This window comes from Sphingorhabdus sp., assembly GCF_044239045.1.
In the GTDB taxonomy this organism is placed as follows: domain Bacteria; phylum Pseudomonadota; class Alphaproteobacteria; order Sphingomonadales; family Sphingomonadaceae; genus Sphingorhabdus_B.
In genome coordinates, this window is the sequence record NZ_JBIICD010000004.1 from 57,672 (window position 1) to 113,833 (window position 56,162).

General features: G+C 54.3%; 58 protein-coding genes and 1 tRNA gene (2 of these 59 cut by a window edge). 30 read left to right on the top strand and 29 right to left on the bottom strand.

Annotated features, from left to right (window positions below; genetic code table 11):
* Positions 1–1,134, top strand: partial view of an N-acetyltransferase gene (locus tag ACILP4_RS02525; RefSeq protein ID WP_395619176.1) — the 3' portion only. It extends 18 nt beyond the left edge of the window; the window shows 1,134 of its 1,152 coding nt (coding positions 19–1,152); its start codon lies beyond the left edge, outside the window; the stop codon is at positions 1,132–1,134.
* Between the two features lie 185 nt (positions 1,135–1,319).
* Here the strand turns inward: ACILP4_RS02525 and ACILP4_RS02530 are convergent, their stop codons facing one another.
* A complete protein-coding gene (locus tag ACILP4_RS02530; RefSeq protein ID WP_395619177.1) occupies positions 1,320–1,646 on the bottom strand; it encodes a DUF952 domain-containing protein in 327 nt (108 codons plus the stop codon).
* 179 nt (positions 1,647–1,825) lie between these two features.
* Between ACILP4_RS02530 and ACILP4_RS02535 the strand changes: the two genes are divergently transcribed.
* Both ACILP4_RS02535 and ACILP4_RS02540 read left to right on the top strand, forming a co-directional pair.
* Complete coding sequence (locus ACILP4_RS02535; protein ID WP_395619178.1) at positions 1,826–2,437, top strand: outer membrane protein; 612 nt, start codon at positions 1,826–1,828, stop codon at positions 2,435–2,437.
* A gap of 259 nt (positions 2,438–2,696) precedes the next feature.
* Positions 2,697–3,146, top strand: coding sequence for a thermonuclease family protein (locus tag ACILP4_RS02540; RefSeq protein WP_395619179.1), 450 nt, complete (start codon positions 2,697–2,699; stop codon positions 3,144–3,146).
* 169 nt (positions 3,147–3,315) lie between these two features.
* On the opposite strand, the gene ACILP4_RS02545 is transcribed toward ACILP4_RS02540, so the two are convergent.
* Together ACILP4_RS02545 and ACILP4_RS02550 are read right to left on the bottom strand one after the other, a co-directional pair.
* Positions 3,316–4,371, bottom strand: coding sequence for a ribonucleotide-diphosphate reductase subunit beta (locus tag ACILP4_RS02545; protein ID WP_395619180.1), 1,056 nt, complete (start codon positions 4,369–4,371; stop codon positions 3,316–3,318).
* Between the two features lie 150 nt (positions 4,372–4,521).
* Complete coding sequence (locus tag ACILP4_RS02550) at positions 4,522–6,396, bottom strand: ribonucleoside-diphosphate reductase subunit alpha (RefSeq protein WP_395619237.1); 1,875 nt, start codon at positions 6,394–6,396, stop codon at positions 4,522–4,524.
* A gap of 645 nt (positions 6,397–7,041) precedes the next feature.
* Here ACILP4_RS02550 and ACILP4_RS02555 point away from each other — a divergent pair.
* Positions 7,042–8,565: a fumarate hydratase gene (locus ACILP4_RS02555; protein WP_395619181.1), complete on the top strand. Its 1,524-nt coding sequence runs from the start codon at positions 7,042–7,044 to the stop codon at positions 8,563–8,565.
* A gap of 10 nt (positions 8,566–8,575) precedes the next feature.
* On the opposite strand, the gene ACILP4_RS02560 is transcribed toward ACILP4_RS02555, so the two are convergent.
* Both ACILP4_RS02560 and rpsU read right to left on the bottom strand, forming a co-directional pair.
* Entirely contained in the window at positions 8,576–9,187 is a 612-nt protein-coding gene (locus tag ACILP4_RS02560; RefSeq protein WP_395619182.1) for an FKBP-type peptidyl-prolyl cis-trans isomerase, read from the bottom strand.
* Between the two features lie 111 nt (positions 9,188–9,298).
* On the bottom strand, positions 9,299–9,505 hold the full coding sequence (rpsU, locus tag ACILP4_RS02565; RefSeq protein ID WP_125231027.1) for a 30S ribosomal protein S21: 207 nt from the start codon (positions 9,503–9,505) through the stop codon (positions 9,299–9,301).
* A gap of 278 nt (positions 9,506–9,783) precedes the next feature.
* Here rpsU and ACILP4_RS02570 point away from each other — a divergent pair, with 278 nt between their 5' ends.
* On the top strand, positions 9,784–10,548 hold the full coding sequence (locus tag ACILP4_RS02570) for a class II aldolase/adducin family protein (RefSeq protein WP_395619183.1): 765 nt from the start codon (positions 9,784–9,786) through the stop codon (positions 10,546–10,548).
* A gap of 35 nt (positions 10,549–10,583) precedes the next feature.
* A complete protein-coding gene (locus tag ACILP4_RS02575; RefSeq protein ID WP_395619184.1) occupies positions 10,584–11,123 on the top strand; it encodes a (2Fe-2S)-binding protein in 540 nt (179 codons plus the stop codon).
* 4 nt (positions 11,124–11,127) lie between these two features.
* On the opposite strand, the gene ACILP4_RS02580 is transcribed toward ACILP4_RS02575, so the two are convergent.
* Positions 11,128–11,712, bottom strand: a complete 585-nt coding sequence (locus ACILP4_RS02580; RefSeq protein WP_395619185.1) for an HNH endonuclease — start codon at positions 11,710–11,712, stop codon at positions 11,128–11,130.
* Positions 11,713–11,896: 184 nt separating this feature from the next.
* On the opposite strand from ACILP4_RS02580, the gene gluQRS reads away from it, so the two are divergent.
* Genes gluQRS through ACILP4_RS02595 form a run of 3 tightly spaced genes read left to right on the top strand, consistent with a single transcriptional unit; the run spans position 11,897 to position 13,621 of the window.
* Positions 11,897–12,757: a tRNA glutamyl-Q(34) synthetase GluQRS gene (gluQRS, locus tag ACILP4_RS02585; RefSeq protein ID WP_395619186.1), complete on the top strand. Its 861-nt coding sequence runs from the start codon at positions 11,897–11,899 to the stop codon at positions 12,755–12,757.
* A gap of 43 nt (positions 12,758–12,800) precedes the next feature.
* A complete protein-coding gene (locus ACILP4_RS02590; protein WP_395619187.1) occupies positions 12,801–13,028 on the top strand; it encodes a hypothetical protein in 228 nt (75 codons plus the stop codon).
* 11 nt (positions 13,029–13,039) lie between these two features.
* Complete coding sequence (locus ACILP4_RS02595; RefSeq protein WP_395619188.1) at positions 13,040–13,621, top strand: cob(I)yrinic acid a,c-diamide adenosyltransferase; 582 nt, start codon at positions 13,040–13,042, stop codon at positions 13,619–13,621.
* 73 nt (positions 13,622–13,694) lie between these two features.
* Here the strand turns inward: ACILP4_RS02595 and ACILP4_RS02600 are convergent, their stop codons facing one another.
* Complete coding sequence (locus ACILP4_RS02600; RefSeq protein WP_395619189.1) at positions 13,695–14,549, bottom strand: hypothetical protein; 855 nt, start codon at positions 14,547–14,549, stop codon at positions 13,695–13,697.
* Between the two features lie 256 nt (positions 14,550–14,805).
* Here ACILP4_RS02600 and ACILP4_RS02605 point away from each other — a divergent pair, with 256 nt between their 5' ends.
* From ACILP4_RS02605 to ACILP4_RS02620, 4 genes are all read left to right on the top strand, one after another.
* Entirely contained in the window at positions 14,806–15,450 is a 645-nt protein-coding gene (locus ACILP4_RS02605; RefSeq protein ID WP_395619190.1) for an energy transducer TonB, read from the top strand.
* Positions 15,451–15,530: 80 nt separating this feature from the next.
* A complete protein-coding gene (locus tag ACILP4_RS02610) occupies positions 15,531–16,292 on the top strand; it encodes a MotA/TolQ/ExbB proton channel family protein (protein WP_395619191.1) in 762 nt (253 codons plus the stop codon).
* A gap of 93 nt (positions 16,293–16,385) precedes the next feature.
* Positions 16,386–16,928, top strand: a complete 543-nt coding sequence (locus ACILP4_RS02615) for an ExbD/TolR family protein (protein ID WP_395619192.1) — start codon at positions 16,386–16,388, stop codon at positions 16,926–16,928.
* Positions 16,929–16,949: 21 nt separating this feature from the next.
* Positions 16,950–17,405 (top strand): ExbD/TolR family protein, encoded by a 456-nt coding sequence (locus ACILP4_RS02620; RefSeq protein ID WP_395619193.1) that lies wholly within the window; start codon positions 16,950–16,952, stop codon positions 17,403–17,405.
* A gap of 324 nt (positions 17,406–17,729) precedes the next feature.
* Here the strand turns inward: ACILP4_RS02620 and ACILP4_RS02625 are convergent, their stop codons facing one another.
* The 9 genes from ACILP4_RS02625 to ACILP4_RS02665 form a co-directional block, all read right to left on the bottom strand.
* Positions 17,730–19,040 carry a M20/M25/M40 family metallo-hydrolase gene (locus tag ACILP4_RS02625; protein ID WP_395619194.1) on the bottom strand — a complete coding sequence of 437 codons (1,311 nt, stop codon included), beginning with the start codon at positions 19,038–19,040 and terminating at the stop codon, positions 17,730–17,732.
* A 75-nt stretch (positions 19,041–19,115) separates the two neighbouring features.
* Positions 19,116–20,024: a Brp/Blh family beta-carotene 15,15'-dioxygenase gene (locus ACILP4_RS02630; protein WP_395619195.1), complete on the bottom strand. Its 909-nt coding sequence runs from the start codon at positions 20,022–20,024 to the stop codon at positions 19,116–19,118.
* Between the two features lie 46 nt (positions 20,025–20,070).
* The gene (locus tag ACILP4_RS02635; protein ID WP_395619196.1) at positions 20,071–20,826 is read right to left on the bottom strand and encodes a bacteriorhodopsin-like; all 756 of its coding nucleotides are present in this window, start codon (positions 20,824–20,826) and stop codon (positions 20,071–20,073) included.
* 545 nt (positions 20,827–21,371) lie between these two features.
* Positions 21,372–22,784: a type I glutamate--ammonia ligase gene (gene glnA, locus ACILP4_RS02640; RefSeq protein ID WP_395619197.1), complete on the bottom strand. Its 1,413-nt coding sequence runs from the start codon at positions 22,782–22,784 to the stop codon at positions 21,372–21,374.
* Positions 22,785–22,827: 43 nt separating this feature from the next.
* The gene (locus tag ACILP4_RS02645) at positions 22,828–23,166 is read right to left on the bottom strand and encodes a P-II family nitrogen regulator (protein ID WP_125231011.1); all 339 of its coding nucleotides are present in this window, start codon (positions 23,164–23,166) and stop codon (positions 22,828–22,830) included.
* Between the two features lie 174 nt (positions 23,167–23,340).
* A complete protein-coding gene (locus tag ACILP4_RS02650) occupies positions 23,341–25,533 on the bottom strand; it encodes a PQQ-dependent dehydrogenase, methanol/ethanol family (RefSeq protein WP_395619198.1) in 2,193 nt (730 codons plus the stop codon).
* Between the two features lie 71 nt (positions 25,534–25,604).
* Positions 25,605–26,270 carry a DJ-1/PfpI family protein gene (locus ACILP4_RS02655; protein WP_395619199.1) on the bottom strand — a complete coding sequence of 222 codons (666 nt, stop codon included), beginning with the start codon at positions 26,268–26,270 and terminating at the stop codon, positions 25,605–25,607.
* A gap of 21 nt (positions 26,271–26,291) precedes the next feature.
* Positions 26,292–27,479 (bottom strand): acetyl-CoA C-acyltransferase, encoded by a 1,188-nt coding sequence (locus ACILP4_RS02660; RefSeq protein ID WP_395619200.1) that lies wholly within the window; start codon positions 27,477–27,479, stop codon positions 26,292–26,294.
* Between the two features lie 82 nt (positions 27,480–27,561).
* Complete coding sequence (locus ACILP4_RS02665) at positions 27,562–29,298, bottom strand: class I adenylate-forming enzyme family protein (protein WP_395619238.1); 1,737 nt, start codon at positions 29,296–29,298, stop codon at positions 27,562–27,564.
* A gap of 131 nt (positions 29,299–29,429) precedes the next feature.
* On the opposite strand from ACILP4_RS02665, the gene ACILP4_RS02670 reads away from it, so the two are divergent.
* Positions 29,430–30,839 carry a coniferyl aldehyde dehydrogenase gene (locus ACILP4_RS02670; RefSeq protein ID WP_395619239.1) on the top strand — a complete coding sequence of 470 codons (1,410 nt, stop codon included), beginning with the start codon at positions 29,430–29,432 and terminating at the stop codon, positions 30,837–30,839.
* A 90-nt stretch (positions 30,840–30,929) separates the two neighbouring features.
* Positions 30,930–31,013: transfer RNA gene (locus tag ACILP4_RS02675), tRNA-Leu, on the top strand.
* A gap of 71 nt (positions 31,014–31,084) precedes the next feature.
* Here ACILP4_RS02675 and ACILP4_RS02680 read toward each other — a convergent pair.
* Both ACILP4_RS02680 and ACILP4_RS02685 read right to left on the bottom strand, forming a co-directional pair.
* Complete coding sequence (locus tag ACILP4_RS02680) at positions 31,085–31,807, bottom strand: SDR family oxidoreductase (RefSeq protein ID WP_395619201.1); 723 nt, start codon at positions 31,805–31,807, stop codon at positions 31,085–31,087.
* A gap of 37 nt (positions 31,808–31,844) precedes the next feature.
* Complete coding sequence (locus tag ACILP4_RS02685; RefSeq protein WP_395619202.1) at positions 31,845–33,140, bottom strand: MFS transporter; 1,296 nt, start codon at positions 33,138–33,140, stop codon at positions 31,845–31,847.
* A gap of 130 nt (positions 33,141–33,270) precedes the next feature.
* On the opposite strand from ACILP4_RS02685, the gene pgsA reads away from it, so the two are divergent.
* Genes pgsA through ACILP4_RS02700 form a run of 3 tightly spaced genes read left to right on the top strand, consistent with a single transcriptional unit; the run spans position 33,271 to position 34,536 of the window.
* Positions 33,271–33,843: a CDP-diacylglycerol--glycerol-3-phosphate 3-phosphatidyltransferase gene (gene pgsA, locus ACILP4_RS02690; protein WP_395619203.1), complete on the top strand. Its 573-nt coding sequence runs from the start codon at positions 33,271–33,273 to the stop codon at positions 33,841–33,843.
* A 4-nt stretch (positions 33,844–33,847) separates the two neighbouring features.
* Positions 33,848–34,099 (top strand): molybdopterin converting factor subunit 1, encoded by a 252-nt coding sequence (gene moaD / locus ACILP4_RS02695; protein WP_395619204.1) that lies wholly within the window; start codon positions 33,848–33,850, stop codon positions 34,097–34,099.
* On the top strand, positions 34,096–34,536 hold the full coding sequence (locus ACILP4_RS02700; protein ID WP_395619205.1) for a molybdenum cofactor biosynthesis protein MoaE: 441 nt from the start codon (positions 34,096–34,098) through the stop codon (positions 34,534–34,536). Before moaD ends, ACILP4_RS02700 begins: the two co-directional genes overlap by 4 nt.
* Here the strand turns inward: ACILP4_RS02700 and ACILP4_RS02705 are convergent.
* Positions 34,533–35,438 (bottom strand): LysR substrate-binding domain-containing protein, encoded by a 906-nt coding sequence (locus tag ACILP4_RS02705; protein WP_395619206.1) that lies wholly within the window; start codon positions 35,436–35,438, stop codon positions 34,533–34,535. The genes ACILP4_RS02700 and ACILP4_RS02705 overlap by 4 nt on opposite strands.
* A gap of 155 nt (positions 35,439–35,593) precedes the next feature.
* Here ACILP4_RS02705 and epsC point away from each other — a divergent pair, with 155 nt between their 5' ends.
* Positions 35,594–36,316: a serine O-acetyltransferase EpsC gene (gene epsC / locus ACILP4_RS02710; protein WP_395619207.1), complete on the top strand. Its 723-nt coding sequence runs from the start codon at positions 35,594–35,596 to the stop codon at positions 36,314–36,316.
* Positions 36,313–36,657, top strand: coding sequence for a DUF2794 domain-containing protein (locus tag ACILP4_RS02715; RefSeq protein ID WP_295491551.1), 345 nt, complete (start codon positions 36,313–36,315; stop codon positions 36,655–36,657). The genes epsC and ACILP4_RS02715 overlap by 4 nt, the downstream gene beginning before the upstream one ends.
* Before the next feature lie 47 nt (positions 36,658–36,704).
* Here ACILP4_RS02715 and ACILP4_RS02720 read toward each other — a convergent pair whose 3' ends face one another.
* Positions 36,705–37,607 (bottom strand): SDR family NAD(P)-dependent oxidoreductase, encoded by a 903-nt coding sequence (locus ACILP4_RS02720; protein ID WP_395619208.1) that lies wholly within the window; start codon positions 37,605–37,607, stop codon positions 36,705–36,707.
* A 181-nt stretch (positions 37,608–37,788) separates the two neighbouring features.
* On the opposite strand from ACILP4_RS02720, the gene ACILP4_RS02725 reads away from it, so the two are divergent.
* Positions 37,789–39,300 carry an OprO/OprP family phosphate-selective porin gene (locus tag ACILP4_RS02725; protein WP_395619209.1) on the top strand — a complete coding sequence of 504 codons (1,512 nt, stop codon included), beginning with the start codon at positions 37,789–37,791 and terminating at the stop codon, positions 39,298–39,300.
* On the opposite strand, the gene phoB is transcribed toward ACILP4_RS02725, so the two are convergent.
* The 8 genes from phoB to ACILP4_RS02765 all read right to left on the bottom strand — a co-directional run bounded on the left by phoB (position 39,297) and on the right by ACILP4_RS02765 (position 47,450).
* A complete protein-coding gene (phoB, locus tag ACILP4_RS02730; protein WP_395619210.1) occupies positions 39,297–39,992 on the bottom strand; it encodes a phosphate regulon transcriptional regulator PhoB in 696 nt (231 codons plus the stop codon). The genes ACILP4_RS02725 and phoB overlap by 4 nt on opposite strands.
* A gap of 13 nt (positions 39,993–40,005) precedes the next feature.
* Positions 40,006–40,677 (bottom strand): phosphate signaling complex protein PhoU, encoded by a 672-nt coding sequence (phoU, locus tag ACILP4_RS02735; protein WP_395619211.1) that lies wholly within the window; start codon positions 40,675–40,677, stop codon positions 40,006–40,008.
* A 12-nt stretch (positions 40,678–40,689) separates the two neighbouring features.
* A complete protein-coding gene (gene pstB / locus ACILP4_RS02740) occupies positions 40,690–41,484 on the bottom strand; it encodes a phosphate ABC transporter ATP-binding protein PstB (RefSeq protein WP_395619212.1) in 795 nt (264 codons plus the stop codon).
* A 3-nt stretch (positions 41,485–41,487) separates the two neighbouring features.
* A complete protein-coding gene (pstA, locus tag ACILP4_RS02745; protein ID WP_395619213.1) occupies positions 41,488–42,753 on the bottom strand; it encodes a phosphate ABC transporter permease PstA in 1,266 nt (421 codons plus the stop codon).
* A complete protein-coding gene (pstC, locus tag ACILP4_RS02750; protein ID WP_395619214.1) occupies positions 42,746–44,134 on the bottom strand; it encodes a phosphate ABC transporter permease subunit PstC in 1,389 nt (462 codons plus the stop codon). Before pstC ends, pstA begins: the two co-directional genes overlap by 8 nt.
* A 126-nt stretch (positions 44,135–44,260) precedes the next feature.
* On the bottom strand, positions 44,261–45,313 hold the full coding sequence (locus tag ACILP4_RS02755; RefSeq protein WP_395619215.1) for a substrate-binding domain-containing protein: 1,053 nt from the start codon (positions 45,311–45,313) through the stop codon (positions 44,261–44,263).
* A gap of 98 nt (positions 45,314–45,411) precedes the next feature.
* Positions 45,412–46,659: an ATP-binding protein gene (locus tag ACILP4_RS02760; protein WP_395619216.1), complete on the bottom strand. Its 1,248-nt coding sequence runs from the start codon at positions 46,657–46,659 to the stop codon at positions 45,412–45,414.
* 116 nt (positions 46,660–46,775) lie between these two features.
* Positions 46,776–47,450: an HAD hydrolase-like protein gene (locus ACILP4_RS02765; protein ID WP_395619217.1), complete on the bottom strand. Its 675-nt coding sequence runs from the start codon at positions 47,448–47,450 to the stop codon at positions 46,776–46,778.
* A gap of 120 nt (positions 47,451–47,570) precedes the next feature.
* On the opposite strand from ACILP4_RS02765, the gene glmU reads away from it, so the two are divergent.
* The 9 genes from glmU to ACILP4_RS02810 all read left to right on the top strand — a co-directional run bounded on the left by glmU (position 47,571) and on the right by ACILP4_RS02810 (position 55,364).
* Positions 47,571–48,917 carry a bifunctional UDP-N-acetylglucosamine diphosphorylase/glucosamine-1-phosphate N-acetyltransferase GlmU gene (glmU, locus tag ACILP4_RS02770; protein WP_395619218.1) on the top strand — a complete coding sequence of 449 codons (1,347 nt, stop codon included), beginning with the start codon at positions 47,571–47,573 and terminating at the stop codon, positions 48,915–48,917.
* A 40-nt stretch (positions 48,918–48,957) separates the two neighbouring features.
* Positions 48,958–49,266: a ribbon-helix-helix domain-containing protein gene (locus tag ACILP4_RS02775; protein ID WP_395619219.1), complete on the top strand. Its 309-nt coding sequence runs from the start codon at positions 48,958–48,960 to the stop codon at positions 49,264–49,266.
* Complete coding sequence (locus ACILP4_RS02780; protein WP_395619220.1) at positions 49,263–49,631, top strand: type II toxin-antitoxin system VapC family toxin; 369 nt, start codon at positions 49,263–49,265, stop codon at positions 49,629–49,631. The genes ACILP4_RS02775 and ACILP4_RS02780 overlap by 4 nt, the downstream gene beginning before the upstream one ends.
* Positions 49,632–49,646: 15 nt before the next feature.
* Complete coding sequence (gene glmS, locus ACILP4_RS02785; RefSeq protein ID WP_395619221.1) at positions 49,647–51,470, top strand: glutamine--fructose-6-phosphate transaminase (isomerizing); 1,824 nt, start codon at positions 49,647–49,649, stop codon at positions 51,468–51,470.
* Between the two features lie 82 nt (positions 51,471–51,552).
* The gene (locus ACILP4_RS02790) at positions 51,553–51,678 is read left to right on the top strand and encodes a hypothetical protein (protein ID WP_395619222.1); all 126 of its coding nucleotides are present in this window, start codon (positions 51,553–51,555) and stop codon (positions 51,676–51,678) included.
* 113 nt (positions 51,679–51,791) lie between these two features.
* On the top strand, positions 51,792–52,979 hold the full coding sequence (locus ACILP4_RS02795; RefSeq protein ID WP_395619223.1) for an aspartate aminotransferase family protein: 1,188 nt from the start codon (positions 51,792–51,794) through the stop codon (positions 52,977–52,979).
* Positions 52,976–53,902: an ornithine carbamoyltransferase gene (gene argF, locus ACILP4_RS02800; RefSeq protein ID WP_395619224.1), complete on the top strand. Its 927-nt coding sequence runs from the start codon at positions 52,976–52,978 to the stop codon at positions 53,900–53,902. The genes ACILP4_RS02795 and argF overlap by 4 nt, the downstream gene beginning before the upstream one ends.
* Positions 53,902–54,822, top strand: a complete 921-nt coding sequence (locus tag ACILP4_RS02805; RefSeq protein ID WP_395619225.1) for an Hsp33 family molecular chaperone HslO — start codon at positions 53,902–53,904, stop codon at positions 54,820–54,822. Before argF ends, ACILP4_RS02805 begins: the two co-directional genes overlap by 1 nt.
* 137 nt (positions 54,823–54,959) lie before the next feature.
* On the top strand, positions 54,960–55,364 hold the full coding sequence (locus tag ACILP4_RS02810; RefSeq protein ID WP_395619226.1) for a DUF3617 domain-containing protein: 405 nt from the start codon (positions 54,960–54,962) through the stop codon (positions 55,362–55,364).
* Positions 55,365–55,523: 159 nt separating this feature from the next.
* Here ACILP4_RS02810 and ACILP4_RS02815 read toward each other — a convergent pair whose 3' ends face one another.
* Positions 55,524–56,162, bottom strand: the 3' portion of a protein-coding gene (locus ACILP4_RS02815; RefSeq protein ID WP_395619227.1) for an acyl-CoA dehydrogenase. It continues 546 nt past the right edge of the window; only the last 639 of its 1,185 coding nucleotides appear in the window; its start codon lies beyond the right edge, outside the window; its stop codon occupies positions 55,524–55,526.

The following is a 56,162-nucleotide window of genomic DNA, read 5'->3' on the forward strand; positions in this document are numbered from 1 at the left end:
CGTCCGGTTACGACAAAGGCTGACAAACAAGCCTTTGTCGACCTGCCTTTCCGCTTATATGCGGACGATCCGAACTGGGTGCCGCCCTTGAAAAGCGACGTCATGGCAACGATCACGCCAGGTAAGAACCCGTGGTTCGAACATGGCGAAGCACAGTTGTTTTTGGCCGAGCGGAACGGACATATTGTCGGCCGTATTTCGGCGCATTTGGATTATCTCGCTTTGGCGCAGCCCCCCGAACAGGGCATGGGGCCGGGTGTGGGTAATTGGGGGTTTTTCGAAGCCGAAGACGCCGAAGTGGCAAAGATATTGATCGCAACAGCAGAAGGCTGGCTGCGCGACAAAAAAATGGTCCGCGCAATGGGGCCATTGAGCCTGTCGATCTGGGAAGAGCCGGGATTATTGGTGCAAGGTCATGATCACCCACCAACGGTGCTGATGGGGCATCATAACCCTGCTTATGGCGCGTGGATACAGGCGGCGGGCTATGCGGGGGTCAAAGACCTTTATACCTATCACATACCGATTGATGTGCCCTTGCCGCCTCTGGTGCAACGTATCGTCGCGTCGGGTGAGCGCAATGAACGGATTGTCATTCGTAAGGTCAATAAGGCCAATTTTGATGCCGAAGCGGCTATCATATTGTCGATATTGAATGATGCATGGAGTGGAAATTGGGGCTTTGTGCCTATCACGGATGCAGAAGTGGCGCATACCGGCAAGCAGCTTAAACCCATCGTATATAATGATTTAATCCGCATTGCGGAGGTTGATGGAGAGCCTGTGGCATTCATGATGACATGGCCTGATATCAATGAGAAAATCGGCACTTTCGGCGGATCTCTGTTCCCGTTCAACTGGGCAAAGCTGCTGTGGTGGCTCCGCGCGCCTAAGGTCCGCAGCATGCGTGTGCCGTTGATGGGTGTGGTCAAGAAATTGCAGGCAACACGATTGGCCAGCCAATTGGCGTTTATGATGGTCGCCTATATTCGCCATGATTCAACGAGTAAATTTGGTGCCTCGCGCGGCGAATTTGGCTGGGTATTAGACGACAATGGCCCGATGCAATCGGTGGGTGAGGCCATGAATGGCGAGATTAACAAGGTCTATCGCATTTACGAAAAACCCTTGTGATCTCCCGCCCAGACATAAGAGGGCGTCGACAGCCTAACGTCGAATAGCGTCGCCCACAGTGACGTACAGCATGGCCAGCGTAAATGATGTGAGCATGCCCATGAAAAGGGCGACGGCGGGAATTTGGATGACGTCCATAACAGTTTCCTTCGGTTAAGAAGGCCCTTATGGCGTCGGAAATAACGTCATGCTTTGATCTGGATCAAATGCCCCATAATCGCGTGCATGGGCAAATCGCCGTAAATATGCGGGAAAAGTGCACCGCCGCGTGACGGCTCCCATTTAATCACATCCTTGAGCAGGGTTAAATCCACCTCGGCAATCACAAGACCCTCTTGTCCGGCGAAGTGCTTGTCCAACGTGCCCTGAACCTGATCTTGCGTTGATAGATGGATATAGCCATCCGCCAGATCGACAGGCGCGCCGTGAAAGACGCCGTCCGCTTCAAATTGCGCCCATTGCGCGGCGGTCAGGATTTTGAATGCTGTGGCGGGCTGCGGCGTGTGATCCATGCGGCATTCATGTCCATATCGGACGGTCAGGGCAAGTGGGTTTCTAGCGAACCTAAAGCGTGCCTATAATGTCACAGCAATTTGTTGTTTTACATTCATGCAACTATCCACGCCCCTGCCGCATTTGGTTAACGACGTCGCAAGAATGGCGTCAGTTTGACTGAAAATGGAAAATGAAAATGCGTAAATTTTTAATTGGTGCAGCCTTCCTCTCCACTGCACTTGCAACCCCTGCCTTTGCGCAGGAGAATGCGCCGTTCACAGGGCCGCATATCGAAGCACTTGTCGGTTATGACGATGTGGCCGATGGTGACGGTGATTTAATGTATGGCGTGGTCGCTGGTTACGACTTTCAAATGGGCGGCGTGATTGCCGGTATCGAAGGTGAATTTGCCGATTCCGACGTTAACGGCGTGGCCAATGACTTGTTCGCCACGGGCGACTCGTTCCGGTTGAACACCGACCGCGATCTATATGTCGGCGCGCGCCTTGGCTTTGCTGTTTCGCCATCAACGATGATCTATGCCAAGGGTGGTTACACCAATGCAAAGTTTGAAGGCCGTTTTGACAATGGCGCAGGCACGATTTTCAACAATGGTGTCACGGCCGATGGCTATCGGATTGGCGCCGGAATGGAGCAAAAATTCAACCTGCTTGGGCCAAGTGGCTTCATCAAGGCGGAATATCGTTATTCTAACTATAAGAATCTCGACATCGGTGAAAATGATTATGATCGTCAGATCGACGTTGACCGTCATCAGGCGGTTATTGGCCTAGGCGTCCGTTTCTAATCCTTCGGAACCGCCATTGGGCAAAGCCCACATATGAAGCCGCCGGGCGCAATCCCGGCGGCTTTTGTATGATGATAGCGGCAGCTTGTTGCATCCACATCCGACCCAATGCAGCGCGCTTGGCGGCAAATGATGGCCTATTATGTAAAATATGTTATGATTACGCGGCGATGTCCGGATGTCGGCGGTGTTTACGAAGTCATGCGTAAATGCCCGGCGTACGGACCCTGCTCACATGCGCAAAAGGTCCAGTGCACATATGACTCGGTTTTTCTCGCTGACGCTGATGCTGTCGGCTGCCATTTTTGGGGGCGCGTGGGCGTCATCCGATTCCGCGCTGGCGGCAGGCGCGCGCGATGCCGAAAGCGCGGCATTCGGCCTGTGCAAAAGCGGCGGGGGCCCGAACTGCGTCGTGGATGGCGACACGATCTGGTATCGCGGTAGCAAGATCCGCATTGCCGATATCGACACCCCCGAAACGCATCAACCGCGCTGCGCGGCGGAGGCAGCGCGCGGTGCCGCGGCCACGCGGCGGCTACACCAACTCGTCAATGCCGGTCCCTTCACCTTGCAAAGCATCAACCGCGACGAAGATCGCTATGGCCGCAAATTGCGCATATTGACGCGCGGTGGCCAAAGCCTGGGCGAACTGTTGGTCGAAGAAGGCCTTGCGCGTTATTATGAAGGCGGCCGACGCAGCTGGTGCTGACCAGCCTTATCGCCGCCCCAAACACGCCCATATCAGTAGCGCCCCTTCGGACATGCGGGCGGACCTCGCCCCAACGTGTTGCGCACAAAAAACTGCCGCGCCTCTTTGCAGAAGCGCGGCAGCGGGAATGTCTAACGCGATGGCGTTTAAATCAGATCATGGAGAAGGCTTACTCTGCAGCAACGCCTGCTTGTTCAAACATGTCCATGCCGTCATTTTCGGCGGCTGCCTCAATGCCGATGATGCTTTTCTTCTTACGGTTGTCGAAGCTGTTCCATACTTGGCCCCAATCGCCGCGTGTCGACGCCTTGCTGTACTCGGTCGCGCGGGTTTCGAAGAAGTTGGCGTGCTCAACACCGTTCAACAATGGCGCGAGCCATGGCAGCGGGTGGTCTTCGACCATGTAGATGGGTTGGAAGCCAAGCTGACCCAGGCGCCAATCGGCGATGTAGCGGATGTAACGCTTGATTTCCTTGGCGGTCATGCCGGGGACGGGGCCCATTTCGAAGGCGAGGTCGATGAAATTATCTTCCAGACGGACGACCTTCTGGCAGCAATCGATAATGTCTTCCTTCACCGACTTGGTCAGGCAGCCACGCTCGGCGCAGAAGGCGTGGAACAGCTTGGTAATGCCTTCGCAATGAAGGCTTTCGTCGCGGACAGACCACGAAACGATCTGCCCCATGCCCTTCATCTTGTTGAAGCGTGGGAAGTTCATCAGCATGGCGAAGGATGCGAACAACTGCAGCCCTTCGGTAAAGCCGCCGAACATCGCCAAAGTGCGGGCAATGTCTTCATCGCTATCGACGCCGAATTGGTGGATATAATCGACCTTGGCCGCCATTTCTTCATATTCGAGGAACGCCGAATATTCGCTCTCGGGCATGCCGATGGTGTCGAGCAAATGGCTGTAGGCCGCGACATGGACGGTTTCCATGTTGGAAAAGGCGGTGAGCATCATCTTGACTTCAGTCGGCTTGAACACGCGGCCATAATGTTCGTGGTAGCAATTCTGCACCTCGATATCGGCTTGCGTGAAGAAACGGAAAATCTGCGTCAGCAAATTGCGTTCATGGTCCGAAAGCTTTTGCGCCCAATCGCGGCAATCCTCGCCCAAGGGCACTTCTTCGGGCAGCCAATGGATCTGCTGCTGGCGTTTCCAGAAGTCATAGGCCCAAGGATATTCAAAGGGTTTGTAGCTGTTACGTGCTTCTAACAATGACATCTTCGGTGCTCCAATTTTTCTCCCATAAGGGAGATATGTGGGGATTTTCCCCTGTTTTATCTATCGTCGCTCCAGCGGAGGCTGGCGCCTATCTCGTCTATCGGTTTCGACTGCGAGACGTGATGGGCCCCAGCCTACGCTGGGGCGACGTCACTGGCAGGCCAAGCATTCTTCATAATCGGTTTGGGCGGCAAGCTCGATAACGGGCGCTTCTGCGGTGTTATCCGCCTCAACCCCGCCCGCAAAACCGGCACGCTGAATCGATTTCGAACGCAGATAATAAAGCGACTTCACGCCCAATTCCCATGCGCGGAAGTGGAGCATGAGAAGGTCCCATTTTTCCACATCGGCAGGAATATAGAGGTTCAGCGATGTTGCCTGGTCGATATATGGCGTGCGGTCCGCGGCCAGTTCGATCAACCAACGCTGGTCGATTTCGAAGCTGGTTTTGAACGTGTCCTTTTCCTCTGGCGTGAGGAAATCGAGATGCTGGACCGAACCGCCCTTTTCCAAAATGCTGTTCCAGACATTGGTCGAATCCTTCGACTTTTCCTGCAACAGTTTTTCGAGATAGGGGTTCTTGACGATGAAGCTGCCCGACAAGGTTTTGTGCGTGTAGATATTGGCCGGGATCGGTTCAATACACGCGCTGGTGCCGCCGCAGATGATCGAAATCGATGCGGTTGGCGCGATCGCCATCTTGCAGGAGAAACGCTCCATCACGCCCATTTCCTCAGCGTCTGGGCAGGCGCCACGTTCGTTGGCGAGCATCATCGATGCTTCGTCCACTTGCGCGCGGACATGTTTGAAGAACTTCATATTCCAAGATTTGGCAAGCGCGCTTTCAAAGCCGACGCCGCGGGATTGCAGGAAGCTGTGATAGCCCATAACGCCAAGGCCGATCGACCGCTCACGGCTCGCCGAATATTTCGCCCGCGACATTTCGGGTGGCGCGCGATCAATGAAGTCCTGCAGCACATTGTCGAGCATGCGCATCACGTCTTCGATGAAGACCTTGTCGCCGTTCCATTCGTCCCATTTTTCAAGGTTCAAGGACGACAGGCAGCATACGGCCGTCCGGTCATTGCCCAAATGGTCACGACCCGTTGGCAAGGTGATTTCCGAACAGAGATTCGATGTCGAAACCTTCAAGCCCAGATCGCGGTGATGCTTTGGCATCGCGTTGTTCACGGTGTCGCTGAAGATGATATAAGGCTCACCGGTTGCAAGGCGGGTTTCTACCAGCTTCTGGAACAAGGACCGCGCATCGACCGTGCTGCGCACTTCGCCTGTTTTGGGGCTGCGCAGGTTGAATTCTTCGCCAGCGCGGACGGCTTCCATAAATTCGTCGGACAGCAATACACCATGGTGCAGGTTCAACGCCTTACGGTTGAAATCGCCCGACGGCTTGCGGATTTCGAGGAACTCTTCGATTTCGGGATGGCTAACATCCAGATAGCAGGCTGCCGAACCGCGACGCAGCGAACCTTGCGAAATCGCCAGTGTCAGGCTGTCCATGACGCGAACAAACGGAATAATACCGCTGGTCTTGCCGTTGAGGCCAACAGGCTCACCAATGCCACGGACATTACCCCAATACGTACCAATGCCGCCGCCGCGTGACGCGAGCCAGACATTTTCGTTCCAGGTGTTGACGATGCCTTCCAAGCTGTCATCGACGGAGTTCAAATAGCAGCTGATCGGCAGGCCGCGGCCCGTGCCGCCGTTGGACAAGACGGGCGTTGCCGGCATGAACCAGAGGCGTGAGATATAGTCATACAGGCGCTGCGCATGCGCCTCATCATCGGCATAAGCCGACGCAACGCGTGCAAACAGGTCCTGATAGCTCTCATCGGGCAGAAGATAACGGTCCTGCAACGTGTCCTTGCCGAATTCGGTCAACAAGGCATCGCGTGAAGAATCGGTGACGACATTGAAACGACGGACGTCGACAGACTTGCTCGACGCAGGCGCTTTGGCTTCAGCGATCTCGGCTTTTGCCGCTTCAGCTACTTTTTCAAGCATATCTGTCATCATTCCTGCGGTCATGTCGTCGGCCCCTTGGCCTGTATCCCTGAAATCCATTTTAACCTGTAGCTCCATTCATTGCGGCGACCCGAAACTGGGCGTCGGTTTTCCGACATCCAGCGACCAGCTGTATCTTGGCGGGAACCAATGTTCCCATATTGTTCGACTCAGGGCGCGAAACTCCCTGTTAGCATTCTTTGACCTTGTCAGGGGGAGTATTTTGACTTGTCCCCAGCTTATCGACGGGAAACATGCTCCCGCCGACACATTTGTCTACTGAAGCTTAAAGCACAATTTGTGGTAATGCCCCCTGTGGCCAACCGCTACCTATAGTGCCTTATTCATTTTTTGACGCAAGAGGGTAAATACAAAATCTTGCGCTCCATTCGTCGCTAATGTGATTCCATTCGTCGCACCTCGGCAGGTGGTCAGCACGAGCGACGCGCGGACTTGCTAAGTGAAATTCAGCGCGCAAGATGTAAAATGGCGCAAGGCATATTTTTTTACGCCAAAATGAATCTATCGGTTGAGGGCGCGTATTCGGCATTCTGGCCGTGCTTGCAAACTAGGATTTGCAATGACGCTTGAATAGGCGGTCCAGCGCGTTATGGGGCGTGGCATACTTAAAACGTAGGGGCCGACATGACTGTAATCATCCGCAATGCCGACTTGATAGAGAGCGTGGCCGACGCGTTGCAATATATCAGCTACTTTCACCCGATGGATTATATCCGTGCCTTGGGTGACGCTTATGTGGCGGAGCAATCGCCAGCTGCAAAGGACGCCATCGCGCAAATCCTTACCAACAGCCGCATGTGCGCAGAGGGGCATCGGCCGATCTGCCAAGATACGGGTATCGTTAACGTCTTCGTCAAATGGGGCATGGATTGCCGTTTGGAGGATACCTCTGCATCCTTACAAGACGTAATCGATGAAGGCGTCCGCCGCGCCTATCTACACCCTGAAAACAAGCTGCGGGCCTCTGTGCTTGCAGACCCAGCTTTTACGCGGCGCAATACCAAGGACAATACGCCTTGCGTCCTACATGTCGACCTAGTCCCCGGTTCCAAAGTGTCCGTCGACGTTGCCGCCAAGGGTGGTGGCAGCGAGAATAAGTCGAAGTTCAAGATGATGAATCCGTCAGACAATATAGTCGATTGGGTCCTGGAAATGCTGCCGCAGATGGGTGCTGGCTGGTGCCCGCCCGGCATGTTGGGCATCGGCATTGGCGGCACGGCTGAGCATTGCGTGCTGCTGGCTAAACAAGCGCTAATGGAGCCCATCGACATGGGGCCATTGAAGGCGCGCGGGCCGCAAAACGACATTGAAGCCATGCGCATTGAGATTTTTGACAAGGTCAATGCGCTTGGCATTGGCGCGCAAGGGCTTGGAGGACTCTCAACCATCCTCGATGTGAAGATCATGGATGCGCCATGCCATGCTGCCGGTAAGCCCGTTGCTATGATCCCCAATTGCGCCGCCACGCGCCATGCGCATTTTACTTTGGATGGCGCGGGCCCAGCCTATCTTGAGGCGCCAAAGTTGGACGAATGGCCTGAGGTGGATTGGAAACCCGATGCTGCGGCTATTCGCGTTGATCTCGATAGGTTGACGCCTGAGATTGTGGCAGGCTGGAAACAGGGCGACCGCTTGCTTCTCAACGGAAAGATGCTGACTGGTCGGGATGCTGCCCATAAGCGCATTGCCGATATGCTGGCCAAAGGCGAAGAATTGCCCGTCAGCTTCAAGGGCCGCATGATCTATTATGTTGGACCAGTTGATCCTGTTGGCGAGGAGATTGTTGGACCGGCAGGGCCCACCACGGCCACCCGCATGGATAAGTTCATGGACATGATGCTGGAGCAAGGTCTACTCGCTTGTGTTGGCAAGGCAGAGCGCGGCCCCGCGGCAACGCAAGCCATCGCCAAGCACAAGAGCGCCTATCTTATGGCCGTTGGCGGCGCAGCCTACCTCGTTGCCCGCGCAATCAAGGGCAGCACAGTTGTGGGCTTTGCCGATTTAGGCATGGAAGCCATTTACGAATTTGAAGTGCAGGACTTCCCCGTCACCGTCGCCGTCGATAGCGATGGCAACAATGTCCACCAATTAGCGCCCGCTTATTGGCAAAAGCGCATTAAGGATGAAGGTTTGTTGCAGGGGATCTAGGCCTCCGCAATTACTGACCGCGCATTTGAGCGTCAATTTGCGCCTGAATTTCAGGCGGTAGACCCTCTGCCGCGCCGCCAGCACTGCCCTGCTGTTGCTGCATTTCCTGCATTTGCTTTTGCATTGCTTCAATTTCGGCGCGCGACTTGAATTCGAGCAGCTCGACATCGAAGGTCAGTTCGCTTCCCCCGGGAATGGCGACTTCGCCCGTTTGCGGGTTGCGCTGATCCTCCGGTCCATAGCCAAGATCGGCGGGAATCCACAGGCGGTATTTTCCGCCGCGCTGCATAATCTTCAGGCCTTCGGAAAAGCCTGGAACGACGCCAGTGACAGGAAAGCCGGCTTGCGGGTTTTGGTCAAAAACGGTGCCGTCCATCAACATACCCTTGTAGCTCACAAGCACCACATCATTGTCCGTAGGGTTAGGACCTTCGCCAGCTTCGATGATCTTGTAGCGCAGGCCGGATGACGTCGTCACAACATCACCAAATTCTTGCCGCACGTCGCTGGTGCCCCAATAAGCAAGACCGCCGCCCATAGCGAGAACCAACGCAATCGCAGCCCAATATTTGGTGAGTGAACCTTTTTTAAGTGGCTGAATGGGAACGGCAGTGACGGACATAGAAAATTCCTATTGGCTGTGTTGCGCGCTGACTAGCAGAATGCAGCGCGGATTCTAGACACAAAAAAAGCGCCAATGAAAGGCGCTTTCCTTGTTGCAGAGTGCAGACGCTTATTTCGCGCCGTCACGTTCCTGTTGCTTGCGCTCCATTTTGCGGGCGCGACGGACAGCAGCAGCCTTTTCACGGGCGCGCTTTTCCGATGGCTTTTCAAAATGACGACGAAGCTTCATTTCGCGATACACGCCTTCACGCTGCAACTTCTTCTTCAGCGCGCGTAGGGCTTGATCAACATTATTGTCGCGAACCATGATTTGCATAAAAAACTCAACTCCGCATCGAATCGGCAAAATGGCTTAAAACGGCCACTTTGAAAGGCTAAAAACGAAAATCGCCGCGGTCACAGGCGGCGTGTTGATGTGGCCCCTACCTATGTCGCCTCCAAATATCAAGCGGAAATGGCGCTTTTTGCGGGCTTGGTTGCAGTTTGACGAAGTCGCTTGCGGGAAACAATCGGTCTTGGTTCAAGCGCCTAATACTTGCCCTCACGCCCTGTTCGTTTCATAATGCAACGCAACTGAAGAGCAGGAGAGAGCGCATGGCCACCCAATTAAAGTCAAATAGCAAGTATAGCGAGGCGGAATGGACCGCACGGCAAGAGCTTGCGGCCTGTTACCGGATATTTTCGATGTTTGGCTGGGATGAACTTGTGTTCAACCATATCACGGTCAAAGTGCCCGACGAAGAAGGGGCGTTTTTGATCAACCCTTATGGCATGCATTTCGGTGAGATTACCGCATCGAGCCTCATCAAAATCGATATTGATGGCAACAAGATTGACGTCGATAACCCGTGGCATGTGAACAAGGCGGGCTTTGTCCAACACAGCCTGTTCCATCGCACCTTGCCCGATGCGCACGCGATTATTCACACGCATACCACGGCAACTGTGGCTGTGTGCAGTCTTGAGGGCGGCTTACAACCTGTGAATTTCTACGCGTGCAACTTCATGGGGCAGCTGGCGTATCATGACTTTGAAGGCGTCACCGTGCGCGACGAAGAGGGTGCGCGGCTGGTCGAACATCTCGGCGACAAAAGGATATTGATGCTGCGCAACCATGGCCCTGTTGTCATGGGTAAGACGCTCACTGATGCCTTTATCAAATATTGGGCGCTTCAGCGCGCGTGCGAGCATCAGATGGCGACGCTGCAAATGGGTAAGCCGATCACGGTGTCGCCCGAAGTTATCGCCGTGCATCAGCGCGATTTATACATGGCATCGCCCCCCGGCGGATCAGGTCGAGTAGAATTTGATGCGATGGTGCGTAAGGTCGACCAGATCGACAAAAGCTGGCGGGATTAACCACTGCCCGGGATGAACGCATTAAGAGGGGAGTGATGACCAAATTCACTGTCAACGACCGACCGGTCCATTATAAAATGGATCCGCAAACGCCCTTATTGTGGGCGTTGCGCGATGCGTCCAACTTGACGGGGACCAAATATGGCTGCGGCATTGGCGATTGCGGTGCATGCATGGTCGAAATTGATGGTGAAGCCATCCGCTCATGTCTTGTGACTATCGCGGAGGCGGAAGGGCGCTTTGTCACAACGATTGAGGGTCTGAGCCGTGACCGGAGCCATCCGTTGCAGCAAGTGTTTGTGGCCGGCAATGTTCCACAATGTGGCTTTTGCATTTCCGGCGTCATCATGGCGGCGTCGGTGTTGCTGAAGAAAAACAACAATCCCACTGATGCCGAAATTGACGCGGCGATCACCAATCTTTGCCGCTGTGGGATTTACCCACGGTTACGCGGCGCGATTAGACGTGCAGGCCGTGTCATGCGCGGCGAAGAACGGATCGCTGCCGCGCCGCCGCCCGGCATTACGCCCGAGGATGCGGCAAGGGCAGTGCCAGCTTTAAGGGTGACGAAATAAGGGCTTAGCCCTCTAGCTCAATATCCCAGTACAACCAGTCGTGCCAGGTTTCATGCAGATGGTTCGGCGGAAACGCGCGGCCTCGGTCTTGCAATTGCCAGCTTGTCGGCCGGATCGCTGCCATATTCAGCTGCATATGCGCCTGCTTTGGGGTGCGACCACCTTTTTTGAGGTTGCAGTGCAAACAAGCGGTGGTGACATTCTCCCAGCTTGTAATGCCGCCCAAGCGACGTGGGACGACATGGTCAAAGGTTAAATTGTCACCCGACCCACAATATTGGCATTCGAACTTATCGCGCAGGAAGAGGTTGAAACGCGTGAATGCGGGATATTCCGAAGGCTTCACATATTGGCGCAGTGCAATGACCGACGGAATTTTCATGTCCAAATTTGGACTATGCACATGCCGGTCATAGTTGGAGACAATGTCGACCTTATCAAGAAAGACAGCCTTAATTGCGGTCTGCCACGGCCAAAGGCTCAGCGGGTAATAGCTTAATGGTGTGTAATCTGCATTCAGCACCAGTGCAGGACAATTTTCCGGGTGCCTTGCCCGGGCAGCTGCTTCGAAAGTTCCGGTATGCAACATCAGTCGAACCCTACTCCCCTTTTGTCATACATGCTTTAAGCTTATTTGCGTTACAGCATTCTGACAGTGGCCAACCTATTTGCACATATTGTTGCGTCAATAGGGTAAAGCTACTGAATGTGGTATAATTGGGGATAATTTTTTGACGGCCTTAGAATTCATTTATTCCTACTTGGGTGAGCTCGTGGAACCGAATGGCAAGGTGGTCACCAGATTTGCCCCGAGTCCCAATGGGCAGTTACATTTAGGTCACGCCTTTTCGGCGCTATGTGCCCATGAATTCGCGCGTGCCTTTGGTGGTCAGTTTCGCCTTCGTATTGAGGATATTGACGGTACGCGCAGTCGACCCGAGCATATCCATGCGATCCTTGCTGATATGCAGTGGCTTGGCCTTACGCATGACGGTAAGGTGCAGTTCCAATCGCAGCATACCGCCCGTTACGTGGCCGCGCGTGACCGGCTGGTTTCCGCTGGCTTATTATATCGCTGCGGTTGCACCAGAGGCGACATATCCGAAGCGTTAAAGCATAAGCCTGTGCCCCATGGCCCCGATGGCTCGCATTATCCGGGCACGTGCCTGGAGCTGCCCTTTGCAGGAGATGGCCCATATAGTTGGCGCCTCGACTCTAAGAAGGCCGCCGACTTGGCTGGCCCGCTTATGTGGACGGATTTGACGGCGGGGAAGCAATTTGCTGACCCGATAGCCTTTGGCGATGTTGTTTTATGGCGCAAAGATGCCCCGGCATCTTATCATCTCGCAGCGACCGTTGACGATGCCGCAGATGGAATAACTTATGTCGTGCGCGGCAAGGACCTGTTTGCCTATACCGCCATTCATCGGCTGCTGCAGACATTGCTCGACTTGCCGGAGCCAGTCTATTGGCATCACCCGCTCTTGCTGGACAGCGCGGACGAAAAATTGGCTAAGAGCAAATCGTCACCCGCTTTGTCCGCCCGCCGTTTGGCAAGTGAAAGTTCAGCGGAACTTATGGATAATTTGCGTCACCGAATGCTTCCGCTTGGAATTTCCTTATCTGATGCTTAAATGAGGGGAACGGGGTATTGGCCCTGAACAAGGATTTCTCCCGATGACTATATTGTTGGTTCTCCTCATCATTGGTGCCGCTGGTGCCGTTGCTTTCGCGTTAATCCGCGGGTTGCATGCTTTTGCCAATTTGCGTCCGGCTGACGTGGATGAGTCTGGCCTGCCAAAATCGTTGGCGGTGCAGAACAAGATGATGTTTGCCCGTGTAAAATGGCAGGCAATCACAATTGTGCTCCTGGCCATATTGGTGGTCGTTGCCGGATCGCAATAAGCTTAGCGATCATGGTTAAGCTCAACAAAATTTATACGCGGACGGGCGACGATGGCACGACAGGCTTAGTTGACGGCTCACGTGTGTCGAAAACGGATTCTCGATTGCACGCGATTGGCGAAATCGACGAAACCAATTCTGCCTTGGGCGTTGCGATCCAGTCCTTGGTAACAGACGAAGGCGACACAGTATTGGTGCAAGAACTGCGCCGGATTCAAAACGACCTGTTTGACTTAGGCGCAGATGTTGCCACGCCGGGGGAAAGCTTTGAACCTTCGGCGATGGAATTGCGGATCGTCGCATCACAGGTTGAATGGCTTGAGGCTGCGATTGATAATGCCAATGCGCAACTTCCGCCGCTGACCAGCTTCATTCTGCCCGGCGGCAGCTTGCCCGCCGCACAGATGCATATGGCGCGGGTGATCTCGCGTCGGGCGGAGCGTGCGCTTGTAGCTGCATCGCTTGATGTGGCAATCAATCCGCAAGCGTTGCACTATCTGAATCGGCTGTCGGACTATCTCTTCACTTTGTGCCGCTTGATCAATGCGACACGTGGCGGGGACATTTTATGGGTGCCGGGCGCATCGCGCTAAAGGTCCTTAGGCCGTTGTCGCTATCATCTCGAAATAAGTGTGCTTTTTAGCCCTTTACGCATTTGAGATACTCTTAACGCTTGCGCCCACAAGGGCCCAGCGATTCGATGACAAACTTATAGTCGGCCTGCGCACGGGCAGTATCTGCATTTGATGCGCCTTCAACCCGGTCAGAAGGCAACGAGCGCGGAAGTCCGCAAGCGAGGCGATACCACAAAAATGTAAAGCGCTGCGGGGCAGTTGCGGATGCGTCAATGACTTCGGCGGTGGAGACGGCCCATTGTTTTTGCTGGCCCGGACGGCTCAATATCGTGAGAGATAGCGGCTGATCATTATCCGTTTTTAAGAAAATCTGCGTTTCGCCTTCCCCCAAAACTGTCCCGGCGCTGTGAAAAGCGCTGCTCACGCTGGCAATACGTCGCGGTGCGTTCGCTTGGACAGCCTCCTTCGTGATGGTGCGGACGAGCGCATCGTTCGTTGTGCTAAATAAGGCCATCGCATTTGGTCGTGCCAGCTGAATTTCGCCTGGGCGACCGGTCACTTGTCGGCCAAACAGATATATGCGCTGTTTTTGGAGTTTGGGAATTTTCCCTTTCGCGTTTTTGGGCACATCAAGCAGGAAGCGGACGCGCGGCGTGATGCCGCCTTCGCCGCGAATCAGGGCCATGACGTCGGCTTCAACCAGCACGCGTTCAAGCGAACTCGGGACACCTGCAGATTGTTCAGCGGGCAATTTTCGGACATTTCGAACGGTCACATCGACAATAAGGGGCGCTATCACCACCAAATCGGCAATATCTGCATAGCTTGCCTTATCAGCCTCAATCACAAAGGATGGTGGCAGATCAACTGGTGCTTGCGCCGATGTTGCCGCGCTGAGTCCTAATAAAATCAAGCACAAACCCGTTTTTGCAGTAACGAATCGCATTCATAATCCTTTTCTTTGCCCGTCTGTGGACCTCGTTTAAGCCTCTATCATATTGCAGGATATTGCCTACCCATCCATGAATTGCGACTTAATCGCAGAATCCGGATTGCTAGGCCCGTAAGGGTTGGCTAATGCGTCGGTGAATCGAGCAAAAAAAAAGACAGAATTCGATATCGCAGGGGTGCATTAGGGGCGTGTTCAAAGCATGCTCAAACGATGTACTGTTTTGTTTTGAAGGTAGGAGAGTTTTTTCCGCATGGCATATGCTGATCAAGATGGGATGAGCACGAACCGTTTGGTTTCTGTCATCATTGTTATCCTACTTCACGCTTTCCTCGGTTATGCCTTGGTTACGGGTCTTGCGTATGACGCGGTCGCGACCATCAAGGAAAAGATGACCGTCGTTGACGTGAAGGAAGAAGAGCCACCCGAAGAAGAAGAGCCGCCACCAGAGCCCGAAAAGCAGATCGAGCCTCCGGTTGTTTCGCCTCCGCCACTGGTTCAGACGGTGACGCCGCCGCCAACGATTCGTACCGTTGCTACGCCGCCACCATCTGCACCTATTGTGCCTACGGCAGCGCCACCAGCGCCACCTCCACCGGCGGGGCCATCTTCTGAAGCAAAGCCACGTGGCAATCCAGGCAATTGGGCCAACACGAACGACTATCCGTCGCGCGCGTTGCAGCAGGAGCGTGAAGGCACCACCGGTTTCCGCGTTACCATTGGCGTTGATGGTCGCGTCATTGACTGCGTGGTTACGCAGTCAAGCGGTCACGACGATCTGGATGCTGCAACATGCAGCAACGTAAAGCGCCGTGCGCGCTTTGAGCCTGCCGTTCGTAACGGTGAAAAGGTTCAAGGTTCCTACGCTAACCGTGTTCGGTGGCAGATACCGAAATAATTTTGTGGCTCGGCGAAAGGGGGAGCCTTCGCGCCGGGTCGTTTTTGCTAGATAGTTCTATTTTTTGAGAGGTAGTTAAAATGTCGATTTTGTTTCTGACTGCGGCTGGTACCGCAAACCCAGATGTGGCCGCACAATTCGGTCTTATCCCTGCACTGAACGAAGGTGGTCCAATTTCATGGTCGATTTTCATCGTCATGGTTATCATGTCGGTCTTTTCGTTTTACATTATGTTCACGAAACTGTTTGAACAGCAGAAGGTCCTGAACCAGTATAAAGAAGTTCGCGCGCAATTCTGGCGTGCTGCAACGCTCGAAGAAGGCGCTGCCAAGCTCGACAAGAACAGCGCATATCGTCAAGTCGTCGACGACGGCATCGCAGCACAAAAGCAGCATGGCCTTTTGACTGATCCAATCGAAGCACATGATTGGTTGCACGGCGCGATGGCCCGTTCGGAAGATTCGATCAACAACAAGTTGGCGAGCGGCCTTCCGTTCCTCGCAACAGTTGGTGCAACAGCTCCGTTCGTTGGTCTGCTTGGTACGGTTATTGGTATCTACTCCGCGCTGATCAAAATCGGTATCGCCGGTCAGGCTGATATCGGCAAGATTGCTGGTCCAGTTGGTGAAGCATTGATCATGACCGCAATTGGTCTGTTCGTTGCTGTTCCTGCTGTTCTTGCTTACAACTGGCTTCAGGCCCGTAACAAGACGATCGCACGTAGCTTGTCGACATTCTCGAATGATGTACTCGGTTACATTTCTTCGGGTGGCCGCGTGAAGCCTGCCGTTCCTGCTGCAGCAGCACCAGGTAAGCCAGCGCCAGTAGCAGCTAAGAAGTAAGATTGGGTGAGGGCTGCGTTTGCGCGCAGCCCGTCCGCCAGCATGTGCTGGCGCTCGATTTTTGACCCAATTTAGTTAGAAGAGGATTGGCCAATGGCAATCAGTTCAGGAGGCGGCGGCAATGATGCGCCAATGTCTGACATCAACACGACGCCGCTCGTCGACGTCATGCTGGTGCTCCTCATCGTGTTCCTCATCGCAATTCCGGTCGCCATTCAAACGGTGAAAATGGATATTCCGATCATCAAATTTGAGCCAACGAAAGCAAAGCGTGAAAATGTTTTGTTGTCAGTGACCACAACTGATGTCGGCGGACGTGATCCAGGTGACCCCGCATATCAGGGTGCAAACCCTGGAGGCGAGTGTCGCATTTACTGGAATGTTACCCCAGTCGATTCCACGGAATTAGTCGATCGCGCTGCAAAGCATCTGAAGGCTGAATTTGAAAAGCTTGGTGGCGAAGCTGCTGCTGCTGCCGGACAAATCTTGCCTGAAATGTTGCCTGAGGCGCATATCCGTGGTGACATTAACACGCCCTATCGTTGTATCGGTGGTGCAATTTACACCATGCAAATGGCTGGTTTCGCGCGCGTTGGCTTCATTTCGTCGCCATTCGAAAACGCGAATGTCCAGTAAGCAATTTAAGGAGCAATCATCATGGCAATGAGTGGCGGTAACGATGATGGCCAGCCGATGATGGAAATGAACACGACGCCGTTGATTGACGTCATGCTCGTTCTCCTCATCATGCTGATGATCACCATCCCCCCGGTTTCGCACGCCGTAAATATTGACCTTCCGGTCAATGATCCTAATGCACCTCCACCTGAGGTGCCGATTGATCCTGTGATTAACAAGATCATCATTCTGCCGGATAGCACTATTCAATGGAATGGCACGCCTGTGACATTGCAGCAAATGGAGCAATATTTGGTCCGGACCACATCCATGAACCCAGAGCCGGAGCTTCAGTTCCAGCCAGCCCCAACGGCGCCTTATGACACCGTTGATAAGGCACTGGTGTCTGTGAAGCGCAGCGGTATCTCGAAGTTTGGATTTGTCGGTAACGAACAATATCGCGTCTTCGGTAAGGCTGCGCGTGAGGGTCGGTAGTCTAACGACTTCCAACTAATCGACATTGAAGAGGCGGTGCAGAAATGCGCCGCCTTTTTCTTTGGGTTATGCGCTGTGACGGGGTCTGAAACGCCCGGCCAATGTTTTTGGGTTGGCTAAGGCGGCGAAAGCCGAAACGGCCGCTCCAACTTTAACAACCCGCGTTTCTAAAGACAAAACCCCGTTGCTCCAGCGCTGGCTGGAGCCTATCGCGCCTTTCGTTTTCGACCGACAGACGTGATGGGGCCCAGCCTGCGCTGGGACGACGGTATATGGGTGCGTACGCCCCGTTTAAATGAGCTGTGTAATGCCTTGCGGCCAACATTACTTACCGCTGGAAAGCCGCGTCATCAATATCGCTGCCCGCTTCGCTTGACGCTTGATACTCGCCAGGTCGACGGTCTCTCCAGGGGCGTGGTCGCCTTTGCTGTAAACGCCCAGCCCAACAAGACCATCCACATCATTGGCTACGAAGCTGATGTCGCCCGCACCACGCTTCAACGGGTCCAGCGCGGGTTGCTCCGCAAGGCCAAGGTCACGGTTGACGGCATTAAGATTATCTAGAAGCGCTTTGTTGCCTTCCGTTGGTGCCATTGCAGGGTAGCTTCCTGGATCAAAGCTGATCGTGGCATTGGTCTTCGGAGCTGATGCAGCAACAATATCAAGCATTTTTGCGCGGACACGCACGCTTTGCTCTTCCGACAGAGTCCGGAAATCACCACGCGCAAGGGCTAGGCCTGGAATGATGTTGGTCTTGCCTTTCGCACTCACGCGAACACCATCATTGTCGAAATTCACTTCCTGTCCGGCCGCAACAAGGCCGACGTTGAATGTCAAATTCTGCTCGGGCAACTCCGTACGAAACCGATGTAGGATACGCGCAAGTTCAAAAGCCGCACCATCGCCATAAGTGGTGTCAAATATCAGGGAACTGTGCCCCGTGACACCGGACACTTCCAATTTCCAACTGTTTGATGACCGCCGTGATATGACGCCCATGTCTTTGCCATTTTCAATCGAAAGCCCCTCAAAATCGAGCGCCACGTCGGATGTCTTGCCCGCTGCGATCAACGGCGCACGCGTGACATCAATCGGGTCGCCAGCATCCTCTTCGTCCCCCGTCATATGGATTTCGATGCTTGCGTCCTTCAACGTGCCCGCCGCTTGCATCGCGCGCAGGGCAGACACGATGACCACCATGCCGCCCTTGTCATCGCCCGCACCTGGGCCAACCGCTTTATCACCATTGCGGACAAAGGTCTGGAACGGGCTGTCCGCTTCAAACACAGTGTCGAGATGGGCAATGAGCAAGAGTCTCTTCGCACCCTTTTTACCTGCCTTGGTTGCGACAAGATGCCCCGAACGGCCGGCCTTGGCCATATCAATCCATTGTACCTTGAAACCCAGCGGTTCCAGTTCTGCCCGCATCATGTCACCAACGGTCTTTACGCCTGGGAAATTCATGGTGCCGGAATTCTGGTTCACCAGCTTTTCTAATAAGGTGATGGATCGTTCATATTCCGCGTCGACGAGCGCGACCATTTTGGTTTCTGGCGCAGACAATTTGGCATGCGCCGCGGATGAAAAGGTGACAAGGGCAATGCTGCTGCACAGCATGAGGGCACGGAATTTCATGATACACTCCCGATTAAGACCAGCATGATGTGCCGCGCTTTGCCGATTGAGGCAAGGGCGTTGAACAGGGCGATTTTACCCGGGTTTTTTGTCCGACAAAATATGTTCAAGAATGAAATGCGGGACAGTCAGAGTGGATATCAGAATGAAGGCTGTCCTTACAATCCCCATGTCAGCGGGAACATCGCCTTGAAACAGGAACATCAATACGCCCAGGCCCAATGACAGCGCGAATACCGCGATTATGATAGCGGTCTTCTTCAATGGCGACAGGTCACCTGTCTCGCGAAGTGCGTCGGCCATGTGCCGCGGCGAATGGAGCCCGCAGAAGAATATCGCAAATGCCACAAGTGGCGGCAGGAATAAGGCAGCTGCGATGCAGGCGAGTACCTCCATCGCGCTTTGCGCGTCATCATGGCGGAATGCCCAATAGGCAAAAACGAGACTGCCCAACGCTGCCGGAACCGACGCCGCACCAAGCAGCGCGGCTATCACCGTGCCATTATTGCTTCCCGTTAACGCTGCGAATATCATTGCGACATCGTCAGGGCTGGCAAGTGCGGGTAATGCCACCAAAGCCCATCCGACCATCATAGCCAGAAACGGGTCAACTCCGTCGCGCCAATCGCGGCTGAAATGGACGATTGAAATAATCAAAAACGAAATCAGTGCAAGCTCAGGCAGTCGTAGCCATAAAAGCACCATAGCGGCTGCACAGCCAAGGTAGCCGCCAATTATTTTGGCCTTACCAGCAAACCCCTTTTGCCCGAAATGAGCGGCGGCGATTTCAACGTCGAGTGTTCCGTGCGGGATGCCTGCTAGGACGATTGCGATAGCAGCCAACATATTGACATGCGCGCTGTTCATACCGCCCGAAAAGCGATCAATGATAACCAGCAGGAGTGTAGCCACCGGTAACGCAAACAGGCGCAACATTTTTGGAAATGTTGCGCCTGCAGAATGCGGGTATAAAGTTTTAGTCATATAGGAATGCACGCCGCCGAAGCGGCGTACGCCCAAGTTCTTAACCCTAGACCTTGTCGCCATATTCGGCTTGCGATTTGCGAACTGCGATCATGTAAATCAAGATGCCAACGCCTGCCTTTGCGATCAAGTCAGCGATTGTGTAGCCAACTTGTACGCCTACGGTTACGTCCGAACCGCTCAGGTTGGTGTAAGGAATCATATATACGATCGGGTAGAAACCCCATGATGCGAAGGTCAGCAAACGGGCCTTCTTCACCAGTTCACGTACATTTTCTGGCTGGTTATTGATCGATGCACCGAGGCCTGCGAACAACTGCCACATGATGTAGACGAAAGGAATTGCCGACAATGTGCCCCACAATACGCGGGTTGGAATGTCGGTTGCGATTTCACCTGGGTAACCCAAGATGATCATCAGTGCCGCTGCGCCGCCGAGCTTGAACGACTTCGAAACAGTTTCGTCTTGGCTCAAGCGCATCACGAGGATGAGCTCGATCAACAGCAATGGCACGGTCAACAACCAATCGACATAACGATAAGCGTCGTTAAACGCATAACCACTTGCAGTTACTACGCCACCGTCGATGGAATATGCACCTTCCCAGCTCTGGAAAATGCGAAGATAGTGATAAGCGGCGATGGCGCAGACCAAGCCCGAGATAGTCAATGCCGTCTTATAGGCATGGCCAACTTGCGAGCGACCGAGCCACAAGAATAATGTGGTTGCTGCCATGGTGGCAAATGTAAATGAGAATGCATTATAGACCAATGAATATTGGCCAAAAGTTAGATTTTCCATGGTTTTTCTCCCCCTTTTTGCAACACCACTTAGGATGTCGCGGGAGTAGATGTTAACCTATGCTTTAGATGTGTCAACCTATGCTTTATACCATATTTCTCCCTATGTTGCTCCAAGCGGTTTGGTGGCGGACAAAGACTAAATGGACTCTGTAATGCATCATTGGTTATTAAGAATGCATTGAAATTATTCTGTTTTTGATCATCGTAGCCAGCGACTGGATGTCTTAATCTCGACAAACAGATAGCCCTGGTCGTTGGCGTTCCGCGTCAGGGCGATGGCGCGCCCTTTCGCAACGCGGTGCTAGTTGCACCTATGTTTTCCGAATGGAGCTATTTTGCGTTTTTTCACGGCCCGCAGTTCGAACTGGCAGCTGGTGTGCGGGGTACTTTATGTAAAGTGAAGAGCAGATGATACAACGACGACTCAATCTGTCGACCAATCGCTTGCAACGCAGAAACCTTAAGGGGGCCGTTACTAAATCTAAAAAAGGCCCGGCAGTCTAACAACCGCCGGGCCTGTAGCACTTATCCGATGCTTTAGGATCAGTAGCTATAATACATGTCAAACTCGACGGGGCTTGGTGTCATTTCCCAACGGGCGACATCTTCCATCTTGAGTTCGATATAGCTTTCAATTTGGTCCTTCGAGAACACGTCACCCTTCAACAAGAAGTCGTGATCAGCCGCCAGTGCATCGAGCGCCTCGCGCAGTGAGCCAGCGACAGTTGGGACCTGCGCAAGTTCTGCCGGCGGCAGGTCATACAGGTTCTTGTCCATGGCGTCGCCCGGGTGGATCTTGTTCTGAATACCGTCGAGGCCAGCCATGAAAAGTGCTGCATAGCACAAATATGGGTTGGCCATTGCGTCAGGGAAACGAACCTCGACGCGCTTTGCCTTAGCACCAGCGCCATAAGGGATACGGCAAGAGGCTGAACGGTTGCGCGCCGAATATGCGAGTAGCACAGGTGCTTCATAGCCGGGAACCAATCGCTTGTAGCTGTTGGTGGTTGGGTTGGAGAAGGCGTTAATCGCCTTGGCATGCTTGATGATGCCGCCGATGAAAAACAGGCACATTTCCGACAGGCCAGCATAGCCATCGCCCGCGAAGAGCGGCGTCTTGCCTTCCCAGATCGACAAATGGGTGTGCATGCCTGAACCATTATCTTCCTTGATGGGCTTTGGCATGAACGTTGCGGTCTTGCCATAAGCGTGCGCCACCTGATGCACGACATATTTGTAGATCTGCATACGGTCAGCGGTTTGCGTGAGTGTACCGAAAGTCAGGCCAAGTTCATGCTGGGCTGCGGCCACTTCATGGTGATGCTTGTCGCATGGCAGACCCATTTCTAACATGGTCGAAACCATCTCACCACGAATATCCATTGCGCTATCGACAGGTGCGACGGGGAAATACCCACCCTTTGCGCGTGGGCGGTGGCCCATATTGCCGCTTTCATATTTTGTGCCGCTGTTGGTGGGCAGTTCGATATCATCAATCTTGTAATAAGATGTGTTGTAGCTGTTTTCAAAACGCACATCGTCGAACATGAAGAATTCGGCTTCTGGACCGACATATACGGTGTCGCCAATGCCCGTAGTCTTCAGATAGGCTTCTGCGCGTTTGGCGGTTGAGCGCGGGTCGCGGCTGTACAGTTCGCCAGTCGATGGCTCAACAACGTCGCAGAAGATGATCATCATCGGCGTAGCTGAGAATGGATCAACATATACGGCGTCCAGATCAGGCTTCAGGATCATGTCGGATTCATTGATCGCTTTCCAGCCCTCAATCGACGAGCCGTCGAACATCAGGCCGTCTTCCAACTCATCTTCGCCAATGACGCCTGCGCACATTGTCAGATGTTGCCATTTGCCCTTGGGGTCGGTGAAGCGCACATCGACCCACTCGATTTCCTCATCCTTAATGCGTTTGATGATGTCTTTGGCTGAAGTGCCCATTTTGTGTTCCTTCTTTTGCGTGTTTTTTTGTGATTTGGGTTGTTTATACGGCGTCGTTATCGCGCTCGCCGGTGCGGATGCGCAGGGCGGTCTCAACGGGGATAACAAAAATCTTACCATCGCCAATGCGGCCCGTTTGCGCGGCAGCGGCGATTGCTTCAACAACGCGGTCGGCAAGGCCGTCTTCAACCACAACCTCAAGCTTTACCTTAGGAAGGAAGTCGACGACATACTCGGCGCCGCGATATAATTCAGTATGGCCCTTTTGCCTGCCAAAGCCCTTGGCTTCGGTGACGGTGATGCCAGATACACCCACTTCGTGTAGAGCCTCTTTCACTTCGTCTAGCTTGAACGGCTTGATGATCGCTTCGATCTTTTTCATGGCATTTCCTTGTATGGCGCGTGAGGTACAAGCTTCGCGCGCGCGAATGATAGCGCTAACCTATCAAGTATCGTGCCAGTTTGAGTGGCACACAAACGGCGGATTTTTAGGTGATTGAGGCATTGGCATCTGCCTAAATTTTAGGCAGATGCCAGATTCATGGGCAGCAGATTTTTACTTCGCTGCCTTTTTTGTGCCACCGCTTAAGGCCGCGTCATTAGCCTTTGCATAATGCGCGCGGCTAATTACATAAGCGCGCACTTGCTCTGCCTCTTTTGGGTTGAGGACGCTGGCAAAACTGACCATGCCATTGCCTTTCAAGATGCCGTCGATGACAACGGATTTCCACGTTGCCGCATCGGCAATCGTGCCGGATTTGCGCAGATCAGGCAGCACGCCGTTGCCAACCGCGCCAGGGCCGTGGCAGACGAGGCAATACCGTTGATAGTTTGACCCGCCCGCTGCGATATCGGCTGGCGTTCCGAACTGCTTGGTCGGTGCCCACACATAAGGTAGCGTTTCCGGCAAGGCGGGCAAAGCGACTTTGCCGCCCAATTTAAGCACGATCAGGCGCGGCAGGTTTGGCACCGCAGCGCTCGTTGACCCCGCATAGCCCGACACCAAGGGGAAAGCACCGCCTTTGCTGGTCAGGAACGCTACATATTGTTCGCCATCCACAGTGTAAGTGGACGCGCCGGAGAGCACGCCTGACTTAACATTGATGTTGAGCAACTGCTTCCCCGTATCGGCGGCATAAGCGCGGAATTCGCCCATTGCCGTACCTTGGAACACCAGGTTTCCGGCAGTGGTCATCGTCCCGCCATTCCACGATGCGGGATGGTCAACGGTCCATTTGGCCTTGCCAGTTTTGGGGTCAAACGCCACCAATTTACCAGTCGTGGCGGCCTTCACCGCCTTTACGAAATTGATATCATCCGGAAGGTCCGCCGTCGCCATCGCGCCGCCGATGTTAAATCCAAGCTTTTTGCGCTCCATCTCATTCGGCGCAATCGGCGGAAGATAAGCGCCGCCGATATACAAAGCTGGAATATAGACCAGGCCCGTCGCCGGGTTGAAGCTCATCGGGTGCCAATTATGCGCGCCAAGTGCAGAAGGGTTCGCAAGATATAGCTTACCGGTTTTTTCGTACCGCGCTGCCGGGTTTTCAATCGGACGCCCGGTTTTCAGGTCGTACCCTGTCGCCCAGGTGATGCCGTCAATGAACGGGTCGGCCGACAGCAATTTGCCATTTAGCCGGTCTATCGTGAAGAAAAATCCGTTTTTGGGTGCGTGGTAGAGAACTTTACGTTCTTTGCCGCCACGCGTTTCGGTGGCCAAGATGATCGGCTGCGTCGCGGTATAGTCCCAGCTTTCGGCCGGTGTTTCCTGATAATGCCAGACATATTCGCCGGTATCGGGTTTTAGTGCGACGATGGAGGACAGGAACAAATTGTCGCCTTCACCATTGGAACGAATACCGTGGTTCCACGGGTTGCCATTACCAACGCCGAGATAAAGCTGATCCAGTTCGGCATCATAGACAATCGCGTCCCATACGGTTCCACCGCCGCCGCTTTCACGCCAGTCACCCTTTTTGGGCTTTGCGCTCCAGGTTTTGGTCGCTGCGGTTTTTAGGATTTTGTCGCTGGCGGCGTTGTCGGGTTCACCCTTGGGATTTGGCGTGGTGTAGAAACGCCATGCTTTTTTGCCGCTTGCCGCATCATATGCAGTCACATAACCGCGCGCACCAAATTCAGCGCCACCAAAGCCAATGACAACCTTGTCCTTCACAACGCGCGGGACGCCGGTGATGGTACCGTTTGATTCCAAATCCAGCGTCTGCGCGCTCCAATTCTGCTTTCCAGTGCTAGCATTGAGGGAAATCAGGCGGCCATCGATAGTGCCGACGAATACGCTGCCTTTCCAAAAAGCGACCCCGCGGTTCACAACGTCGCAGCAGGCTTTGACGCCGCGCGCTTTGTCGACTTGGGGGTCGAAGCTCCATAAAGGCTTGCCGGTTTTGGCGTCATAGGCAAAAACCTTGGACCAAGCGGTGGAGATAAACATCTTGCCATCGACAACGACCGGCGTTGCTTCTTGGCCGCGTGCATCGGGCAAGTCTGCAAACCAGGCGATACCCAAATCCTGCACATTGCTGTCGTTAATCAGCTTCAACGGACTGTGCCGTTGTTCATCATAATTGAAGCCGGTCATCGCCCAATTGGAACCGTCACCACCGGTTTTCAAATAATCACCGTCAATCGCGGCAAAAGCTGGAATGTCCGAGTCAGCTGCGGACTTTCCGCAGGAACCCAGCGTTAACGCCGCGCTCAAAAATGCCGCTGCGGCCAAAAGCTTTTTTGTCATATTTTCTCTCCCCCGAAAAGGGAGGCTATGCCGATGCCGCGCTTACGTCCAGTGTGAATTTAATCGGTGGATTAAATAATATTTTGAATGGCAATTTTCATTTCGGAAGCCGCCTTGTCGTAAACGCGCGCGCGCAGATTATCGACAGTTTCATCTGAGGAACTTTCGAGAGAACCGCCGCCAAAGGGGGGCGCGGGGTCATATTCGAGCGCCAATTGGATCGTCTTTGCGACATCCTCGCCAGCAATTGCCGCGATAAGCTCTAGCGCGAAATCAATGCCTGAGGTGACGCCGCCTGCCGTAATCAGATTGCCATCATGCACAACGCGCGCTAGCACGTGCATTGCGCCGAACAGGGGAAGCAACTGCGTATAGGCCCAATGGCACGTTGCCTTTTTACCTTGAAGCAAGCCTGCCGCGCCAAGGATGAACGCGCCGGTACACACGCTGGTGATATAATCTGCACCTTTGGCTTGTCGCCGAACAAAATCGACAAGGGCGGTATCGGCAATCGCATCGCGCACGCCATGGCCGCCGGGCACACATAATATGTTGGCTTGCGGACAATCGGTAAAGCCGGAGCGCGGCAAGATTGAAAAACCGCAGTCGGTTGTGACCGCTGCGCCATCTTTGGTAACGACATGCACGTGTGCGCCAGGTAACCGCGACAAGAACTGCACTGGCCCGGTGAAATCGAGTTGCGTAACATTGTCGAACAGGACGAAAACGATATTCATATTGCCGCCCGTTGTAGCCGTTTAGATAAGCTCAATCGCAAGCGCCGTCGCTTCGCCGCCGCCAATGCACAAGGACGCGATGCCGCGTGTCTTGCCATGACGTTGGAGCGCCGCAACCAAGGTTGTAATGATCCGCGCGCCTGATGCGCCAATGGGATGACCAAGCGCGGTAGCGCCGCCATGCACGTTAATCTTGTCATGCGCTATGCCAAGATCATGCATCGCGAACATGGCGACGCAGGCAAAGGCTTCATTCACTTCGAACAGGTCAACATCATCGATGGTCCAACTAGCTTTTTTCAAGCATGTGTTGATCGCGCCGACAGGTGCCGTCGTGAATGCTGATGGTTCCTGCGCATGCGCGGCATGGGCAATGATCCGCGCAATGGGTGTTTGTCCATTGGCATCGGCGACCGACTGACGCGTGAGGACAAGTGCCGCCGCACCATCCGAGATGGATGAGCTGGTCGCCGCGGTAATCGTGCCGTCCTTGGCAAAGGCAGCTTTCAATGTCGGGATTTTGTCAGGCATCCCCTTGCCAGGTTGTTCGTCGGTGTCGACAATGACATCGCCTCTGCGGGTGGCAACGGTTACGGCGACAATTTCCTGCTTGAACGCGCCATCGGCAATCGCTTTTTGTGCGCGGCGAAGCGATTCAATCGCATATGCATCCTGCGCCTCACGCGTGAGTTGATAATCATTGGCGGTGTCTTGCGCGAATGTGCCCATGGCGCGGCCAGCCTCATAGGCGTCTTCCAAGCCATCCAAGAACATATGGTCATAAGCGGTGTCATGCCCGATGCGCGCGCCGCTGCGATGCTTTTTTAGCAAATAGGGCGCGTTGGTCATGCTTTCCATGCCGCCGGCGATGACATAATCGACCGACCCAGCGGCAAGCGCCTCGCTACCCATGATGACGGTCTGCATACCCGAGCCGCACACTTTGTTCACCGTGGTTGCTTGTACCGATTTAGGCAAGCCGGCTTTGATCGCGGCCTGACGGGCAGGGGCCTGACCCAAGCCTGCGGGCAGGACGCAGCCCATGTAGATACGCTCAATCATTGCGCCATCGACGCCTGCGCGTTCCACCGCCGCCTTTACCGCCGTCGCGCCAAGATCGGTTGCCGAAACCTCGGCCAATGTCCCTTGCATCGCGCCCATGGGCGTGCGGGCATAAGACAGAATTACGACGGGATCGACGTGGCGCATGGGAGATTCCTTTGGTTTTGATTTGGCGTCTTATAGGTCGCCGTGCCACCAAAAACAAATGTGAATCACCCCTGTCGCCAGCTTAGAACAGGGCCTTCAAATCGCGTTTCAGGATTTTGCCATTGGCGTTGCGCGGTAAAGTATCCTGCGTGAAGATGATTTTTACTGGTACTTTGAATTTCGCCAGGCGTTCGCTGACAAAGTTGCGAAGCTCTTCCTCGGTGGCTGTCATGCCGGGTGCCAAATGCACGACGGCGGCGGGTTCTTCGCCCAAGGTTTGATGGGGTATGCCGACCAAGGCCGCATCTGTAACCGCGGGATGTTCGTACAGGATGTTTTCGACTTCCGACGAGTAGATATTCTCGCCGCCGCGAATGATCATGTCCTTCGCGCGGTCAACGATGAAGCAGAAACCTTCGTCATCTACCCGCGCAAGGTCGCCTGTGCGTACCCAGCCATCGACAAAGGTCTCCGCGGTGGCGTCGGGTCGGTTCCAATAGCCTTTGACGATTTGCGGGCCCCTTGCCCATAATTCGCCAACCGTTCCAATAGGCAATTCCGTCGTGCCATCCTCCGACATGATTTTAAGATCGGATACCGCAACGGCCGGACCGCAGCTATCGGGCCGGTTGAGATAATCTTCGGCTAAGTGTGAAGTTACTGTCGCCATGGTTTCGGTCATGCCCCAGCCATTGCCGGGCAAAGCGCCGAATATCTCGTGGATCTTGCTGACCAATTCCGGCGCAGATGGCGCGCCGCCGTAACTGATCGCATCGATGGAGCTGAGATCATATTTTTCGCGGTCGGGATGCTCGATCAACTGCCACGCGATAAACGGCACGCCGCCTGTGGCATTGATTTTCTCGCGCTCGATAATCTCGAACGCTTTCACGGTATCCCATTTGTGCAACAGCACGATTTTGTGGCCAGCCAGAATAGTGGGAATCATCGATGCCGAGCAGGCTGTGACGTGGAACATCGGGATCACCAACAATGAAGCCCGAATGCTTGGCTCAGGCAAAGAATCACCACGACGCAGCACCGTCGCCGCGCCGGAATAGGCGCTGGAGAGGCCATTGGTGAGCAAGTTTCGATGGGATCCCAATGCCCCTTTGGGCTTGCCCGTAGTGCCGCTGGTGTAAAAAATGGTGACCGCATCATCTGGTGCGATTGCAACATCGGGCATTGCTAGGTCGGGCAACTGCGCATAGCCCCTAGGTGCACCAATGATGTTTTCGAGCGGAATAGCGGGTTCTGCCATCGCGGCCCCGCCGCCACGTGTGACCATCACATGTCGCAGCGCGGGCATTTCGGATTTGTGCGGCGCAATGCGGTCCCAGCGTTCTGCATCGCAAATTAAAACGCCCGCGCCCGAATCGGCCATACCAAAGGCCAGTTCTTCGCCCGTCCACCATGCGTTCAACGGCACGACGATCGCGCCAGTAACCGCGGCGGCGAAAAAAGCGACTGGCCATTCGGGTAAGTTACGCATGGCAAGCGCGACGCGATCACCCTTTTTTACGCCGCATTTTTGTAGCGCCTGTGCCAAAGAAGCAATCGCGCGGTGCCAGGCGTCATATGTGACGCGCTCGTCCTCATACACCACAAATTCGCGTTCACCGAACGCCGCTTTGGCATGTCCAGCAAGCACGGCCAGATTGGGTAAAGCATTTTTCCAGACGCGCGTTGATACGCCTTCAATTACGGCAGTTTCCATTTCAAATGGCATGCCCGGTGCGCACAAGGCGGCCTTTACCTGATCACGGGTCATTACGGGCCAACCCTCAGGTGGCGTCCATTTTTTGCCTGCCTCGATCATCTTCTCTCCATTCAAATGGCCACGCTTTGCGCGTGTTCGCATTGTCGATACGCCAAAATGGTTTCAATGTGCAACGCTTCGCGCTAGCAATTCATCAACGGATTAAAGGGAGAGAGAAATTGACCGCAAATATGCAGACTGTACTCGAAAAACAGCGCGCCGCGTTTACCGCCGCCATGCCGGAGCCGATGTCGGTGCGCCGCGACCGTATAGACCGCGCGATTGCGTTGCTGATTGACCATGCCGAAGATTTTGCAAAGGCCGTCTCAGCAGATTTCGGCCATCGCAGTCGTGAACAGACATTGCTAACCGATATCATGCCTTCGGTCAGCGCGATGAAGCATGCCAAGAAGCATTTTGAAAGCTGGGCCAAGGGCGAGAAGCGCAAACCGACCTTTCCATTAGGCTTGATCGGGGCCAAGGCCGAAGTCGTATTTCAGCCTAAGGGTGTGGTCGGCGTCGTTGCGCCGTGGAACTTCCCTGTTGGCATGGTGATGGTGCCCATGGCTGGTATCCTCGCCGCCGGTAATCGCGCCATGATCAAGCCATCTGAATTTACAGAGCGTGTGTCGGCCTTGTTTGAAGAACTTGTGCCCAAATATTTCGCAGAAGAGGAAATGGCGGTTTTCACCGGTGGCGCTGACGTCGGCATGGCCTTTTCCAAGCTGGCCTTCGACCATATGATTTTCACGGGCGCGACAAGCGTTGGCAAACATATCATGCGCGCCGCTGCGGACAATCTGGTGCCGGTCACCTTGGAACTTGGTGGCAAGTCGCCGACCATCGTTGGGCGTAGCGCGGATAAGAAAAAGGCGGGCGAGCGGATCGCGTTGGGCAAGATGATGAACGCCGGCCAAATCTGCCTCGCGCCCGATTATCTTTTGGTGCCAAGCGATCAGGAGCATGATGTGATTGAAGCCGTGAAGGCTGGCGTCTCCGCGCAATATCCAAAGTTGCTGCACAATGACGATTACACGTCGGTCGTGAACGGCCGCAATTATGAACGGTTGCAGAGCTATCTCGACGATGCCCGCGAAAAGGGTGCCGAGCTCATTGAGGTTAACCCGGCCAATGAGGAATTTGCCACGACCAACGGCAACAAAATGCCGCTGACCATCGTCCGGAATGTTACCGACGATATGAAGGTGATGCAGGAGGAAATCTTCGGCCCCATCCTGCCCGTGATGACCTATTCATCAATGGATGAAGCCATTGATTATGTGAACGCGCATGATCGGCCACTTGGCCTATATTATTTCGGATCGGACAAGGCTGAGGAGCAACGCGTGCTGACGCGGACTGTCTCCGGCGGTGTTACTGTGAATGATGTGGTCTTCCACAATGCGATGGAAGACCTGCCCTTTGGCGGGGTCGGGCCATCGGGCATGGGCAATTATCACGGTGCCGACGGGTTCAAGACGTTCAGCCATATGCGCGCGGTCTATCGTCAGACCGGCGTCGATGTTGCTGGCATGGGTGGATTCAAGGCCCCTTATGGCAAAGCCACGCTCAAGACATTGGCAAAAGAGCTGAAAAAATAGCAGAACTAAAGAAATAAGGATGCACTTGCATCATGGCGGAGGCTCGGTTAGAGGAGCCTCCGCTTTACCGGGTTCGCTCGGCAAAGATGTGCCCCAGTGGTGGAATGGTAGACGCGCTGGATTCAAAATCCTGTTCCGAGAGGAGTGCCCGTTCGAGTCGGGCCTGGGGCACCACTTATTTTCTGAACATTGCAGATTGCGGCTTTCCCAAATGGGAAACTAACGGCTTCGGTTCAGGTTAACCCTTAGAATTTTATCATGATCCGCCGAACAAGCGCTGGCGAGATTGAGTATATCATCCGTAGGATCTTCACCATGCCGACATTGGCTTCTGGGGCGTTGGTCGCAATGGCATCCACTATTTCTGCGGCACATTGTTTGGCCGACATTTTATTGCCGTTGATCCGGCCACGCGTCATCGCGGTGTCTACGACAGGCGGCAGCGCCTCAATCACATGGACGTTGGTGTCGCGCAAATTGTGCCGCAGCGATTGGGTGAAGCTGCGTAACCCCGCCTTAGTGGCGCAATAGACCGGACCGCCCGCGCGTGGTGCAATGGCAAGGCCCGAGGTGACATTGACGATCACCGCCTCTGGCCGCTGCATTAAACCCGGCAGGAAGTGGCCAATCAGATGCAGCGGTGCGTTGAGGTTCAAGAAGATTGCCTGATCCGTCAGCGCAAGATCAAGGGGTTCACCGGGGCCGAAATTCCCGCTCATTCCGGCATTGTTGATCAGCATATCGATGGATCTGTCCGCCAACGCAGTGGCGAGGGTTACGCAGCCGACTGCATTGGAAAGATCAGCTTGAATGGCCTCAAAACCTTCGCTGCGCGCCGATGCCAGCGTGTCTTCGCGGCGGCCGCATACAATCACGCTTGCACCTTTAGCCATCAATTGGCGCGCGATTTCCAGACCAATGCCGTCTGTTCCGCCCGTCACTAATGCGGTTTTGCCTGTGATTTTCATGCTATGCTCCCACATCTTTTCTTTGTCATAACCAGCTTTATTGCGTGCCCTGAAGCGCGGCGATGTCGCTCGCTTTATGCAGCCGCCAAGCGATCCATGCGGAGATCAAACAGGCCGCTGCAATCATGAACAAAGTTTCGGCAATGCTAATGCCTGCCATTACGAGCAGGCTGTAGATAATGGCACCCATGACCATGGCGCCGGAATTGACGATATTGTTGGCGGCAATGGTCCGTGCGGTTTGGGATTTTGCAACGGTGGTCGTCAGAAACGCATAAAGTGGAACCACGAACATGCCCCCGGCAATAGAAATGCCCAGCAGATCGACAATCATCCGGTCCCCTTTGCCAAGCATCAGGAAACTGTACCAATTCATCAATTCGGGCCCAACGGGTCCCCAGTGGCTGACGCTCCACCACAGGTCGAGGACGAACAGCCCCATCACAATCACTGATGCTGGTGCATATTTCGCCGATACCGTTCCCTTGAGTAGGCGGTTTACAGCAATGGAGCCAATAGCGATGCCCACCGAAAAAAACGCGGTAAACAGCGTTGCGACGGTGTTGTCGCCGCCAATGGCGTTCTTAACCATAGGCGGGAAAATCGATCCCAATACGGCGCCAATGCCCCAGAAAAAGCTGATCGCCATGATCGCCATGAAGAGATGGGGGACATGCATAGTGTCGCGCACCAACTGCCAGCTGCTGCGGAAAATGTTCCAGTCCATTTTGGCAGTAGGCGCGTCGCTTTCGGGAGGCGCGTCCGGAATAGACTGAGCAGTGATCCGCCCAATGATTGCAACGATGATAATGCCGACGCCAGCAATTTCGCCGGGGATAATGCCACCTGCAATAGTGCCCCCCAATATAGCCAAATAGGTACCGGCCTCAACAAGGCCAGTGCCACCCAGCACCTCATCTTTTTCCAGATGTTGCGGCAGGATCGCATATTTGATCGGGCCAAAAAATGTTGAATGCACGCCCATCGCGAACAAAGCGGCAAGCATCAGCGGAATATTCTGTAAATAGATGCCCGCTGCCCCAAATAGCATGATGAATATCTCGGCCGTCTTCACCATGCGGATGACTTTGGTTTTTTCAATCGTGTCCGCCAACTGCCCAGCTAGCGCTGAAAACAGGAAAAACGGTAAGATGAACAAAGCGCCCGCAATCGCGTTAAAATTTGCTTCGCGCGTGGGGTCCGAATAGATCTCGTAGGTGACCAAGATCACCATCGCCATTTTGTAGAAATTGTCGTTGAAAGCGTTGAGGAACTGGGTAACGAAAAGCGGGAGAAAGCGGCGCTTGTTCATCAAAGACATTGTCGTGGCCATAATTTCACCCGTTTCCCATGCAGAGGATTTGTCCTGCCTTAGCCGCCGGTTGGAGGCATGGCAAAGCGCATTTCTATCCGCAGGTAAATAGTCAGGTGATTTTGTCCGCGCATCACGCTATCGATGTTTTATGCTTAGCCTACCCAATATCTTAACCCTGTCGCGAATTTTCGCTGTGCCCATTTTGGTTTTCTTATTGTGGCCGGGAACCAAGCCAATAAGCGTGCAACCGATGCCGCTCGATTATGCCTTTGCATTTGTGCTGTATTGCCTGATGGGCATCACTGATTATTTCGATGGCTATCTCGCGCGGGCGCAGGGGACGGTGTCCAAATTGGGCGTTTTCCTTGATCCCATCGCCGACAAAATCATGATTGCCGCCGTTATTTTGATGCTGGTGTTCACGCGCGATGTGGACGGGTGGCACGTGATCGCTGCCCTGATCATCTTGTTACGCGAAATGATGGTGTCGGGCTTGCGTGAATTTCTGGCTGGGCTGCAGATTTCGGTGCCTGTGTCCAAGCTCGCCAAATGGAAAACGACCTTTCAATTGGTCTCGCTTGGTGGAATCATATTGGCTGGGGCGTTGCCGGACTGGATTTTTCTGAAGCAACTAGCGTTGCTTTTGTTGTGGATTGCGGCGGTGCTGACGATGATTACCGGTTGGGATTATCTGCGCGTCGGCATCAAGCATATGGATTAATACCATGAAATTGGTCTATTTTGCTAGCGTACGCGAGGCGATTGGGCTGTCATCCGAAGAGTGCGATGTGCCGCAAGATGCCCGCACAGTAGGCGATCTAGTGGCGAGGATTTCCGCGCGTTCCCAAGAGCATGCCCGCGCATTAGAGGATCCGACCCGCCTGCGTTTCGCGTTGGACCAAGAAATGGTTGCGGGCGACGCTCTGCTTGGTGCGGCGCAAGAATTGGCGATTTTCCCCCCGGTCACGGGCGGATGAAAAGCGTACGGATCAGCAACGCGGCGATTCAGCCTGACCAAGAGTTAGCTGCCCTAGCGGGTCTTGGCGGCGGCGCATTGGCCAGTTTTACCGGCATTGTGCGTGATGATGGGGGGGTAACCGCCATTGAATTGGAGCATTATCCCGGCATGACCGAGGCGAGCCTTTCAAGCCTCATAGAAGCCGCTACAGCGCGATGGTCGTTGCTGGGCGCCCTAATTACCCACCGCGTCGGAATCGTCGCTGTGGGGGCTCCTGTGGTCGTTGTCGGGGCCGCTTCGCTGCATAGGGCAGAGGCATTGGAGGCGGCGGCGTTTCTCATTGACCGGCTAAAGACCGAAGCCCCATTTTGGAAGCGCGAGCATTATGCGGATGGCACCGCCAAATGGGTGGACGCCAAAGCGAGCGATGAGGCGCGCGCCGAACGCTGGGCCTAGCCTGCGTGCAAACCGCGCAGTGCATTTGCCAGTAGTTCAAATTCCTCACGTCGCGGGCTATTCGTCCGCCAAACCAAAGCAATTTCACGCGACGCATGTTCGGCGTTTAACGGGCGGGCTTGCACATCGGTGCCGTTTAACAACCCAGCTTTAACCGCCATTTCGGGGATGATAGTAAGGCCAAGGCCATTATCGACCATTTGCACCAAAGTATGCAGCGAGGTCCCCAGCATCGTTGCAAAGGCGCGCATTTCGGGGCGGTTGCAGGCGGCAAGAGCATGGTCCTTGAGGCAATGGCCATCGACCAGCAAAAGCAGGCGGCTTTCGTCGATCAATTCTGGATCAATGCTTTCGGGCGGGTCGCGTGGATCGTCCTTGGGAAACGCGACGAACAAGCGGTCATCAAACAACGTCGCTTTTTCAATATCGCCGGCAGCAAATGGCAGTGCAAGCAATACACAATCGACCTGTCCGTGATGTAATGCTTCGATTGCGGCGGCGCTGGCTTCTTCGCGCAAATATAATTTCAAGTCCGGATATTGCTTGCGTAATGCGGGTAATAATTTGGGTAGCAAAAACGGCGCGATGGTTGGAATGACGCTCATCCGCAGATCATCGGCCAATGGCTTGCCCGCTGAACGGGCCATTTCTGCTAGTTCCTCTGCTTCGCGCAATATGCGGTGGGCCTTGGCCACCATCTTATTACCAAGCGGTGTAAAGCGCACAACGCGGCGTGTGCGCTCAACCAGCATGAGACCAAGCAAGGATTCCAATTCGCGAATGCCTGCCGAGAGCGTAGATTGCGTCACAAAACAGGACTCTGCCGCTTTGCCGAAATGCCCATGCTCTTGCAGCGCCACCAGATATTGCAGCTGTTTGAGCGTCGGAAGATATGTGCTCATAAATCGGTCCCGTTAATCAATACATGATATATAATCGTTTTTGCCAATTTTTCCATATAAAATTATAGGCAAGCTGCATCCTTTGCTGGAAAAACCCACCCGAACGTCTTAGCTTGGTATCCATCAAGGGTCCGGCAAAGGCCAGAAGTGCCATTATGTTTATTTCTAATCTCATCGATTATCTCGACTCGATCAAAGAACGAGACCCGGCGCCGCGTTCGCGGTGGGAGATATTGTTATATCCTGGCGTTTGGGCGGTGGGCTATCACCGCGTCGCGCACTGGCTGTTTTTGGGCGAGATGTTTTTCCTGGCGCGATTGGTCAATCACTTTGCGCGCTTTATGACCGGTATCGACATTCACCCCGGTGCGAAAATTGGCAGCAACTTCTTCCTCGACCATGGCTTTAGCGTCATTGGCGAAACGGCGGAAATCGGTGATAATGTCACGATGTATCAAAATGTAACGCTTGGCGGCACAAACCCGACGGCGGGTGTTGGTGGAAAACGACATCCAACCATATTGGACAATGTCATCATCGGTTCAGGCGCACAGATTCTTGGGCCAATTACGGTTGGCGAACGCGCGCGCATTGGCGCCGCTGCGGTTGTTACCGACGATGTGCCCGCCGGCGCGACCATGATTGGTCAAAAAGCCCGATCGACATTGGTAAAGGCGGAAACCTACGCGCGTGATTTCATGCCCTATGGCACGCCTTGCCGTGAAATGTTCGATCCCGCGACCCAAAGCCTTGAGATTATGCAATGCGAGATTGAAAGCTTGCGCAAGAAAGTGGCCGAGTTGATGGCAGACCGTGATGCCGCGTCCAACGTTACACCTGCCAAGCCACGTTCAGCCAAAGGACGCAAGGTCAGTTGAGCGCCGTCATCACGCCCTTTCCGGGGGTTAGTCGCCACAATCAGGTCGGCTTTGAAAAAAATGAACTGACGCAGATCCTGAACCTATATGGCCGGATGGTCGCTGCGGGAAACTGGCGGGATTATGCCATAGACTTGGGTCGTGACGCTGCTGTGTTTAGCATGTTTCGCCGCGCGACCGAACGCCCCGAATATCGCATCGAAAAACGCCCCGCTTTGCGTAACCGCCAAGGCATGTGGGCGTTGGTCGGCGAAGGCGGCGCAATTCTGAAGCGCGGCCATGATCTCGGGCCAGTGCTGGCGCCTGTCGAACGCAAGTTAATGAAATTGGTCGACGCATAAAAAAGCCCGGCCAAAGACCGGGCTATTTAAGGTCTGATTGGGACGTCTTAGCCGAGGGCTTGCAACGCCTTCATGACGGCGACCGATTGTTCGCCACCCGATTGCGGCACCGTTTCGCCCGTGCGGTCGATGATCTTGTCCCATGCTGCCGCGAAGCCTTCGACATTGCGGTCTTCCTGACGCAGCGCGACGCCAGGTGTCATAGTGACATAAGCGGCGTGATAGCCACCGCCGCCAGCGCCGATAATCATATTGGTCGGCGCATCTTCGCTGACCAGATAGAGCGCGGCTGGAACAACATTTTCAGGTGTGAATTGCTCGAACAGGCCTTCGGGGAAGATATCTTCGGTCATGCGTGTGCCAGCGACGGGCGCTAGCGAGTTGACGCGGACATTATATTTCGCGCCTTCCAAATGCAGCGTCTTGGTAAAGCCAGCCAAGCCAAGCTTCGCCGCGCCATAATTCGCCTGTCCGAAATTGCCGTACAGACCCGTTGACGAGGTGGTCATCAAAATACGGCCATAAGCCTGGTCACGCATTGTGTCCCATACCGCCTTGGTGCAGTTGGCCGACCCCATGACATGAACCTGAAGCACTAGGTTGAAATCGGGCATATCCATCTTGGCAAAGCTTTTATCGCGCAAGATGCCTGCATTGTTGATCAATATGTGCACGCCGCCAAAAGCCTCTTTCGCCTTGGCGACCATTTCGACCATTTGCTCATATTCGGTAACGCTGCCGCCATTGGCCATGGCTTCGCCGCCAGCGGCCTTGATTTGCTCAACGACTTGCGCCGCTGCGTCAGATGTGCCTGTGCCGTCGCGTGCGCCACCCAAATCATTAACCACCACTTTGGCGCCGCGCTTGGCGAGTTCAAGGGCATAAGCCTTGCCCAAACCGCCGCCCGCACCCGTTACAATTGCAACCTTGTCTTTAAAATTGATGGTCATATTTATTCTCCATAATCAATAGCGGCTGAGGCCGCAAAATCACCCCGAACCTTGGCATGACAGCCCAGTTGACGCAAGCGTAAAGCAATAGATGCCTAATGTCATAAAAGCGAAATATTAGCGTCACCGTTGAGACATATATTTGTTGTTAAGGCGTCATCAAATCAAACGGGATATTACAATGACTGCAAAAAAATGGCTTTACGGAACAGCTTTGTTCACCATGGCAACTGCCGCTTTACCTGCGTCCGCGCAGGACAACGGATCGGAGGTCGAAGCGCTGCGCGCTGAAGTTGCAGCGCTTAAGGAACAGCTCACCAATATCTCTGCCAAGATAAATGCAGTTGAAAAAAAGACCGCTACTGACGTCAAATGGAAGGGGGCTCCGGAGTCCAGCGGCTCGGATGGATGGAGCTTTAAGCCTCGCGGACGGATCCATTATGATGCGGGCTATGTAAGCATACCGGGCGATTATGCCGCCAATAGAAACCTTGGTTTTAACAGCAGAGTACGTCGCGTGCGGCTTGGTGCCGAGGGAACGATGCCCGGCGGCTTTGGCTATAAAGTCGAAGGTGATTTTGCGAACGGCACTGTGGGCTTTGGCGACGTGTTTTTAAACTACAATCCCAAAAATGCGCCAATTAACGTTCGGATTGGGAATTTCGAAACGCTAAATGGTCTGGAACAAATCGCAAGCTCCAACAATAACAGCTTTACCGAACGCGCCACATTTAACGATGCCTTTTTGAACAGCCGCAGGTTAGGCGCCGCGGTCGCTTGGCATGATGCAGCTAACGGCATTCGTGCCGAGGCAGGACTGTTTACTGCGCACAGCATCGACAGTTCATTCGACAATGATGGCTGGATCGGCGCCGGACGCCTTGTTTATACGCCCAAGGCATTCGGCGGGCAGTTGCATTTTGGTGCCACGGTCCAACAACGCGAATTTGCGTCCAACAATAACGCCACCGCATCAGTGTCCGTCAACGCCCCTTCTACGAACCAGCTGACGCGTTATCGCGCACGTCCAAATACGCAGTTAACCGACGTGCGTTTTGTCGACACTGGCAGCTTTGCGGCCAAGAGTGACCGCATCGTCGGCCTAGAGTTGGCGGCGATATTCCCGGGTTTCTATTTTGCTGGGGAGGGTCAGTGGACCAAAGTGAATGCGTATCGTGCGGGCAACATCGCAACCGGGTTGGACAGCTTCACTGGTGGAAATAATGCGGTTACGCCAGCGGGTGATCCAAGCTTTTTCGGGATGTACGCCGAAGCCGGCTATTTCCTGACAGGTGAGACCCGTGGATATAAGGATGGTGCATGGAGCCGGACGAAGGTTCTCAAGCCCATCGACAAAAAAGGTATAGGGGCATTCCAAATCGCCGGACGCTTCGAATATCTCGATCTTGACAGCAATGCGCTGAAAAATGGTGCGACAAATAATTTTGCGACCGGAGCCAGCAGCCTGGCGACGCTCAACACGCGGCTTGGGCGTGGAGGCAAGCAGTCCAGCTATCTATTCGGCGTGAACTGGTATCCTATCGACTATGTTCGGTTCATGCTCAATTATGGACGCGTGGAGGTCAAAGGCGGCCCAATGGCGGCTATAGTTGACCCGCTCTCCACATTGCCCGTGGATAAGCGCGATTATTCGGTCGATATTGTAGCAGCGCGGATGCAGGTCGAATTTTAAACGGCGTCCTGATCGAGCGAATAGCCTGCTGAACGCACGGTCCGGATAATATCGCTGCCAAAGCCTTCGTTCAAGGCTTTGCGCAGGCGACGGATATGGACATCGACCGTTCGAATTTCGATGTCGCTGTCGTGGCCCCAAACGCTGTCGAGCAAGCGTTCACGCGAAAAGACATGGCCTGGATATTCGAGGAAATGTTTCAGCAACCGGTATTCGGTCGGCCCTAAAGGCACCTGCTTCCCGCCGCGTTTCACCTTGTGCGCGACGGTATCCATTTCGACATCGCCGAAGCGCAAGGCTTCGCCAGCCAAAGCTGGGCGGACGCGGCGGAGAACGGCCTTGGCACGGGCAACGAGTTCGCGCGGTGAAAACGGCTTGGTGACATAATCATCGGCACCGATTTCTAACCCACGAATGCGGTCATCTTCTTCACCACGCGCGGTCAACATGATGATGGGCACATTGGCGGTATTGTCGGCCTTGCGCAGCTGCCGGCACACTTCGATCCCGGATAAATTCTCTAGCATCCAATCGAGCAACACCAAATCAGGCGTGCGCTCCTTAGCCATCAAAAGCGCTTCTTCGCCATCACCGGTGTGTTGGACGTCGAATTCCTCACGTTCAAAATGCCAGCGGACGAGCTCGGCAAGTGCACTGTCGTCTTCAACTAATAGCAATTGCGCCTTGGGCATATGTCTCTCCGCATTAAGCGTCAGGTAGGTTTTCACCCGTTTCGGTAAAGTATATCATTTGGGCCACGGTGGTCGTGTGATCACCAATGCGCTCGAGGTTTTTTGCTGTGAACAGCAAATGCGCAACTTCCGTGGCGTTTTGCGGATTTTTTGCCACATAAGCGACGAAGTCGACGAACAAGTCCTTGTTCAGCTGATCCACCACATCGTCGCGCACGGTGACCGCACGGGCCAGATCCACGTCGCGCTTTGCATAAGCATCCATGGCAGTCCGGATCATTTCCACGACGATTGCACCCATGCGGCCCAATTGCTCTTTTGCAGATGCGTGAATCTGGCCTTCCATCTTGGGCACGCGCTTGGCGATGTTCTTTGCATAATCGCCAATACGCTCGATAACCGCCGACATTTTTAGCGCCGCAATCAGTTCGCGCAAATCGTCCGCCATAGGTGCGCGTAAGGCAATCGTGCGGACGACCAGTCGCTCTACTTCCGTTTCCAGGCTATCAATGATCTTGTCATCGGCGCGGATAGTGGTGGCAGCATCCACGTCATGTTCGGTCAACGCCTTCATCGCCGCGACAACAGCGGTTTCCGCCCGCGCGCCCATTTCCGCAATAAGACCACGGATTTCGTCCATGTCGTCGTCAAATGCAGTGATTGTGTGCCTTGTGCCAGTGCTCATGTCGCAATCTTTCTAACCGTAACGGCCTGTAATATAATCTTTGGTGCGGTCTTCGCGTGGATTGGTGAATATGTCAGACGTTTCGCCAAATTCAATCAAATGGCCCAAATGGAAAAAAGCAGTGCGTTGCGAAACACGCGCAGCCTGCTGCATATTGTGGGTCACGATGATGATAGCGTATTTTCCGCGCAGGTCGTGAATTAACTCCTCAATCCGTGCCGTGGCGATTGGGTCAAGCGCCGAGCAAGGCTCATCCATTAGGATGACTTCTGGGTCGACCGCAATGGCGCGGGCAATGCACAAACGCTGCTGCTGACCGCCGGAAAGCGCCGTTCCGCTTTCGCTTAGACGATCCTTGACTTCAGTCCATAATCCCGCGCGGGTGAGGGAATTTTCAACAATCTGGTCCAACTCGGCCTTGCCGCTGGCGAGACCGTGGATGCGTGGGCCATAAGCGACATTGTCATAGATGGATTTCGGGAATGGATTTGGCTTTTGAAATACCATTCCGACACGCGCGCGCAATTGCACGACATCCATGCCAGATGCATAAATGTCTTCCCCGTCGAGCAGTATCTGCCCTTCGACGCGGGCCCCTGCGACGGTATCATTCATCCGGTTTAAAGACCGCAGAAATGTTGATTTTCCGCAGCCGGACGGGCCGATAAACGCCGTCACATTCTCCCGATCAACGTCGATCGACACGTCGTTAATGGCTTGCTTGTCGCCATAATATACATTCACATTGCGTGTGGATATTTTAGCTATTCCTGGGGTTACGCCCACATTGAAGTCCTTTTTGTTCATAGGTCACCAACGCGTTTCGAAACGGTTGCGAAGATAGATGGCAAGGGCGTTCATGCCCAACAAGAAGATCAGCAGCACAATAATCGCGGCGCTGGTTTTTTCGACAAAGCCCTGATTGACCTCGTCCGACCAAAGATAGATTTGCACCGGTAAAGCCGTTGTCGCGTCAGTGAAACCTTCGGGCGCAGCCGGGATGAAGGCGCGCATGCCTATCATCAGCAGCGGCGCAGTTTCGCCCAAGGCGCGCGCCATACCGATAATGGTACCGGTTAATATGCCTGGAAGGGCAAGCGGAAGCACATGGTGAAACACGACCTGTATGGGCGAGGCGCCAATCCCCAACGCCGCCTCACGGATCGACGGCGGCACGGACTTGACCGCATTGCGGCCCGCAATGACGATGACGGGCATCGTCATTAAAGCCAGCGTCAAACCGCCAACCAATGCAGATGATCGCGGCATGCCGAATAGGGTGAGGAACACCGCAAGCCCCAGTAAACCAAAAATGATAGAGGGGACGGCCGCCAAATTGTTGATCGACACTTCAATCATATCGGTCAGCCTGTTCTTGGCGGCATATTCCTCAAGATATAAAGCGGCCAATACGCCGATGGGGAAGGCAAGCATCAGGGTGATCGCCATGGTCATCAGCGATCCCTTGAACGCTGCCCAGATGCCAACCGCCGATGGGTCAGTAGCGTCGGCGCCTGTCAGGAACGTCCAGTTAAAGCCTGTGCGTAAAGCGTCCTTTTGCGCCAGAGCTGCAACCGTCTTTTCGGCTTCGGGTTCACCAGCGCGTTTGAACGCAACATCCAATCGCGAATCCACCGGTAACCACAATTGCTGTTTTGCTGTGACGAGGCTGGGATTATCCATCAACATCTGCCGCACATTGCCGGCAGCACCAGCGGTTAAAAGACCCTCGCTTAAATCGCTATATTGCTCGCTGACGGCAAGCTCGACAATGCCGGGAACATCCATCGAATTCAGTGCAGCATCAGCGTTAGGGCCGCTGATCGAAGCTGCCGTTGCGCCTGCTGTTAACGCCGGAAAGTCAAAATCGACCGCAATTTCGGTGCGCTGAAAACCCCGCAAACCTTGGCCCAGCATTGTGAAAAGCAAAAAGGCGAGGAACAAAGTCGACAAGGCAACGGCAAGAAAACCAATTGCCTTAAACCGCCGCTCGGCCGCATAACGCCGCGCGATGCGCTTTTGCATGATTTGCCCGTTCCAGTCGGTGGGTGCCGGATCCATGATGGCGTTACTCATATGCTTCCCGATATTTTTTAACGACGCGCAACGCGACATAATTAAGGAAGAATGTCGTTACGAACAATGCAAGGCCAAGCGCAAATGCCGCAAGCGTATGCGGGCTTCCGAAATCTTGGTCACCGGTCAAAAGCGCGACAATCTGGACAGTCACAGTGGTGATGGTCGCAAAAGGGTTGGCGGTTAGGTTAGCGGTATAGCCCGCCGCCATGACGACAATCATGGTTTCGCCAATCGCGCGGCTGACGGCCAGCAATATACCTCCGACGACGCCGGGCAAGGCGGCTGGCAGCAACACTTGCTTTATAGTTTCGCTTTTGGTCGCGCCCATCGCAAGACTGCCATCGCGCATCGCGCTAGGTACGGCGGCGATGCTATCGTCGGACATGGACGATACCAATGGAATAATCATGACGCCCATGACGATGCCAGCGGCCAAGGCATTGTCGGATGCGGCATTACTGACGCCAAGCATGACGGCAAAGTCACGCACCGCAGGTGCAACCGTTAACGCGGCAAAATATCCATATACCACGGTTGGCACGCCTGCGAGAATTTCGAGAATTGGCTTCATCCATTTACGCACGGTCGTGGACGCATATTGGGTCAAGAAGATTGCGCTCATCAAGCCCAGTGGAATGGCAACGATCATCGCGATAATTGCACCAATGAAAATAGTGCCCCAGAATAAGGGAATCGCGCCATAACCATTGTCCGCGCCTGGCGTCACGGTCGATTTGGGGTTCCACTCGGTGCCAAACAGAAACTCAAATGGCGACACCATCGAGAAGAAGCGCCAGGATTCAAAAATCAACGAGGCAAAAATGCCTAGCGTCGTCAGAATGGCAATCAAGGATGCAACCAGCAATCCGAACATGACAACGCGTTCGACTTTGCTGCGCGCGCGGAAGTCGGGCTTTAAGCGGGTGAACGCAAACGCACCTCCGGCGAAAAGCAGCAATAATGTCGCGGCAACGCCAATCCATTTATAATAAGATAATGCATTTTTGTATAATGGAACCAGCTTTTCGCTACCACCTTGAAAAGCAGCGGTTTGGAAACCTTGTGCAATAGCTCGCGCTTCCGACAAGATCGCAGCGCGCGCGAAACCTTCTTGCGGCAAATCGGCAGCCGCAGGGGCCGACAGCACCATGTTGGTGACCAATGAAGGGGAAATCGACTGCCAAATGAACATGAAAGCAAGTGCAGGGGCGATGGCGCAGATCGCCACGAACCAGCCGTGATAATAAGGCAGGCTGTTAACAGTACCGCGCGGCCCAGATTTTGCACTGCGCACAAACGCAGCCGCGCGCGCGCGCCCAGAAATCCAGCCAATAAGGCCGAGACCAAGGACAAGGAAGAGCAATGCCGTTCCAGTCATAAACTTAACTATGCTCCTCTGGGCCAGATGATTCGGACCTAGCCATACACAGCGCCTCGATACAGCAAAGGCCTGGATCAAACAAAGATTCGATCCAGGCCCATAGACGCCATGATTGTTTCAGTTTTATTTCAAATCGGCGCCTGTCATTGCGGTTAGGGCGTTAGCAGCATCACTGGCCACTTTGTAATCGGCATCGCTAGATGCGATCATGCCCAATTTGGTCAGATAACCGCCAACTAAACCACCCTTAAGAAATTCGAGGACAAAATCCTTGATGCCCGGAATTTTATCGACATGCGCCTTCTTCACATAAATGAACATCTTGCGCGCGCCGGGGTAGCTACCGTCGGAAATCGTGGCGATCGTTGGGCTTACCCCATTCATAGTGATGCCATGCACCTTCGATGCATTTTCTTCCATATAGCTATAGCCGAAGATACCGATCATGTTCGGGTTGGAGCTGAGCTTCTGTACGATCAGATTATCGTTTTCACCCTGTTCCTTGAACGCACCATCGGTGCGTACCTCGGTGCATATTGCCTTATACTTGTCTTCGTCGCTGTCTTTCAGCGCCTTGGTCGCGGCATCGGTCTTGCAGCCCGATTCCATGATCAGTTCATGGAATGAATCGCGCGTGCCGGAAGTCGTGGGCGGACCATAAACCGAAATAGGCAATTTCGGCAGGGCAGGGTTCACATCCGACCAAAGCTTAGCGGTCTGTGGCTTCCCAAATGGGTTAGCAGCAAGCGCTTTATAGACGTCTTCGGTCGACAGCGCGATCTTCGCACCCTTGTTGGATTGCGCAAGCGCTAGGCCATCAATACCAACCTGAATTTCGATAATGTCTTTGACGCCATTTTTCTGGCAATTTTCAAATTCAGATTTTTTCATGCGACGCGATGCATTGGCAATATCTGGCGTATCTGCGCCAACGCCTTTGCAGAATTGTTCAATTCCGCCGCCAGTGCCAGTCGATTCCAGCACGGGTGATTTGCGCGATGCATCTGCCTTGGCAAATGCCTCTGAAGCAGCCTTCGCAAATGGGAACACGGTTGATGAGCCCACAATCCGGATTTCCTGGCGTGAACCACCGGCAGCGCCGCCTGTGCTGGCTTGGTCATTACATGCCGAAAGGGCGAGAGCGCTTACAGCAATGAGCGAAATTTTTTTCATCATATTGGTTGTCCCCATATTGGATTCGGCGCGGTTCAAACCGCACTTGATATCGCCCTAGACGATCGAGATGGCTGATAAATGACTATTGTGTTACAATATTATGACGGTCCGGTAGGGACGACGGGCAGCAAGACCGCAACTGTCGTACCTTTTCCGATTGTGCTGCGGATTTCCAGATGGCCGCGATGCCGATCAACGATATGTTTGACAAGGCTTAAGCCCAAGCCAGTTCCGCCAACCAAGCGGCTTCTCCCGGAATCGACGCGATAAAAACGTTCCGTCAGGCGCGGTAAATGTTCAGGGGCAATGCCGTCGCCCACATCCGTGACGGAGAAATTAATCATCGCGCCGGAGCGCGAGCGCCCCAGCACAACCGCCACGGGTGTTCCAGCGCGACCATATTTCAACGCATTGTTCAATATGTTGCTTGCCACTTGGCGCAATTGTCCAGCGTCGCCCATGACAGGCGGTAGGTCCGCCGTCACATCAATCAGGATGTCCGCGCCACGGTCCTTTTGGCTATTTCGAAGCTGATCAACGGTTTCCATGACGATATCGGAAAAATCGACGGGCGTTTGCGGTGGATCATATTTTTCGGCCTCAATCCGGCTCAGTGACATAAGATCGCGAACCAGCGCCTGCATCCGGTCGGTCTCCGTGGCCATGATGCCCAGAAAGCGGCTGCGCGTCGCGGCGTCATCACCCGCTGCTGGGTCATCCAGCGTTTCGATAAAGCCCTTGATGGCGGCCAGGGGTGTCAACAATTCGTGGCTAGCGTTGGCGACAAAATCAACGCGCATTTTTTCAGCGGCCTGTGTTCCACTGCGGTCGGCCAAATGCACGATTTTCTGCGATGGACCCATGGTCTGAATCCGCATGTCCCATAATTGGTTTTTCTGGCCAATGCCGGTCAGCCGAATCGGATGCCCGCTATGCTGCGCATCAGGGTCGGACAGCCGCTCAATCGCGCCAGCGTGACGGAACGCCATACGCACATTTTGGCCGACAATAATTGGGCCAAGCAAGCGCAATGCAACTTGGTTGGCAGCGGTTACGCGGGCATTTTCTACCATCAATATGGCGTCGGCCGACGAATCGATAAACGCCTGTAACTGTGGATGTGAACTAATCGCCGGTACTTCTGTATCCGATGCTGCCCACTTAACGGCCTCCTGAGGCACGTCTTCGCGGTCATGTGGATCAGCGACAATGAACAATGCTATCAACATTGACACGAAAATGACGAGAATGCGCTCGGCAGAACCCGTCATTTGGTCAGCGAAAACGGCACCGACAAATGCCAAGGCAAATGCAACAATTATGCGGGGAGACAACCAACTGTTCACTTTGTACCCTGCTGCAATTACTGTGTGATCGCCACACATATAGACACAGCGATTTGGTGCAAGCAACGGCGAAGGAAAAAGCAGTCTGCCCGCCGCTCCTTATACCTCTGCGCGCACTAATTCGATGCCATCCGCTTTAGGCAATCAACCAATTCGTCGAAATGATCAATGATTGCGTCTGCGCCCATATCCTCGACCGGCCCATGCAAAAAACCGAAGCTGACGGCCACGCTCGGGACGTTGGCATTCTTCGCCGCCATAATATCGTAAATGGAATCGCCGATATAGGCTGCACGCCCACCGCCACAGCGTTTAATCATTTCAAAAATCGGTGCGCCCGAGGGTTTGGCATTTTCCTTGCCCAAGGTATCTGCACCCAAAATGCATCCCATGCGGTGCGCCAAGTTCAGGTCGGTCAGCAATTGAACCGCAAGGCTCTCGAATTTGTTGGTCACCACCGCATAACGTACACCCATATCGTCAAGCGCATCGAGCACCGCCAACGCGCCATCGAAAGGGCGACTATGCACAGAAACATTAGCTTCGTAATAGGTCAGCATCTGGCGATAGAGCGGTTTGAAATCATTGTCGGGAATGCCGCCTGTCGCTTCCAAACCCTGTTGCAACATCAGCTTTGCGCCGCCGCCAATATATTGCTTCACTGTTTCGGGTGAGAGCAACGGCCTGCCTACGCTACCCAGCACATGATTGACCGCAGCGGTCAGATCGCCGCTGGTGTCCACCAAAGTGCCGTCAAGGTCGAAGCCGATTATGTCGAAAGGAAATTTCAAGCCAAGCTCTCCAACTATCTATGTGTTTCGATTGGGTTCAACATGAACGGACTATAATATGTCGGTGTCATTGAAGTGTTGTTCTGGAAACCGCAACAATTTGCTGGCATGGTGATATCTATGACTGAATTAGCCGCCATCATTCTCGCCGCGGGCAAGGGCACGCGAATGAAATCCGACCTACATAAGGTGCTGCATCCCATCGCCGCTCGGCCAATGCTGATGCACCTGATGGCATCCGTCGATGCCTTAAACCCGACCAAGAAGGTTGTGGTGGTTGGCAGCGGCAAGGCGCAGCTGGAGGCTGCACTGGCAGGCTCGGCAGAGCTTGCGGTGCAAGAACCCCAATTTGGCACTGGCCACGCGGTGCAGCAGGCCCAAAATGCTTTGGCGGGGTTTGATGGCGATGTTCTTATTCTCTATGGCGATGTGCCCTTTGTACCGACCGCCACGATGCAAGCCATGGTTGCGCGGCTCAATGCACCGGATGCGCCCGCGGTGGTCGTGTTGGCGTTCGAGCCAGAGGATCCAACGGGCTATGGCCGCGTAATCGTCGAAGATGGCCGCATCATTAAGATGGTCGAGCAAAAGGACGCAACCGAGGCGGAAAAAGCCGTAAAGCTATCCAATTCTGGCCTGATGGCGGTTAAAGCGCGCGACCTGTTCCCGTTGCTGGACCGCGTCACTGACGACAATGCGCAGAAGGAATTTTATCTCACCGATATCGTCAACATCGCCCATGAAGACGGGCGGATGTGCGTGGTCGTCACCACCGAACCCTACAATGTGGCGGGCATCAACAGCCGCGCGCAATTGGCGGAGATGGAGCAAGCGTGGCAGCAGCGCCGCCGGATGCAAGCCATGGATGATGGCGCTACTTTGATTGCCCCGGAAACAGTCTGGTTTGCCTGGGATACGCAAATTGGCCGCGATGTCCTGATCGAACCAAATATCTTCTTTGGTCCCGGCGTTAGCATAGCCGACAATGTAAAAATCCGCGCCAATAGCCATATTGAGGGTGCTATCATCGGCAGCGGTTGCGAAATAGGCCCCTTTGCGCGGCTCCGGCCCGGAACGGTTTTGGAGGAAAAGGCAAAGATCGGCAATTTCGTCGAAACCAAAAAAGCCCATCTGGGCAAGGGCGCAAAGGCCAACCATCTAACGTACCTCGGCGACGCCACGATTGGCGCAGGCGCGAACATCGGCGCTGGCACCATCACCTGCAATTATGACGGCTATTTCAAATATCAAACCGTGATCGGCGAAGGCGCCTTCATCGGCAGCAACAGCGCCCTCATCGCGCCGGTCAAAATCGGCCGGGACGCGATTGTGGCCGCAGGCAGCGCGGTATCCCGCGACGTCGCCGACGGCGAACTCCGCTTGGTACGCGCCGAACAACTGGTGAAGCCCGGCTGGGCCGACCGCTTCCATGATGCGATGCGGAAGAAGAAAGCGGAGAAGAAGTGACTAAACTTGACATGATATCATGATATGATATCGGTATATCATGACTCGTATCCTCGCCGATTTGCCTGATGAAGATATCAAATGGCTTGACCAGCTTGCCGCTGAACAGGGCAAGTCGCGTGCGGCTGTTTTGCGGGAGGCGGTGGAGGCATATCGCGCGGACGGGCCAGCATCTGGCAATACTGATTGGCTTGAGGCAGGCTTCGGTTTGTGGGCAAAATATGGCTTCACGGAAGATGGGATGGATTATCAAAACCGGCTACGCGACGAATGGGTGCGCGAATGGGATCCGGAATATGACCCTGCAAGACATGGCCCGCTGACTGATGAGAAAGATGCCGCCGCGTGAGCGACATCTATTTCGATACCAATATCATTATCGATGCGTTGGCGAGAAGGCCCCAGGCGCTCGCCGAGCTTCGTCGTGCGAAGCGCCAGTGGATTAGCCGCATGACGTGGATTGAAGTTCTGGCTGGCATGCCCGTGCCAGCACGCGCCGAAACCGAAGCCTATTTGCAAAATTATTCCATACGCGAGTTATCGCCGGAGATCGCACGACGCGCTGCCGATCTTCGTTTCAACAAACGCTCCCTCAAACTGCCGGACGCCGTAATTTTTGCGTCAGCACAAGAGCATGGCGCAATTTTAGTGACGCGCAATGTAAAGGACTTTCCAGCCGAAATGCCGGGCATCCGCGTTCCATACATACTCTAACGAAAGCAAAAATTCATGTGCGGCATTATCGGAATTGTTGGCAAATCTGCGGTTTCTGACCGTTTGGTCGATGGCCTGAAGCGGATGGAGTATCGGGGCTATGACAGCGCTGGCGTCTGCACCGTTTTTGATGGTCAACTCATCCGCCGCCGCGCAGAGGGTAAGCTGGCCAATCTCGTCAACGTGCTCAAGACCGATGACGCTGCGGGTAATATCGGCATCGCGCACACCCGTTGGGCGACACATGGCGCGCCAACAACAAGTAACGCCCACCCGCACGCAACGGACGAAGTCGCTTTGGTCCACAATGGCATCATCGAAAATTTCAAGCAGTTGCGCGACGAATTAACGGCGCGCGGCCGGACGTTTGAAAGCGAGACCGATACAGAGGTCGTCGCGCATCTGGTGTCTGAACAAGTAGAGACTGGCCTTGCGCCCGCCGATGCTGTCAAGGCCGTGCTTCCCCGCCTGCGCGGCGCGTTTGCCCTTGCGATTGCGTTCCGGCAATTTCCTGATTTTCTCATCGGCGCGCGGCTCGGCAGCCCGTTGGTTGTCGGCTATGGCGATGGCGAGACCTATTTGGGCTCTGACGCGCTCGCCCTTGCGCCGCTGACGCAGCAAATTGCCTATCTGGAAGAAGGTGACTGGGTCATCATCACGCGCGACGGCGCGCAGATTTTCGATAAGGACAATATGCCGGTCACGCGCGAAATCACCACTTCAGGCGTGTCTGCGGCGCAGATCGAAAAGGGCAATTACCGCCATTATATGCAGAAAGAGATTTTTGAGCAGCCAACCGTGGTCGCGCAAACACTCTCGAGCTACATTCGGCCGTTGGAGCAAACCGTTGCCCTGCCGCAGATGGATTTTGACTTGGCGGGCGTAAAGCGCATCACCATCGTCGCCTGCGGCACGTCCTTTTATGCAGGAATGGTTGCGAAATATTGGTTTGAAACCTTCGCCCGTATCCCCGTTGACATCGATGTCGCGTCGGAATTTCGGTATCGCGACCCTGTGTTGGAGGAAGGCGGCCTTGCGTTGTTCATATCCCAATCGGGCGAGACCGCAGACACGTTGGCGGCGTTGCGCCATTGCAAGGAAAATGGCCAGACAATCGCAGTTGTCGTCAACGTGCCGACATCCAGCATGGCGCGTGAGGCGGACCTATTGCTGCCCACCCATGCCGGCCCTGAAATCGGCGTTGCATCGACCAAGGCGTTTACCTGCCAGCTTGCGGTTTTGGCTGCGTTGGCCGCACATCTGGCGCTAGTGAAGGGCAAGTTGAGCGCTGAGGAAGAACGTGAAATCGTTCGGCATCTGATCGAAGCACCCGCCGCGTTGAATGCAGCACTCGCGCATGATGAAGAGATCGCCGCGATGGCGCATTTGATCGCACCAGCGCGCGATGTGCTCTATTTAGGTCGTGGTCCGGATTATCCGCTGGCCATGGAAGGCGCGCTCAAGCTGAAAGAAATCAGTTACATTCATGCCGAGGGCTATGCCTCAGGCGAAATGAAGCATGGGCCAATCGCTTTAATCGATGAAGCCGTACCGGTCATCGTCCTTGCACCCAGCGGGCCTTTGTTTGAAAAAACCGTTAGCAATATGCAAGAGGTTCGCGCGCGCGGCGGCAAGGTCGTCCTGATTTCTGATGCCGAGGGCATAAAGGAAGCGGGTGAAGGTTGCCTCGCCACCATTGAAATGCCGACTGTACACCCGCTGATCGCGCCATTGGTCTACGCCGTGCCCGTGCAATTGCTGGCCTACCACGTCGCTTGCGCCAAGGGCACTGACGTGGACCAGCCCCGCAATCTGGCTAAGTCCGTTACAGTGGAGTGAATTTGCGCAAAGATCGATCCGACCGCAGACTTTTGCTTAGTATCAGGGTTGCTTAGGCCCCAAGCGGCTTTATGGATGGTGTATGAGTACGCCCGTGAAAATGATCATCATTTTTATCCTCTTGTGGATAGGCGTACATTTGTTGCTCTATGGATATCTGAGGCGTCGGATCGCCGCTGCCAAGCGCGACAAGGATGCCGAGGCATAGCTTGATTTGCCATTTTCGCATGCCTATAGCGGAAAGGCAGAAACAAGCGGTCCCACGGGGCCGCTTTTTGGCTTTTGGAATATGCCAAATATATGGTCGGAAGGAACAAAACCATGTCGATTACGCCTTTAATGCCAGTCTATCCGCGCTGCGGTTTTCGACCGGTTCGCGGTGAAGGCGCTTGGTTGATTTCTGAAGACGGCAGCCGCGCGCTGGATTTTGCCGCTGGTATCGCAGTGAATTTGCTCGGCCATGGCCATCCGCATCTGACCAAGGCCATTCAAGATCAGGCGGCGACACTGATCCATGTATCGAACCTCTATGGCAGCCCGCAAGGCGAAGCCTTCGCTCAGCGGCTGGTCGATACGACCTTTGCCGACACTGTGTTTTTCACCAATTCCGGTGCGGAAGCCGTCGAATGCGCAATTAAAACCGCGCGGGCCTATCATCAGAGCCAAGGCAGTGACCGGTTTGAAATTATCACCTTCAAGAACGCCTTTCATGGCCGGACGATGGCGACGATTTCAGCAAGCAATCAGGAGAAGATGCATAAGGGCTTCATGCCATTGCTTGAAGGCTTCAAATATGTCGATTTCGATGATTTGGAAGGCGCAAAAGCCGCCATTGGTCCAAAAACGGCTGCGTTTCTGGTTGAGCCCATTCAAGGCGAAGGCGGTGTCCGCCCTGCATCAGATGCGTTCATCCAAGGCTTGCGTGCGTTGGCGGACGAGCATGGTATCATGTTGATCTTGGATGAAGTGCAATGCGGCGTGGCGCGCTCAGGCACGCTTTATGCCTATGAACAATATGGCATCATTCCGGATATCATGGCGACAGCTAAGGGCCTGGGCGGCGGTTTTCCGGTCGGCGCGTGCCTTGCCACCGAAGAGGCTGCACGCGGCATGGTCGTTGGCACCCATGGATCAACCTATGGCGGCAATCCATTTGCCATGGCGGCGTGTCAGGCGGTTTGGGATGTCGTCGCGAACGACGAATTCCTCGCGCAAGTGCGTTCAACAGGCGACAAGCTACGTTCCATGCTGGAACAGTTTATCGGCAATTATCCGGACCTGTTTACCGGTGTGCGCGGTAAGGGCCTAATGCTTGGTGTGATGATGACTCATGAAACACGTCCCTTTGTAGCGCATTTGCGGGACAATCATGGGCTTTTGCTGGTGGCGGCGGGTGACAACACCTTCCGTGTATTACCACCGTTGAACATCGGTGATTCCGAAATCCAAACTTTCATGGAAAAGCTGTCGGCGGGTGCCGCCAGCTACCAGATGCCGGAAGCTGCATGACGCGACATTTCCTGAACTTGAGCGACGCCGGCGGCGATGCAATCGCGGCGATGCTGAACGACGCCATAAGTAGAAAAAATGCGCGGGCCGGCTGGCCAAAGGGTAAATCAGATTCCGACGCGCCGCTTGCGGGCCACACGCTGGCGATGGTGTTTGAGAAAAATTCGACCCGCACGCGGACGTCGTTTGAAATGGCGATGAAGCAATTGGGCGGCGACAGTATCTTTATGGCTTCGGGGCAAATGCAACTTGGTCGCGGGGAAACCATTGCTGACACGGCGCGCGTATTGTCCCGATATGTCGACGCCATCATGATCCGGACTGATGACCATGATAAGGTCGAGGAACTGGCACATTATGCCAGCGTGCCCGTCATTAACGGACTGACGGATCTTTCGCATCCCTGCCAGATCGTTGCTGACCTTCTGACAGTGATGGAGCATAAGAAGGCGTTGCCGGGGCTAGAATTAGCGTGGCTTGGCGATGGCAATAATGTGCTGAATTCTCTGGTGGAAGCCGCCGGTTTGTTCAAGTTCAATGTGCGCATTGCTGTTCCTGAAGGTTATGAAAGCGACAGCAATTTCATTGACGCTGCTAAGACTGCTGGAGCCAATATCACGCTCACGCGCGATGCAGGCGAAGCTGTGGCGGGCGCCGATGTTGTTGTCACCGACACATGGGTGTCGATGGGTCAGGAGCATGCCCATAATAAAATGGCGGCCATGATGCCGTATCAGGTTAATGAACGCCTGATGGCTTTGGCGAAGGCCGATGCGAAATTCTTGCATTGCTTACCGGCGCATCGTGGCGAAGAAGTGACCGACGCTGTTATCGACGGGCCGCAGTCTGTCATCTGGGATGAAGCGGAAAACCGCCTGCATGCGCAAAAATCGATCCTATTGTGGTGCCTTGGAAAAAACTGATGGCCGAGCAATCGGAAACATTATCCAATCAGCCTTTGCGCTTTTCTATACCAACACGCGATGCGCGCGGACGGCTTGTGCGTTTGGATGATGTGCTTGGTGAAATTTTGGCTGCACATGCTTATCCGCCTGTGATTGAGCGGACATTGGCGGAGGCTTTAGTTTTGACTGCGCTGCTTGGCGCATCGTTGAAGGAGCCGGGTAGTCAGCTCACGCTGCAAACGCAGACGGAAAAAGGTGCAATCCGGCTATTGGCTTGCGACTATAAGGATGGTGCATTGCGCGGCTATGCGCAGTTTGATGCCGCGACTGCGGCTGCCCTGCCGCAAAACGCGACACTTTTAGGCATCTTCGGACAAGGCTATCTCGCCATCACCTTCGACCGGATGAAGCCCGCCAGCGAAGGCGGAGGGCGTTATCAGGGGATTGTCCCGCTTGAAGGCGAAACACTCGCGGATGCGGCGCAAAATTACTTTGTACAATCCGAACAAATCCCGACATTCATTCGCGTCGCTGTCGACCATGTCGATGGCCGCTGCGTGGCGGGCGGTCTGCTGGTGCAGCATTTGCCCGAGGGTGAGGAGGGTCGCGAGCGGCTGCATGTGCGGCTCGACCATCCCGAGTGGGAGCATATCGCAGTCATGTCTTCGACTATTGCTGCTGCCGAGCTTGCCGACCCAGCGCTTCCACTTGAGGAAATCGTTTGGCGATTGTTCCATGAAGAAAAAGAAGTGCGCATTGAGCAAGGCGATCTTCTGTCCAAAGGCTGCCGCTGCGACCCCGTGCACATCCGCGATGTCATTGCCAAGTTTCCGGCAACCGACCGTGCTGAAATGGCCGATGACGCTGGAGACATCGTCGTTGACTGCGAATTTTGTTCGCGCCGGTTCCCCATAAGCCTTGCCAGTTTTAACAACTAAACGGCGCATTATCGATGGCAGCCTAATGCATAGATCATGCGCTACATAGCATCGTGCAAAACGGCACAAATGATGTTATGTCTATTGCGAAAACTAGATCGCTTCGCTGCGTAAAACTGGTTTGCGGACAGAAGCTTATGAGTAACGCTTTCCTTCTTTATGCCTTCCCCGGTGCGCTTTTGCTTTCGCTGGCTGCTGCGGGCGTTGCAAAATCAGATGGCGATATGGCATTGCTTGATTCGCTCGATCGCGGGATGTGGCAGTTACGACCAATAGGTGGCACTATGCCGATGGCCAAAATCTGCCTTGGTAAATCGGAAAGCCTTACGCAGATTCAACATAGCGGCTTGGCGTGCGAACAATATGTCCTGCGTTCGAATGCAAATTCCCTAACGGTCAGTTACAGCTGCGCGGGGCACGGTCAGGGTTTGACGATTATCCGTAAGGAAACCAACCGGATCATCCATATCCAATCGCAAGGCATTCGAAATAATGCGCCATTTTCGTTTTCAGCGGAAGGCCGCAGAACAGGGCCGTGTTAATCGTATCATTTCTTTGAATGGCGCATTGGCCGTTCATCAATCATTTACCATTTTGGTTCTATGAGGGTGGGTGCGTCTCTGAGGAGACACGCTTCCCTCCCCCCCATGGCTGAGAAGCCTAGACTGGGCCGCCGCTGAACAGCTGAGCGGCCCATTTTTTTAGAACGCCGCAATCCCCGTGATGGCGCGGCCCAATATCAGCGCGTGCACGTCATGTGCGCCTTCATAGGTGTTGACCGTCTCCAGATTCACCATGTGGCGCATAACTTGATATTCCTCGCTAATGCCGTTGCCGCCATGCATGTCGCGCGCAGCGCGGGCGATATCGAGCGCTTTGCCAGCATTGTTGCGCTTCACGATGGAAATCATATCTGGCGCAAGCTGGCCTTCGTCCATCAAGCGGCCTACGCGCAGCGATGCCTGCAGCCCCAAAGCAATATCGGTCATCATATCGGCCAGCTTCTTTTGATATAACTGGGTGGCGGCAAGCGGTTTGCCAAATTGGTGGCGATCAAGGCCATATTGGCGTGCGGCGTGCATACAGAATTCTGCGGCACCCAAGGCGCCCCAACTGATGCCGTACCGGGCGCGGTTGAGGCAACCAAACGGGCCTTTCAGCCCTTGTACATCGGGCAGCAATGCGTCTTCGCCAACTTCGACATTGTCCATGATAATCATGCCCGTGGTCGATGCGCGTAACGACAGCTTACCCTGAATTTTAGGCGCCGTGAGGCCCTTCATGCCCTTTTCAAGCACAAAGCCGCGAATGCCGCCGCCATGTGCTTCGGATTTTGCCCA

Coding starts and splice junctions, on each gene's coding strand:
- glmS (WP_395619221.1), top strand. CDS start 49,647: ATGTGCGGCATTATCGGAATTGTTGGCAAATCTGCGGTTTCTGACCGT.
- ACILP4_RS02805 (WP_395619225.1), top strand. CDS start 53,902: ATGGCCGAGCAATCGGAAACATTATCCAATCAGCCTTTGCGCTTTTCT.
- ACILP4_RS02790 (WP_395619222.1), top strand. CDS start 51,553: ATGAGTACGCCCGTGAAAATGATCATCATTTTTATCCTCTTGTGGATA.
- ACILP4_RS02810 (WP_395619226.1), top strand. CDS start 54,960: ATGAGTAACGCTTTCCTTCTTTATGCCTTCCCCGGTGCGCTTTTGCTT.
- ACILP4_RS02570 (WP_395619183.1), top strand. CDS start 9,784: ATGGCCACCCAATTAAAGTCAAATAGCAAGTATAGCGAGGCGGAATGG.
- ACILP4_RS02555 (WP_395619181.1), top strand. CDS start 7,042: ATGACTGTAATCATCCGCAATGCCGACTTGATAGAGAGCGTGGCCGAC.
- ACILP4_RS02680 (WP_395619201.1), bottom strand. CDS start 31,807: ATGAAAATCACAGGCAAAACCGCATTAGTGACGGGCGGAACAGACGGC.
- ACILP4_RS02620 (WP_395619193.1), top strand. CDS start 16,950: ATGGCAATGAGTGGCGGTAACGATGATGGCCAGCCGATGATGGAAATG.
- ACILP4_RS02625 (WP_395619194.1), bottom strand. CDS start 19,040: ATGAAATTCCGTGCCCTCATGCTGTGCAGCAGCATTGCCCTTGTCACC.
- argF (WP_395619224.1), top strand. CDS start 52,976: ATGACGCGACATTTCCTGAACTTGAGCGACGCCGGCGGCGATGCAATC.
- ACILP4_RS02650 (WP_395619198.1), bottom strand. CDS start 25,533: ATGACAAAAAAGCTTTTGGCCGCAGCGGCATTTTTGAGCGCGGCGTTA.
- moaD (WP_395619204.1), top strand. CDS start 33,848: ATGAAATTGGTCTATTTTGCTAGCGTACGCGAGGCGATTGGGCTGTCA.
- epsC (WP_395619207.1), top strand. CDS start 35,594: ATGTTTATTTCTAATCTCATCGATTATCTCGACTCGATCAAAGAACGA.
- ACILP4_RS02630 (WP_395619195.1), bottom strand. CDS start 20,024: ATGACTAAAACTTTATACCCGCATTCTGCAGGCGCAACATTTCCAAAA.
- glnA (WP_395619197.1), bottom strand. CDS start 22,784: ATGGGCACTTCAGCCAAAGACATCATCAAACGCATTAAGGATGAGGAA.
- pgsA (WP_395619203.1), top strand. CDS start 33,271: ATGCTTAGCCTACCCAATATCTTAACCCTGTCGCGAATTTTCGCTGTG.
- pstB (WP_395619212.1), bottom strand. CDS start 41,484: ATGAACAAAAAGGACTTCAATGTGGGCGTAACCCCAGGAATAGCTAAA.
- ACILP4_RS02575 (WP_395619184.1), top strand. CDS start 10,584: ATGACCAAATTCACTGTCAACGACCGACCGGTCCATTATAAAATGGAT.
- rpsU (WP_125231027.1), bottom strand. CDS start 9,505: ATGCAAATCATGGTTCGCGACAATAATGTTGATCAAGCCCTACGCGCG.
- ACILP4_RS02605 (WP_395619190.1), top strand. CDS start 14,806: ATGGCATATGCTGATCAAGATGGGATGAGCACGAACCGTTTGGTTTCT.
- ACILP4_RS02560 (WP_395619182.1), bottom strand. CDS start 9,187: ATGTCCGTCACTGCCGTTCCCATTCAGCCACTTAAAAAAGGTTCACTC.
- ACILP4_RS02545 (WP_395619180.1), bottom strand. CDS start 4,371: ATGTCATTGTTAGAAGCACGTAACAGCTACAAACCCTTTGAATATCCT.
- pstA (WP_395619213.1), bottom strand. CDS start 42,753: ATGAGTAACGCCATCATGGATCCGGCACCCACCGACTGGAACGGGCAA.
- ACILP4_RS02775 (WP_395619219.1), top strand. CDS start 48,958: ATGACTCGTATCCTCGCCGATTTGCCTGATGAAGATATCAAATGGCTT.
- phoB (WP_395619210.1), bottom strand. CDS start 39,992: ATGCCCAAGGCGCAATTGCTATTAGTTGAAGACGACAGTGCACTTGCC.
- ACILP4_RS02700 (WP_395619205.1), top strand. CDS start 34,096: ATGAAAAGCGTACGGATCAGCAACGCGGCGATTCAGCCTGACCAAGAG.
- ACILP4_RS02610 (WP_395619191.1), top strand. CDS start 15,531: ATGTCGATTTTGTTTCTGACTGCGGCTGGTACCGCAAACCCAGATGTG.
- ACILP4_RS02660 (WP_395619200.1), bottom strand. CDS start 27,479: ATGCGCCACGTCGATCCCGTCGTAATTCTGTCTTATGCCCGCACGCCC.
- ACILP4_RS02595 (WP_395619188.1), top strand. CDS start 13,040: ATGGTTAAGCTCAACAAAATTTATACGCGGACGGGCGACGATGGCACG.
- ACILP4_RS02550 (WP_395619237.1), bottom strand. CDS start 6,396: ATGCTTGAAAAAGTAGCTGAAGCGGCAAAAGCCGAGATCGCTGAAGCC.
- ACILP4_RS02535 (WP_395619178.1), top strand. CDS start 1,826: ATGCGTAAATTTTTAATTGGTGCAGCCTTCCTCTCCACTGCACTTGCA.
- ACILP4_RS02670 (WP_395619239.1), top strand. CDS start 29,430: ATGCAGACTGTACTCGAAAAACAGCGCGCCGCGTTTACCGCCGCCATG.
- ACILP4_RS02530 (WP_395619177.1), bottom strand. CDS start 1,646: ATGGATCACACGCCGCAGCCCGCCACAGCATTCAAAATCCTGACCGCC.
- ACILP4_RS02720 (WP_395619208.1), bottom strand. CDS start 37,607: ATGACCATCAATTTTAAAGACAAGGTTGCAATTGTAACGGGTGCGGGC.
- ACILP4_RS02580 (WP_395619185.1), bottom strand. CDS start 11,712: ATGTTGCATACCGGAACTTTCGAAGCAGCTGCCCGGGCAAGGCACCCG.
- ACILP4_RS02725 (WP_395619209.1), top strand. CDS start 37,789: ATGACTGCAAAAAAATGGCTTTACGGAACAGCTTTGTTCACCATGGCA.
- ACILP4_RS02665 (WP_395619238.1), bottom strand. CDS start 29,298: ATGATCGAGGCAGGCAAAAAATGGACGCCACCTGAGGGTTGGCCCGTA.
- ACILP4_RS02685 (WP_395619202.1), bottom strand. CDS start 33,140: ATGGCCACGACAATGTCTTTGATGAACAAGCGCCGCTTTCTCCCGCTT.
- pstC (WP_395619214.1), bottom strand. CDS start 44,134: ATGACTGGAACGGCATTGCTCTTCCTTGTCCTTGGTCTCGGCCTTATT.
- phoU (WP_395619211.1), bottom strand. CDS start 40,677: ATGAGCACTGGCACAAGGCACACAATCACTGCATTTGACGACGACATG.
- ACILP4_RS02540 (WP_395619179.1), top strand. CDS start 2,697: ATGACTCGGTTTTTCTCGCTGACGCTGATGCTGTCGGCTGCCATTTTT.
- ACILP4_RS02635 (WP_395619196.1), bottom strand. CDS start 20,826: ATGGAAAATCTAACTTTTGGCCAATATTCATTGGTCTATAATGCATTC.
- ACILP4_RS02795 (WP_395619223.1), top strand. CDS start 51,792: ATGTCGATTACGCCTTTAATGCCAGTCTATCCGCGCTGCGGTTTTCGA.
- ACILP4_RS02755 (WP_395619215.1), bottom strand. CDS start 45,313: ATGATGAAAAAAATTTCGCTCATTGCTGTAAGCGCTCTCGCCCTTTCG.
- glmU (WP_395619218.1), top strand. CDS start 47,571: ATGACTGAATTAGCCGCCATCATTCTCGCCGCGGGCAAGGGCACGCGA.
- ACILP4_RS02645 (WP_125231011.1), bottom strand. CDS start 23,166: ATGAAAAAGATCGAAGCGATCATCAAGCCGTTCAAGCTAGACGAAGTG.
- ACILP4_RS02600 (WP_395619189.1), bottom strand. CDS start 14,549: ATGCGATTCGTTACTGCAAAAACGGGTTTGTGCTTGATTTTATTAGGA.
- ACILP4_RS02590 (WP_395619187.1), top strand. CDS start 12,801: ATGACTATATTGTTGGTTCTCCTCATCATTGGTGCCGCTGGTGCCGTT.
- ACILP4_RS02615 (WP_395619192.1), top strand. CDS start 16,386: ATGGCAATCAGTTCAGGAGGCGGCGGCAATGATGCGCCAATGTCTGAC.
- ACILP4_RS02705 (WP_395619206.1), bottom strand. CDS start 35,438: ATGAGCACATATCTTCCGACGCTCAAACAGCTGCAATATCTGGTGGCG.
- ACILP4_RS02655 (WP_395619199.1), bottom strand. CDS start 26,270: ATGAATATCGTTTTCGTCCTGTTCGACAATGTTACGCAACTCGATTTC.